The sequence below is a fragment of the Streptomyces sp. NPDC055966 genome, from assembly GCF_042269865.1.
GTDB lineage: Bacteria > Actinomycetota > Actinomycetes > Streptomycetales > Streptomycetaceae > Streptomyces.
On record NZ_JBHJYK010000036.1, the window covers coordinates 1 to 54,592 of the forward strand.

The 54,592-nt window shown below is 70.8% G+C and carries 57 protein-coding genes and 1 pseudogene (1 of these 58 cut by a window edge); 27 read left to right on the top strand and 31 right to left on the bottom strand.

Annotation, left to right across the window (positions count from 1 at the left end; genetic code table 11):
* Positions 1-104 precede the first annotated feature (104 nt).
* Positions 105-468, bottom strand: a pseudogene (locus tag ACFC8N_RS44915) (cysteine hydrolase family protein); the annotation flags it as partial.
* 52 nt (positions 469-520) lie between these two features.
* Here ACFC8N_RS44915 and ACFC8N_RS44920 point away from each other — a divergent pair.
* Positions 521-1,081 carry a GNAT family N-acetyltransferase gene (locus ACFC8N_RS44920; RefSeq protein ID WP_362816995.1) on the top strand — a complete coding sequence of 187 codons (561 nt, stop codon included), beginning with the start codon at positions 521-523 and terminating at the stop codon, positions 1,079-1,081.
* On the opposite strand, the gene ACFC8N_RS44925 is transcribed toward ACFC8N_RS44920, so the two are convergent.
* The 9 genes from ACFC8N_RS44925 to ACFC8N_RS44965 form a co-directional block, all read right to left on the bottom strand.
* Complete coding sequence (locus ACFC8N_RS44925) at positions 1,078-2,604, bottom strand: type IV secretory system conjugative DNA transfer family protein (RefSeq protein ID WP_362816993.1); 1,527 nt, start codon at positions 2,602-2,604, stop codon at positions 1,078-1,080. The two genes, ACFC8N_RS44920 and ACFC8N_RS44925, sit on opposite strands and share 4 nt — an antisense overlap.
* 25 nt (positions 2,605-2,629) lie before the next feature.
* Positions 2,630-4,042, bottom strand: coding sequence for an ATP-binding protein (locus tag ACFC8N_RS44930; RefSeq protein ID WP_356020577.1), 1,413 nt, complete (start codon positions 4,040-4,042; stop codon positions 2,630-2,632).
* 14 nt (positions 4,043-4,056) lie between these two features.
* Positions 4,057-5,616 carry an SCO6880 family protein gene (locus ACFC8N_RS44935; RefSeq protein WP_356020574.1) on the bottom strand — a complete coding sequence of 520 codons (1,560 nt, stop codon included), beginning with the start codon at positions 5,614-5,616 and terminating at the stop codon, positions 4,057-4,059.
* The gene (locus ACFC8N_RS44940) at positions 5,613-6,965 is read right to left on the bottom strand and encodes a hypothetical protein (RefSeq protein WP_376295453.1); all 1,353 of its coding nucleotides are present in this window, start codon (positions 6,963-6,965) and stop codon (positions 5,613-5,615) included. The genes ACFC8N_RS44935 and ACFC8N_RS44940 overlap by 4 nt, the downstream gene beginning before the upstream one ends.
* Positions 6,955-7,791 (bottom strand): hypothetical protein, encoded by an 837-nt coding sequence (locus ACFC8N_RS44945; RefSeq protein ID WP_362816988.1) that lies wholly within the window; start codon positions 7,789-7,791, stop codon positions 6,955-6,957. The genes ACFC8N_RS44940 and ACFC8N_RS44945 overlap by 11 nt, the downstream gene beginning before the upstream one ends.
* Positions 7,792-7,956: 165 nt before the next feature.
* Positions 7,957-8,265 carry a hypothetical protein gene (locus tag ACFC8N_RS44950; protein ID WP_356020567.1) on the bottom strand — a complete coding sequence of 103 codons (309 nt, stop codon included), beginning with the start codon at positions 8,263-8,265 and terminating at the stop codon, positions 7,957-7,959.
* Between the two features lie 360 nt (positions 8,266-8,625).
* Entirely contained in the window at positions 8,626-9,912 is a 1,287-nt protein-coding gene (locus tag ACFC8N_RS44955) for a S53 family peptidase (protein ID WP_356020565.1), read from the bottom strand.
* A gap of 334 nt (positions 9,913-10,246) precedes the next feature.
* Positions 10,247-11,620, bottom strand: coding sequence for a peptidase S8 (locus tag ACFC8N_RS44960; RefSeq protein ID WP_376295454.1), 1,374 nt, complete (start codon positions 11,618-11,620; stop codon positions 10,247-10,249).
* Positions 11,621-11,909: 289 nt separating this feature from the next.
* The gene (locus tag ACFC8N_RS44965; protein ID WP_376295455.1) at positions 11,910-12,551 is read right to left on the bottom strand and encodes a TetR/AcrR family transcriptional regulator; all 642 of its coding nucleotides are present in this window, start codon (positions 12,549-12,551) and stop codon (positions 11,910-11,912) included.
* Positions 12,552-12,613: 62 nt separating this feature from the next.
* Here ACFC8N_RS44965 and ACFC8N_RS44970 point away from each other — a divergent pair, with 62 nt between their 5' ends.
* Positions 12,614-13,513: an oxidoreductase gene (locus ACFC8N_RS44970; protein ID WP_356020558.1), complete on the top strand. Its 900-nt coding sequence runs from the start codon at positions 12,614-12,616 to the stop codon at positions 13,511-13,513.
* A 60-nt stretch (positions 13,514-13,573) separates the two neighbouring features.
* Here the strand turns inward: ACFC8N_RS44970 and ACFC8N_RS44975 are convergent, their stop codons facing one another.
* Positions 13,574-13,813, bottom strand: coding sequence for a hypothetical protein (locus ACFC8N_RS44975; RefSeq protein WP_376295456.1), 240 nt, complete (start codon positions 13,811-13,813; stop codon positions 13,574-13,576).
* A gap of 344 nt (positions 13,814-14,157) precedes the next feature.
* Here ACFC8N_RS44975 and ACFC8N_RS44980 point away from each other — a divergent pair, with 344 nt between their 5' ends.
* The 4 genes from ACFC8N_RS44980 (at position 14,158) to ACFC8N_RS44995 (ending at position 17,922) form a co-directional block, all read left to right on the top strand.
* A complete protein-coding gene (locus tag ACFC8N_RS44980) occupies positions 14,158-14,895 on the top strand; it encodes a Uma2 family endonuclease (RefSeq protein ID WP_376295458.1) in 738 nt (245 codons plus the stop codon).
* Between the two features lie 87 nt (positions 14,896-14,982).
* Complete coding sequence (locus ACFC8N_RS44985) at positions 14,983-15,750, top strand: serine protease (protein ID WP_356020550.1); 768 nt, start codon at positions 14,983-14,985, stop codon at positions 15,748-15,750.
* Between the two features lie 226 nt (positions 15,751-15,976).
* Complete coding sequence (locus tag ACFC8N_RS44990) at positions 15,977-16,996, top strand: bifunctional lytic transglycosylase/C40 family peptidase (RefSeq protein WP_356020548.1); 1,020 nt, start codon at positions 15,977-15,979, stop codon at positions 16,994-16,996.
* A 218-nt stretch (positions 16,997-17,214) separates the two neighbouring features.
* Positions 17,215-17,922, top strand: coding sequence for a phosphatase PAP2 family protein (locus tag ACFC8N_RS44995; protein WP_356020546.1), 708 nt, complete (start codon positions 17,215-17,217; stop codon positions 17,920-17,922).
* A gap of 30 nt (positions 17,923-17,952) precedes the next feature.
* Here ACFC8N_RS44995 and ACFC8N_RS45000 read toward each other — a convergent pair whose 3' ends face one another.
* Positions 17,953-19,509, bottom strand: coding sequence for an FAD-binding oxidoreductase (locus ACFC8N_RS45000; protein WP_356020543.1), 1,557 nt, complete (start codon positions 19,507-19,509; stop codon positions 17,953-17,955).
* A 365-nt stretch (positions 19,510-19,874) separates the two neighbouring features.
* Here ACFC8N_RS45000 and pstS point away from each other — a divergent pair, with 365 nt between their 5' ends.
* From pstS to pstB, 4 genes are all read left to right on the top strand, one after another.
* Positions 19,875-21,008 (top strand): phosphate ABC transporter substrate-binding protein PstS, encoded by a 1,134-nt coding sequence (gene pstS, locus ACFC8N_RS45005; RefSeq protein WP_362816969.1) that lies wholly within the window; start codon positions 19,875-19,877, stop codon positions 21,006-21,008.
* A 123-nt stretch (positions 21,009-21,131) separates the two neighbouring features.
* The gene (gene pstC, locus ACFC8N_RS45010; RefSeq protein ID WP_376295460.1) at positions 21,132-22,139 is read left to right on the top strand and encodes a phosphate ABC transporter permease subunit PstC; all 1,008 of its coding nucleotides are present in this window, start codon (positions 21,132-21,134) and stop codon (positions 22,137-22,139) included.
* Positions 22,136-23,197, top strand: coding sequence for a phosphate ABC transporter permease PstA (gene pstA, locus ACFC8N_RS45015; RefSeq protein ID WP_356020536.1), 1,062 nt, complete (start codon positions 22,136-22,138; stop codon positions 23,195-23,197). The genes pstC and pstA overlap by 4 nt, the downstream gene beginning before the upstream one ends.
* Positions 23,198-23,226: 29 nt before the next feature.
* Entirely contained in the window at positions 23,227-24,003 is a 777-nt protein-coding gene (gene pstB, locus ACFC8N_RS45020; RefSeq protein WP_071377621.1) for a phosphate ABC transporter ATP-binding protein PstB, read from the top strand.
* 148 nt (positions 24,004-24,151) lie between these two features.
* Here pstB and ACFC8N_RS45025 read toward each other — a convergent pair whose 3' ends face one another.
* The gene (locus ACFC8N_RS45025) at positions 24,152-24,595 is read right to left on the bottom strand and encodes an ATP-binding protein (RefSeq protein ID WP_376295462.1); all 444 of its coding nucleotides are present in this window, start codon (positions 24,593-24,595) and stop codon (positions 24,152-24,154) included.
* Between the two features lie 229 nt (positions 24,596-24,824).
* Between ACFC8N_RS45025 and ACFC8N_RS45030 the strand changes: the two genes are divergently transcribed.
* The 8 genes from ACFC8N_RS45030 (at position 24,825) to ACFC8N_RS45065 (ending at position 28,813) form a co-directional block, all read left to right on the top strand.
* A complete protein-coding gene (locus ACFC8N_RS45030) occupies positions 24,825-25,679 on the top strand; it encodes a helix-turn-helix transcriptional regulator (RefSeq protein WP_356020532.1) in 855 nt (284 codons plus the stop codon).
* A gap of 10 nt (positions 25,680-25,689) precedes the next feature.
* The gene (locus ACFC8N_RS45035) at positions 25,690-25,875 is read left to right on the top strand and encodes a DUF397 domain-containing protein (RefSeq protein ID WP_376295464.1); all 186 of its coding nucleotides are present in this window, start codon (positions 25,690-25,692) and stop codon (positions 25,873-25,875) included.
* A gap of 87 nt (positions 25,876-25,962) precedes the next feature.
* Positions 25,963-26,190, top strand: a complete 228-nt coding sequence (locus tag ACFC8N_RS45040; protein WP_071377625.1) for a hypothetical protein — start codon at positions 25,963-25,965, stop codon at positions 26,188-26,190.
* Positions 26,177-26,692: a DUF6879 family protein gene (locus tag ACFC8N_RS45045; protein ID WP_356020622.1), complete on the top strand. Its 516-nt coding sequence runs from the start codon at positions 26,177-26,179 to the stop codon at positions 26,690-26,692. Before ACFC8N_RS45040 ends, ACFC8N_RS45045 begins: the two co-directional genes overlap by 14 nt.
* A gap of 6 nt (positions 26,693-26,698) precedes the next feature.
* Complete coding sequence (locus ACFC8N_RS45050) at positions 26,699-27,550, top strand: helix-turn-helix domain-containing protein (protein ID WP_376295496.1); 852 nt, start codon at positions 26,699-26,701, stop codon at positions 27,548-27,550.
* Positions 27,551-27,613: 63 nt separating this feature from the next.
* Positions 27,614-27,868 carry a hypothetical protein gene (locus ACFC8N_RS45055; protein WP_356020527.1) on the top strand — a complete coding sequence of 85 codons (255 nt, stop codon included), beginning with the start codon at positions 27,614-27,616 and terminating at the stop codon, positions 27,866-27,868.
* Positions 27,865-28,305 (top strand): glycine-rich domain-containing protein, encoded by a 441-nt coding sequence (locus tag ACFC8N_RS45060; protein WP_376295466.1) that lies wholly within the window; start codon positions 27,865-27,867, stop codon positions 28,303-28,305. Before ACFC8N_RS45055 ends, ACFC8N_RS45060 begins: the two co-directional genes overlap by 4 nt.
* A gap of 79 nt (positions 28,306-28,384) precedes the next feature.
* Entirely contained in the window at positions 28,385-28,813 is a 429-nt protein-coding gene (locus ACFC8N_RS45065; protein ID WP_376295467.1) for a hypothetical protein, read from the top strand.
* A 247-nt stretch (positions 28,814-29,060) separates the two neighbouring features.
* Here the strand turns inward: ACFC8N_RS45065 and ACFC8N_RS45070 are convergent, their stop codons facing one another.
* Both ACFC8N_RS45070 and ACFC8N_RS45075 read right to left on the bottom strand, forming a co-directional pair.
* Positions 29,061-30,059 (bottom strand): inorganic phosphate transporter, encoded by a 999-nt coding sequence (locus ACFC8N_RS45070; RefSeq protein WP_356020521.1) that lies wholly within the window; start codon positions 30,057-30,059, stop codon positions 29,061-29,063.
* Positions 30,060-30,066: 7 nt separating this feature from the next.
* Positions 30,067-30,687: a DUF47 domain-containing protein gene (locus tag ACFC8N_RS45075; RefSeq protein WP_071380744.1), complete on the bottom strand. Its 621-nt coding sequence runs from the start codon at positions 30,685-30,687 to the stop codon at positions 30,067-30,069.
* 218 nt (positions 30,688-30,905) lie between these two features.
* Here ACFC8N_RS45075 and ACFC8N_RS45080 point away from each other — a divergent pair, with 218 nt between their 5' ends.
* A complete protein-coding gene (locus tag ACFC8N_RS45080) occupies positions 30,906-31,265 on the top strand; it encodes a metal-sensitive transcriptional regulator (RefSeq protein ID WP_356020518.1) in 360 nt (119 codons plus the stop codon).
* On the opposite strand, the gene ACFC8N_RS45085 is transcribed toward ACFC8N_RS45080, so the two are convergent.
* Entirely contained in the window at positions 31,266-31,433 is a 168-nt protein-coding gene (locus tag ACFC8N_RS45085) for a hypothetical protein (protein WP_356020627.1), read from the bottom strand.
* Positions 31,434-31,534: 101 nt separating this feature from the next.
* Complete coding sequence (locus ACFC8N_RS45090) at positions 31,535-32,443, bottom strand: hypothetical protein (protein ID WP_356020516.1); 909 nt, start codon at positions 32,441-32,443, stop codon at positions 31,535-31,537.
* Between the two features lie 136 nt (positions 32,444-32,579).
* Between ACFC8N_RS45090 and ACFC8N_RS45095 the strand changes: the two genes are divergently transcribed.
* Positions 32,580-32,747 carry a hypothetical protein gene (locus tag ACFC8N_RS45095; protein ID WP_356020514.1) on the top strand — a complete coding sequence of 56 codons (168 nt, stop codon included), beginning with the start codon at positions 32,580-32,582 and terminating at the stop codon, positions 32,745-32,747.
* Here the strand turns inward: ACFC8N_RS45095 and ACFC8N_RS45100 are convergent.
* From ACFC8N_RS45100 to ACFC8N_RS45125, 6 genes are all read right to left on the bottom strand, one after another.
* Positions 32,729-33,139 (bottom strand): NUDIX hydrolase, encoded by a 411-nt coding sequence (locus ACFC8N_RS45100; protein WP_376295470.1) that lies wholly within the window; start codon positions 33,137-33,139, stop codon positions 32,729-32,731. The two genes, ACFC8N_RS45095 and ACFC8N_RS45100, sit on opposite strands and share 19 nt — an antisense overlap.
* Positions 33,140-33,158: 19 nt before the next feature.
* A complete protein-coding gene (locus ACFC8N_RS45105; protein WP_376295472.1) occupies positions 33,159-34,238 on the bottom strand; it encodes a CHAD domain-containing protein in 1,080 nt (359 codons plus the stop codon).
* A complete protein-coding gene (locus tag ACFC8N_RS45110; protein ID WP_376295474.1) occupies positions 34,219-36,450 on the bottom strand; it encodes an RNA degradosome polyphosphate kinase in 2,232 nt (743 codons plus the stop codon). The genes ACFC8N_RS45105 and ACFC8N_RS45110 overlap by 20 nt, the downstream gene beginning before the upstream one ends.
* A 244-nt stretch (positions 36,451-36,694) precedes the next feature.
* A complete protein-coding gene (locus ACFC8N_RS45115; RefSeq protein ID WP_376295475.1) occupies positions 36,695-37,678 on the bottom strand; it encodes an ABC transporter permease in 984 nt (327 codons plus the stop codon).
* Positions 37,675-38,604: an ABC transporter ATP-binding protein gene (locus ACFC8N_RS45120; protein ID WP_356020503.1), complete on the bottom strand. Its 930-nt coding sequence runs from the start codon at positions 38,602-38,604 to the stop codon at positions 37,675-37,677. Before ACFC8N_RS45120 ends, ACFC8N_RS45115 begins: the two co-directional genes overlap by 4 nt.
* Complete coding sequence (locus tag ACFC8N_RS45125; RefSeq protein WP_376295477.1) at positions 38,601-39,083, bottom strand: GntR family transcriptional regulator; 483 nt, start codon at positions 39,081-39,083, stop codon at positions 38,601-38,603. The genes ACFC8N_RS45120 and ACFC8N_RS45125 overlap by 4 nt, the downstream gene beginning before the upstream one ends.
* A gap of 130 nt (positions 39,084-39,213) precedes the next feature.
* Here ACFC8N_RS45125 and ACFC8N_RS45130 point away from each other — a divergent pair, with 130 nt between their 5' ends.
* The 5 genes from ACFC8N_RS45130 to ACFC8N_RS45150 are packed head-to-tail and all read left to right on the top strand — an operon-like array spanning position 39,214 to position 43,715.
* Complete coding sequence (locus tag ACFC8N_RS45130) at positions 39,214-39,756, top strand: RNA polymerase sigma factor (RefSeq protein WP_356020499.1); 543 nt, start codon at positions 39,214-39,216, stop codon at positions 39,754-39,756.
* Positions 39,753-40,598: a zf-HC2 domain-containing protein gene (locus ACFC8N_RS45135; RefSeq protein WP_362816948.1), complete on the top strand. Its 846-nt coding sequence runs from the start codon at positions 39,753-39,755 to the stop codon at positions 40,596-40,598. The genes ACFC8N_RS45130 and ACFC8N_RS45135 overlap by 4 nt, the downstream gene beginning before the upstream one ends.
* A complete protein-coding gene (locus tag ACFC8N_RS45140; protein ID WP_356020495.1) occupies positions 40,595-41,479 on the top strand; it encodes an ABC transporter ATP-binding protein in 885 nt (294 codons plus the stop codon). Before ACFC8N_RS45135 ends, ACFC8N_RS45140 begins: the two co-directional genes overlap by 4 nt.
* Positions 41,476-43,011, top strand: a complete 1,536-nt coding sequence (locus ACFC8N_RS45145) for an ABC transporter permease (RefSeq protein WP_356020493.1) — start codon at positions 41,476-41,478, stop codon at positions 43,009-43,011. The genes ACFC8N_RS45140 and ACFC8N_RS45145 overlap by 4 nt, the downstream gene beginning before the upstream one ends.
* Complete coding sequence (locus tag ACFC8N_RS45150) at positions 42,999-43,715, top strand: ABC transporter (protein WP_362816946.1); 717 nt, start codon at positions 42,999-43,001, stop codon at positions 43,713-43,715. Before ACFC8N_RS45145 ends, ACFC8N_RS45150 begins: the two co-directional genes overlap by 13 nt.
* A gap of 367 nt (positions 43,716-44,082) precedes the next feature.
* Here the strand turns inward: ACFC8N_RS45150 and mshD are convergent, their stop codons facing one another.
* Positions 44,083-45,009, bottom strand: coding sequence for a mycothiol synthase (gene mshD, locus ACFC8N_RS45155; RefSeq protein ID WP_376295479.1), 927 nt, complete (start codon positions 45,007-45,009; stop codon positions 44,083-44,085).
* Between the two features lie 240 nt (positions 45,010-45,249).
* Between mshD and ACFC8N_RS45160 the strand changes: the two genes are divergently transcribed.
* Positions 45,250-45,372, top strand: a complete 123-nt coding sequence (locus ACFC8N_RS45160; RefSeq protein ID WP_376295481.1) for a hypothetical protein — start codon at positions 45,250-45,252, stop codon at positions 45,370-45,372.
* Positions 45,373-45,694: 322 nt separating this feature from the next.
* Positions 45,695-47,479: an ABC transporter ATP-binding protein gene (locus ACFC8N_RS45165; RefSeq protein WP_376295482.1), complete on the top strand. Its 1,785-nt coding sequence runs from the start codon at positions 45,695-45,697 to the stop codon at positions 47,477-47,479.
* Between the two features lie 6 nt (positions 47,480-47,485).
* On the opposite strand, the gene ACFC8N_RS45170 is transcribed toward ACFC8N_RS45165, so the two are convergent.
* The 7 genes from ACFC8N_RS45170 to ACFC8N_RS45200 all read right to left on the bottom strand — a co-directional run.
* Complete coding sequence (locus ACFC8N_RS45170; protein WP_376295484.1) at positions 47,486-48,607, bottom strand: tetratricopeptide repeat protein; 1,122 nt, start codon at positions 48,605-48,607, stop codon at positions 47,486-47,488.
* Positions 48,604-49,872 (bottom strand): ATP-binding protein, encoded by a 1,269-nt coding sequence (locus tag ACFC8N_RS45175; RefSeq protein ID WP_376295486.1) that lies wholly within the window; start codon positions 49,870-49,872, stop codon positions 48,604-48,606. Before ACFC8N_RS45175 ends, ACFC8N_RS45170 begins: the two co-directional genes overlap by 4 nt.
* Before the next feature lie 262 nt (positions 49,873-50,134).
* Entirely contained in the window at positions 50,135-51,583 is a 1,449-nt protein-coding gene (locus ACFC8N_RS45180; RefSeq protein WP_376295488.1) for a sensor histidine kinase, read from the bottom strand.
* Positions 51,580-52,314 (bottom strand): response regulator transcription factor, encoded by a 735-nt coding sequence (locus ACFC8N_RS45185; RefSeq protein ID WP_362816936.1) that lies wholly within the window; start codon positions 52,312-52,314, stop codon positions 51,580-51,582. The genes ACFC8N_RS45180 and ACFC8N_RS45185 overlap by 4 nt, the downstream gene beginning before the upstream one ends.
* Before the next feature lie 63 nt (positions 52,315-52,377).
* Positions 52,378-52,602: a hypothetical protein gene (locus ACFC8N_RS45190; protein WP_356020473.1), complete on the bottom strand. Its 225-nt coding sequence runs from the start codon at positions 52,600-52,602 to the stop codon at positions 52,378-52,380.
* A 46-nt stretch (positions 52,603-52,648) separates the two neighbouring features.
* The gene (locus tag ACFC8N_RS45195) at positions 52,649-53,656 is read right to left on the bottom strand and encodes a trypsin-like peptidase domain-containing protein (protein WP_356020471.1); all 1,008 of its coding nucleotides are present in this window, start codon (positions 53,654-53,656) and stop codon (positions 52,649-52,651) included.
* Between the two features lie 95 nt (positions 53,657-53,751).
* Positions 53,752-54,592, bottom strand: the 3' portion of a protein-coding gene (locus ACFC8N_RS45200; RefSeq protein ID WP_356020468.1) for a LacI family DNA-binding transcriptional regulator. It continues 182 nt past the right edge of the window; only the last 841 of its 1,023 coding nucleotides appear in the window; its start codon lies off the right edge, out of view; its stop codon occupies positions 53,752-53,754.

A 54,592-nucleotide genomic window follows, 5' to 3' on the forward strand; every position in this document is an offset into this window, starting at 1 on the left:
ATGGTACTGCAGGGGGGACCCTGTGGGAGAGTAGGACGCCGCCGAACAAATTTTGGGAAAGGCCCACGCCATCAGGCGTGGGCCTTTCTGCGTTTTCAGAAGGTCAGGGTGGAGCGGATGCACGCGTCGGTCTGCGCGCCCGTGACGATGAGCCGGCCCACCTTGAGCTCCGACAGCACGGACTCCAGCTCGGTGTCCTCGAAGGAGTCCATCCAGTTCTTGGGCACGAGGGGCTCGGTGTCCTGCCGGACCAGCTCCGGGACGTACTGCCAGTTCTCGCTGCCCTCCTTCAGCTCCTCGTCGGAGTGCTGCACCCACATCACCGGAAACGTCGGCCGCGCGGGCCTTGCCGACGAGTGTGCTGATGTTGGCGATGACGTCGTCGCGGTGGGGGGAGCCGGCCATCACGCCGTTCTGTACGTCGATGACCAGCAGGGCGGTGTGCGGGCGTTGAGGGAGTGTTGTCATGGCGACCACAATATGAGATGCCACTGACAGCGGGCCGAACTACGGTGGCCCCATGAGCAGCAATCATGACTACGTCATCCGCGCCATACGACGCGACGACTGGCCCCTCGTGAAGCAGTTGCGGCTTGAGGCGTTGCGGGATCCGTTGGCGGATCTCGCCTTTCTGGAGTCGTACGAGGAGGCCGCGGTCAAGGCGGACGCCTTCTGGCAGGACCGGGCCGAAGGGTCGGGTGAGGGGTCCGCTGCGGCCCGGCAGTTCGTGGCCGAGGCGCCCGACGGGTCATGGGCCGGCTCGGTGACCGTGCTCATCGAGGAGGCCGGGACGAAGGACTGGGCCGGGACGCCGGTCGAGCGGCGGCAGGGGCATGTCGTCGGGGTGTACGTCCGGCCCGAGCACCGTGGGAACGGGCTGATCAAGGCCCTGTTCGACGCCGGTGTGGCCTGGGCGTGGGAGCGCGGTGCACAGCGGGTGCGGCTGCTGGTGCACGAGAAGAACACGCGGGCGCAGGGGGCGTACCGCAAGGCGGGCTTCGCGCCGAGCGGGGTGACGGTGCCGTTCGTCAAGGACGAGGAGCAGGACGAGTTGGAGTTCGTGCTGGGGCGGCGGTCCTAGACCGGCAGTTCCTGGTGGGGCCAGCGGGAGCGGGCCTGTTCGCGGGAGCGGAGCAGGGCGAGGGTGGGCAGGCCGCGGTCGGAGCCGGTGGTGAGCAGGTCCGGGAGTTGGGGCAGGGGCGCGACGGCCGCGATGTCGTCCAGGACCAGGGTGAGTGGTGGGTCGAGCCGACCGGAGGATGACCGTTCGGCCATGCGCCGGCCGCGCTCGACCACGCTTGAGACGAGGGCCGTCAGGAGCGGCATCGCGCCGGGGTTGCTCCGGGGGTCCTCGATGGATTCACCGACCACATAAAGCGTGCCCCCTTCGTGGACAAAGGAATCCAAGGCGAGCGCATCAGTTCGGTTGGGAGTGCAGGCCTCGCGGATGTTGACCGTGAAGAGGGCGGCGAGGGCGCGCGTGATCAACTCCTGGGCGATGTCCCGGCGTTCGGGGTGCGCGGTGAGGGCTGCCTCGAGTTCGCCGGCGGAGCCGGCCGCGGCCTTGGGGTGGGTGCGGAGCGTGCGTACGGCGTCCTGGACCTGGGTGCCCTGGGCCCAGCGGTGGACGTGGCGGATGGTGCGGGATTCCAGGGCGGCGGCGTGGAGGTAGCTGCGCAGGAGCGTGGTTGCCGTGTCCGTGACGGTCTGGTCGAGCTTGGCCGTGGGCTGGACCGGGGTGAGGAGTGCCGTCGCTCTGCTCAGGGCCGTCGGCTTGTCCTCGCAGCCTGCCGTGGGGGACCAGTGGAGGCGGGCCGGCGTGTCGCAGAGGTGCGCGGGGTCGTAGAGGAGGATGGGGCCCAGTTTGGCCCTGGCGTCCTTGGTGTCCGCCCAGAGGACGGGGTTCGAGGTGACGACGAGGGCGGGGCCTTCCGCCTCGCGTACGGCGTGGGTCGCGGTCGGCCGGCGGTCTTCTCTGGGCGCGACGAGGATTCCGTTCCGCCGGCCCACCGGTTCGCCGTTGACCGGGAGGCCGGGGGGCGCGGCTTCCGGCACCGTCTCCCGCAAGATCTCCGTCGGCTCCGGCTCGGGCTCGGGTGCCGGCTGAGCCGGTACCGGCACCGACTCCGACCTCGGTACCGGCTCCGGTACCGGCTCCGGTCTCGGTTCACCGCGCGGCACCGGTACCTCGTGGCGTGGCTCCGGACGCGGTTCCTCGTGTCCTTCCGCCTTCCGCCTCGCCCTCCCCGCCCGCCATCGCGCGGCCGCGCCTATCACGAACACGGTGAGGACGAACAGGATCATCAGCTGGCCGAGGAACAGGCCCCAGAACAGGCCCCAGCCGGACAGCTGGTTCGCGGGGGTGTCGGGCCAGGCGCCGGCGATGTCGTGGGGCTGTCCGATGAGGTGGCGCATGGCCAGGGGAGTGCGGGTGAAGACGACCCCCGTGGGCCAGGCGCCCTTGGTGAAGAGCGCGGCCAGCCCGGTGGCCGTCCACACCAGCAGGGTCATGCCGAGGAGGAACGCGAGTATGCCGACCAGGAGGCCGTCGGGGATGCCGCCCTGGCCCTCCCGCCGGTCGGTGCGGCGGTCGTCCGGTCTCACGCCTGTGCCCTTCCTCTACGCGCCTCTACGCCACCGTCGACTCGGAGTCGCCCAGGTGCTGTTCCACGAAGGCCGCCGCCCGCTGTTCGGCCTCCAGCTCGGCGGCGCGCAGCACCTCGTCGGCGACGAGGTCGCTGGAGGACTCGGTCATCGCGCGGTCGGTGAAGACCAGGGGGCGTTCCGTCTCGGTGACGAGGTGTTTGACCACCTGGACGTTGCCGTTGACGTCCCAGACCGCGATGCCGGGCGTGAGAGTGGGGATGATCTCCACCGCCCAGCGGGGCAGGCCCAGGACGCGGCCCGTCGACCTCGCCTCGTCGGCTTTCTGGGCGTAGATCGTCCTGGTCGACGCCATCTTCAGGATCGCGGCCGCCTCCTTCGCCGCCGCTCCGTCGACCACGTCGGACAGGTGGTGGACCACGGCGACGAAGGACAGGCCCAGGCGCCGGCCGAACTTCAGCAGGCGCTGGAACAGCTGGGCCACGAAGGGGCTGTTGATGATGTGCCAGGCCTCCTCGACCAGGAAGATGCGCTTCTTCCGGTCGGGGCGGATCCAGGTGTGTTCCAGCCACACGCCGACGATCGCCATGAGGATGGGCATGGCGATGGAGTTGCGGTCGATGTGGGACAGGTCGAAGACGATGAGGGGCGCGTCGAGGTCGATGCCGACCGTGGTCGGGCCGTCGAACATGCCGCGCAGGTCACCGTCGACCAGGCGGTCCAGCACCAGGGCGACGTCCAGGCCCCAGGCGCGTACGTCGTCTATGGCGACGTTCATCGACTCGGCCGACTCCGGCTCGGGGTGCCGTAGCTGCTCCACGATGTCGGTGAGGACCGGCTGGCGGTCCACGATCGACTCGTTGACGTAGGAGTGCGCGACCTTCAGGGCGAAGCCGGAGCGTTCGTCGAGGCCGTGGCCCATCGCGACCTCGATGATCGTGCGGAGCAGCGCCAGCTGGCCCGTCGTCGTGATCGAGGGGTCGAGGGGGTTGAGGCGGATGCCGTGGTTCAGGGCCGCCGTCGGGTCGAGCCGGATGGGGGTTATCCCCAGCTCTTCCGCGATGAGGTTCCATTCGCCGACGCCGTCCTCGCCCTGGGCGTCCAGGACGACGACCTGGCGGTCCTTGAAGCGCAGCTGGCGCAGGACGTAGGTCTTCTCCAGGGCCGACTTGCCGTTGCCGGACTCGCCGAGGACGAGCCAGTGGGGGGCCGGCAGTTGCTGGCCGTAGAGCTGGAAGGGGTCGTAGATGTAGCCCTTTCCGGAGTAGACCTCGCGGCCGATGATCACGCCGGAGTCGCCGAGGCCGGGGGCGGCGGTGGGCAGGTAGACGGCCTGGGCCTGGCCCGTGGAGGTGCGGACCGGGAGACGGGTCGTCTCGACCTTTCCGAAGAGGAAGGACGTGAAGGCGTCGGTGAGGACGGACAGCGGATCCCGCATCGGTGAATCAGCCCCTACCGTCGGATGCCGGTGGCGAAGGGAAGTGTGTTCACGAAGGCGCGGTGGTGCTCTCGGTCGCACCACTCCAGCTTGAGGTACGACTTGCCGGCGGAGGCCCTTATCGTGCGCTTGTCGCGGGCGAGGGAGTCGGGGGTGCGGGCGGAGACGGTGATGTAGCCGACCAGGTTGACGCCGGCGGCGCCGCTGGCGAGGTCCTCGCCGCGCTGGTCGAGGCGGTTGTGGGCGGCGATGTCCCGGGGGTCGACGGTCCGGTTCATCTTGGCGGCGCGGGACGCCTCGGCCTCGTCGTTGGTCTTCTCGGTCAGCATGCGTTCGATGGCGATCTCGGTGGGTTCGAGGTCCATCGTGACGGCGACGGTGCGGATGACGTCGGGGGTGTGGACGAGGAGGGGGGCGAGGAAGTTCACGCCCACCGGGGTCATCGGCCACTCCTTCACCCAGGCGGTGGCGTGGCACCAGGGGGCGCGGGTGTTGGACTCGCGGGTCTTGGCCTGGAGGTAGGTGGGCTCCATGGCGTCCAGCTCGGCCGGCCAGGCGTTGCGCTGGGTCATCGCCTGGATGTGGTCGATGGGGTGGTCCGGGTCGTACATGGAGTGGATGAGGGAGGCCAGCCGTCCCTGACCGAGCGGCTGGCGGACGCGGATGTCGGCCTCCTGGAGGCGCGAGCAGATGTCGGTCAGCTCGCGGGCCATGACGACGGCGAGCCCGGCGTCGCGGTCGAGCCTGCGGCCGGACTGCGGGCGGGCGGCCTTGGCCATGGCCTGGGCCTCGGCGGCCAGTTCGCGGGTGAAGTGCATGCAGGCGACGAGGTAGGCGCGGTGCTGCTCGCTGCTGGTGGACACCATGGACTGGAGCTGGTCGTAGGAGCGGGACAGCCAGTCCGGGGCGCGGTCGTCGCCGCGCAGGGCGACGTCCTTGGCGTGGGCGTCGGGGTCGGCGGGGAGGGTGCGGGCGAGCATCTGCAGCCGGGTCACGAAGCCGTCGCCGTTGGCGACATGCTTCAGCAGGGTGCCGAAGCGGTCGACCAGGGCCTCCTGGTCCTCCGAGTCGCGCAGGCCGACGCCGGGGCCCTCGATCTCGATGGCGGCGGTGACGGTCTTGCGGTCGGCGTGCAGCAGTACGGCGATCTCGTCGGGGCCGAAGGGTGCGGCCAGCCAGGTGATCCGCCCGATGCCGGGGGGCGGCCCCACCTCCACCTCCCGTCCGCCGATGCTGGTGCCGGCCTCCATGGCGGTGGAGCGGTAGACGGCGCCGTTCTTGACGGTGCGCTTGTAGCTGCGGTTGATCTCGAACCACTTGTAGAACGTGCGGCGCTTGTACGGCACGTAGACCGCGGCGAGCGCGATCAGCGGGAAGCCCGTGAGCAGCACGATCCGCAGCGAGAGCACCGGGACGAGGAGGCCGCACATCATGCCGAGGAACGCGCCCGCGATGATGAGCGCGATCTCGCCGGACTCACGGTTTCGGCCGACGATCGCGTTGGGCCGGGCGCGGCCGATGAGATACGTACGGCGGGGCGTGACCGGATGGGACAGGTGGGACTCGGTCGTCAACGCCCTTCACCTCCTGAACGGTTGTTGCGGGCGTTGCCGGCGTGCGGGGTGTTGGCCGGGCTGGGCGCGCGGGGCGCGGGAGTGGCGGAGGGGACTGCTCCGCCGCCGCCGGAGGGGCGGCTGCTGTGCGCGGCGACACCGCCGGTGGCGGGGTTGGCCGGGCGGGGGGTGCTGCTGCTGGTGCCGCCCGCGCCGCCGTTGTTGTCGGCGCGGGAGCTGTGGGTCTTGATGCCCTGGGCGACGAGGGTGGCGGGGGAGCTGATGACGGCGGCGGCCTTGCTCTCGGCGCCCTGCATGATGCGGTTGTTGCGGCCGTTCGCGATCTCGTCGCCGAAGCCGGGGACGAAGCGGTAGATCATCGCGCTGGCGAAGATGGCGAGCAGGATGATGGCGAGGCCGGAGACGACGGCGGAGAAGGAGTCGGGGCCGTTGCCGCTCGACAGCGCGCCGGCGAGGCCGAGCACGATCACGATGACGGGTTTGACGAGGATGACCGCGATCATGATGCCGGCCCAGCGCCGGACGTGTCCCCACAGGTTCTTGTCGACGAGGCCGGCGTAGACGACGGTGCCGAGGAGGGCGCCGACGTAGAGGAGGGCGGCGCGGATGACGAGCTCCAGCCACAGGACGCCGGCGGCGAGGATGCTGACCAGGGAGACGACGATCAGCATGATCGGTCCGCCGCCGATGTCGGTGCCCTTGCCGAGGGCGCCGGAGAAGGTGCCGAAGAAGACGTCGGCCTGGTTGCCGGTGGTCTTCGCGAGGACGGCGCTGACACCGTCGGTCGCGGAGACGACGGTGTAGAGGATCAGGGGGGTGAAGGCGGAGGCGAGGACGGTCAGCCAGAGGAAGCCGATGGCCTCGGAGATGGCGGTCGTCAGCGGGACGCCGCGGACGGCGCGCTTGGCGACGGCCAGGAGCCACAGCAGGAGCGTGAGGATCGTGGAGGCGGCGAAGACGACGGCGTACTGCTGAAGGAACTTCTCGTTGGTGAAGTCGACGTTGGCGGTGTTCTTCACGGCCTTGCTGAGCTTGTCGATGGTCCAGGAGGCAGCCTCGGCACAGCCTTTGGCGAGGGAGGAGAGGGGGTCCGTCGAGTCGGTGAGGGGGATGTTGGTGGAGCCGGAGGAGCCCCCCTTGGACCCGTTGCCCTGCTCGCAGAATTGCTTGGCCGCGTCATGGATCAGCGCGCAGGTGTCGCTCTGAGACGGCGACGGCGCGGGGGAGTTGGGCGTCGCGGTATGTGTCGGCGTGGGGGCGGCGAAGGCGCGGGAGGCCAGCAGCACCGCGTTTGTCTGCACGGTGCCGATGATCGCCGCGAACTTGAGGACGTAGTGGTTAGCGCGCATACGTGAACCCTCCGTACTCCTCGACGGCCTTCGTCATCTGGTCAGCAGTGGACGCCGTCTGATCACGGCCTACGGGCACGGGCCCTTCCTTCTGCTGGTCGCTGGAGATCTTCCAGTCGTTGCCGGCCCACTTCAGCAGGTACGTCGTGGTGTACCAGCTCTCCGTCACCGGATTCTTGGAGGCGTCGCCGGAGAGACCGAAGAGCGAGGTGTACCAGACCTCGACCGTGGCCGTGTCCGCTCCCGAGGAGGTGACCTTGGTGCCCACCGGGATTGCCCGGGACACGAACGTCTGCCCCTCGGGGGCCGCCCCGTCCTTCGTCAGGCCGATGTTGGACAGGAGCTTCTCGCCGGAGTAGGCGCTGTCCAACGCGGATTGTCTGGCGGCCGCCACGTCGGGTGCGTAGAGCGCGTCGACGATCGCGTGCCGCCGCGTGGTGTTGAACATGTCGGCCGACCCCAGAACCACCGCGTAGTTCGCCGCTGCGCTCTGAGCCCCCTGCTCCGTATGGGCGAAGCCCGAGGGGATGCCGGTGGTGGACTTCGTGTCCACCGGGCGGGTGCCGGAGGCCGCCGTCGAGGACGTCGTCGGCCTGTTGCCCTTGTCGGAGGCGGTGTCGGTGGAGGGGTGGTCTCCCCGGTTGGCGAATGCGATCGCTGCGATCAGCAGGACGACCACGCCCACCACGGTCACCAGACTGCGGGACGAGGAGCGGGTGGGGCGGCGGGGGGCGCCGCCGTAGGGGTCGTTGTCGGGGAGGCGGGTGCGGGTTTGGCCCGTGGGGCTGTCGTAGTCGGGGTAGGACCCATCGTCTCCGGGATTCATGCCGTGTACGCCCCCTCACCCTCGTAGGCATACGACGGTAGCCGTGCTGGTTCCCGCGCGGGCGCGGTGTGGTGACTCGACATCAGGGAAACGCAACCTCAGCCGGTGGGCACGACGGACGGGTGGAGACGGGGGGGACGGGGGACGGAGGGGCGGGAGGTGTGGCTAGACCGCCATGCCGTACACGATCGTGAACAGGGTGCCGAGGGAGCCGATGATGAAGACTCCGGTGAGGCCGGCGATGATGAGGCCCTTGCCCTGTTCCGCGCTGAAGGTGTCGCGCAGGGCCGTGGCGCCGATGCGCTGTTTGGCCGCGCCCCAGACCGCGATGCCGAGGCACAGGAGGATGGCCACCGCCATCACCACCTCGATCATCACCTTCGCCTCGTTGCCCAGGCTGCCGAAGGGGCCCCAGTTCGGGGCGATCCCGCCGATGATGGTGTTGATGTCACCCTTGCTGGCCGCGAGAAGCATGTAAGTCACCGCCCCTGGTGGGTAGTTCTGTTGGCCCCCTGCGGGGTGCAGAGGTCAGGCCTCATTGTCGCCGACATCGGCGCCGACGTATGTCGACTTGACGTCATTGACTGGCGGGTTTCGTACGTATCGCGCGTACGGTCACTCTGTGTATCACGGCAGGTCACCCCGGGCAACGAGGTCAGACCGGAACCTGTCGTGTGGTTCTGTCGTTGTCCCTCTTTACGACCTGGCACGGTTTCTGACGGCCGGTCGGGTGAGGCTTCGGGACGATGTTCTCATGAGGGACGGGCGGGAAATGGACAAGGCCCCGGCGGCCGGGTGCCGTCGGGGCCTGTGACGTGCGAGGCGGTGGTGCGGTCAGCCGGTGAAGGCCGCCGTGCCCTCGGGGGTGCCCCAGCCGGTCGGGCCGTCGTAGCCCGTGCCGGCGGTGCACAGGTAGCTGGGGGAGCAGGAGCCGTTGTTGCCGCTGGTGACGTCGTTCAGCGCGGAGGTGCCGGCCGCGGTGTACGGGAACTTGGCCGGGTAGCTGCCGCTGGACGGGGTGCCGGCGAGGGCGTACACGGAGGCGATGATGGGCGAGCTGGCGCTGGTGCCGCCGAAGGTGTACCAGCCGGCGGTCACGCCGTAGGAGTCGTAGACGGAGACGCCGGTCGCCGGGTCGGCCACGGCCGCCACGTCCGAGATGGTGCGCTTGGCGCAGCCGGTGTCGGTCTGCCAGGTGGGCTTGGCGTCGTACGCGGAGCAGCCGGAGCCCGTTCCCTCCGTGCTGCTGGTCTTCCAGACGGACTCGGTCCAGCCGCGGGAGGCGGAGGAGGACTTCGACAGGGCGGTGCCGCCCACCGAGGTCACGTACTTGGAGGCGGCGGGGTACTGGGCGCCGTAGGCACTGTCACCGGCGGAGACGGTGATGGCGACGCCCGGGTGGTTGAAGTACGAGGTGTCGTACGACGTGTCGGAGGAGGATTCCGAGCCGCCGTAGCTGTTGGAGACGTACTTCGCGCCCAGGGTGACGGCCTCGTTCACCGCCTTGCCGAGGTTGGCCATGGTCGCGGAGGTGGCCTCGACGAGCAGGATGTGGCAGTTCGGGCAGATGGCGGAGGCCATGTCGAGGTCGAGGGACTCCTCCTCGGCCCAGCCGCTGTCGGCGGTGGGGAGCGAGGTGGTGGAGCCGGTCTGGCCGACCTTCTTGAAGCAGCCGTTGGAGGTGGTGCAGGACGGCAGGCCGTAGTGCGAGCGGTATGTGGCGAGGTCGGCGGCCGCGTTCGGGTCGTCGTAGGCGTCGACGATCGCGACGGTCTCGCCCGAGCCGTTGGCGGAGGCCGCGGAGGTCAGGCCGTAGGCCGACTGGAGGTCCGAGGGGCCGTAGCCGGAGGGGGTGGAGGCGTCGGCGGCCTTCGGGGTGATGCCGGTCCGCGCCGCCTGCTGTTTCTGGAAGGCGGTGAGCCCGCCGGTCACGCGGAAGGAGTGGCAGGCGAGTTCGCCCTTGTGCTTGGGGGTGGCACAGGGGGTGGCGGTCCAGGTGGCCTTCGCGGTGGGGGCGGCGGCGTCGGCGTGGGCCGCGGTGCCGAGGCCGGCGAGGGCGAGTGCGGCGGTGGCCGCGAAGGCGGTGCCGAGGCGGCGCCACCGTCTGTGAGTCGTACGCATGTGTGCAGCTCCTGGTTTCCGGGTGGGGGGTGGGAACAGGGCTGTGCGGGTGCGTGCGGCGGTGCGTGGTACGCGGTAGACGATGACTTGTTGAGTACGTGACAACCAGGGGGGTACTGGAATCCTGGCGTCCGCCTTACCGAAGCATTCCGTTCACTTGACCCAACTCATAGACAGTGCATGGGAGTTGGACAGGAAGGAGAGGCGCTGGGCAGGGAAAACGGGCCGCGGCCGGCTGCCGTGACCCGTTTTCCTTTCCGTGCCGCCGAAGGGACCCCACGTCCCCCTCAAACTGGCGGCTCCCCGTGACCCGACGGGGTGGATCCTTGTGGGGTCAGCCCGCGCTGAAGGCGGACGTGCCCTGCGGCGTGCCCCAGCCGGTCGGGCCGTCGTAGCCGGGCCCGGCGGTGCAGAAGTAGTCCGTGTCGCAGGTGCCGTTGCTGCCGCTCGTCACGTCGTTGAGGGCGGCGGTGCCGGCCGCGTTGTACGGGTACTGGGCCGGGTAGTCGCTGCTGCCCGGGGTGCCGGCGAGGGCGTAGACCGAGGCGATGATCGGCGAGGAGGCGCTGGTGCCGCCGTAGGTGTTCCAGCCGCTCGCCTGGTAGGTGTCGTAGACCGAGACGCCGGTGGCGGGGTCGGCGACGGCGGACACGTCGGCGATCATGCGGGTGGAGCAGCCGCTGTCGGTCTGCCAGCTGGGCTTGGGGTCGTTGGCGGAGCAGCCGGAGCCGGTGCCCTCGGTGCTGGAGGTGTTCCAGACGGACTCGGTCCAGCCGCGGCTGCTGGAGTCCGTGGACAGGGCGGTGCCGCCGACGGCGGTGACGTACTGGGAGGCGGCCGGGTACTCGGCGCCGTAGGCGCTGTCGCCCGCGCTGGCGGTGATGGCGACGCCCGGGTGGTTGTAGTACGAGGAGTCGTAAGAGGTGTCGGAGGAGGACTCCGAGCCGCCGTAGCTGTTGGAGACGAACTTCGCGCCGAGCCTGACGGCCTCGTTCACCGCGGTGCCGAGGTTCGCGTCGGACGCCGACTTGGCCTCGACGAGCAGGATGTTGCAGTTCGGGCAGACCGCGCTGACCATGTCGAGGTCGAGGGACTCCTCACCGGCCCAGCCGCTGTCGGCGGTGGGGAGCGAGGTGGTGGAGCCGGTCTGGCTGACCTTCTTGAAGCAGCCGTTGGACGTGGTGCAGGACGGCAGGCCGTAGTACGACCGGTACGTCGCGAGGTCGGCCGCCGCGTTCGGGTCGTCGTAGGCGTCGACGATGGCGACGGTCTCGCCGGAGCCGTTGGCGGAGGCGGCGGAGGTCAGGCCGTAGGCCGACTGGAGGTCCGAGGGGCCGTATCCGGTGGGGGAATCGGAGGCGGCGTTCGGCGAGACGGTCTTCGGCGCGATGCCCTTGAGGGCGGCCTGCTTCTCCATGAAGGCGGTGGTGCCGCCGGTGACACGGAGCGCGTTGCAGGCGGCGAAGCCCTTCTTCGGGGTCGCGGCACACGCCTTCTCGTAGCGCACATGGGCCTTGGCGACCTGGGCGGCGACGGCCTGGGCGCTCACCTTGGTGGCCGCCGCGTGGCCGGTGGTGGCGGTGGTGGCGCTCGCGTGGGCCGCGGTGCCGAAGCCGGCGAGGGCGAGCGCGGCGGTGGCCGCGGCCGCGGTGCCGAGGCGGCGCCATCTACCGCGTATGTGGGGGGAGTTGTGGGTGGACGTACGCAAGGTACAGCCTCCTGGAAGTGGGTGACAGAGGCCTGCGGGTGTGGGAGTCCACCGGTGGGTGACCGGTGGGGGCGGCGGCCCGGGTTCGACCCTTGCTTGTTGAGTACGCGACAACAAGAAGGGTCTTGGAATTCTGACTCCCGCGTTACTGAAGTCGGGCGGAGGCTTACTGATCAATGGCCGTGTGCTGGCTCTGTGCTGGGAGTGGCTTGACCTGGGGCACAGGGCGGGCACAGACGGCGGCCGAAGGGTGCGGCTACGCGCGTAACTGACGGGTGGCGAGAGCGTGTTACCGCGGCCGGAGTCCGTTCAGCAGCAGATGGACGTGTTCGTCCAGGCCGCGCACGGCCTCCTCGGCGTCGAGCGCGCAAGCGGCGATGAGGGCGGCGAGGCCGTGCAGGCTCGCGGCGGCGACCATGGTGATCCGCTCGGGGTCGCCCGCGACGATCTCCCCTCGCTCCTGGGCGTCCGCGATCATCCGCGTGATGGAGCCGAGGGAGAGGTCGACGGCCGTGGCGAGCAGTTCGGAGCTGTCGGAGCGGGCGGAGTCTTCGGGGGCGTGCTTGCGCGCGAACATCAGCTCCAGCAGCTCGGGGTTCTCGACGGCGAAGCCGAGGTAGGCGCGGGCGAGTGCGGCCAGCCGTCCCTCAAGGCCGAGGCCGGGGTCCTCGACGGCGGAGTCCAGCGCCCGGTTCAGCCGCTCGTACCCGTCCAGCGCGAGGGCGTCGAGCAGGGCCTGCTTGTCCTTGAAGTGCCGGCCCGGGGCGGCGTGACTCACGCCGATGTCCCGGGCCAGCTCGCGCAGCGAGAGCGCGCCGACGCCCTTCTCGCGCAGGGTGCGCTCGGCGCTCTTGAGCAGGGCGGTGCGCAGGTCTCCGTGGTGGTAGGGACGGCGGGAGGGGGACGGCGAGGAGGAGGACAGGCGCGGCATGCCCACCATGGTAACGGGATGTTGTCGTTGACAGCTTTGTTGTCGATGCCTACATTCGGGGTATGGCTACTCACAAGTGGAACGTGACCGACCTCCCCGACTTCAGCGGTCGTACGGCTGTGATCACCGGCGCCAACAGCGGCCTCGGCCTCGTGACGGCCCAGGCGCTCGCCGGGGCCGGAGCGCACGTGGTGTTCGCCGTACGGGACCTCGCGCGCGGCGGCGCCGCCGCGGCGCGGGCCGGCGGCAGCACGGAGGTGCGCCGGCTGGACCTGGCCGACCTCGACTCGGTGCGCGAGTTCGCGGCCGGCTGGGACCGCCCGCTGGACCTGCTGATCAACAACGCGGGCGTGATGATGCTGCCCGAGCAGCGCACGCAGCAGGGCTTCGAGATGCAGTTCGGCACGAACCACCTCGGGCACTTCGCGCTGACGAACCTGCTGCTGCCGTATGTGACGGACCGCGTGGTCACGGTCTCCTCCGGTCTGCACCGCGGGGGCGACGGGGTGATCAGCTTCGAGGACGTGAACCTGCGCGGCCGCTACACCCCGACCCGCGCCTATGCCCAGTCCAAGCTCGCGAACCTCCTGTTCACCCTGGAGCTCCAGCGCCGCCTCGCCGAGGCCGGCTCCCCGGTGCGGGCCCTGTCCGCCCACCCCGGCTACGCCGCCACCAACCTGCAGAGCCACCACGGGAGTGCCCTCATGAGGGGAGTCATGGCGGTCGGCAACAAGGTGTTCGCCCAGAGCGACCGGGCCGGCGCCCTGCCCACGTTGTTCGCCGCGAGCCAGGACCTGCCCGGCGCGGCGTACGTCGGCCCGGACGGCCTCGGCGAGATGCGCGGCGCCCCGACCCTGGTCGGCCGCAGCGCGGCGGCGAGCGACCCGGCGGCGGCGCGACGGCTGTGGACGCTGTCGGAGGAGATGACGGGGGTGGCGTGGGGGCTGAAGCCGGTGAGCTGACGGCTCACGGCGGCTGCAACTGCCACTACCGGCGCTGAGCCACCTGGACGAGCAACCGACTCAGCGCGTGGCCGCGAAGTGGTCGAACTCGCCTGCCCGGACACCGAGTGCGAAGGCGTTCCACTTGCGGCGGGTGGTCGTGACGACGGTGTCCGCGCAGCGGAGGTGGAAGGGGGCGTCGTCGTGGGCGCCTTCGCTGACGGGCGCCGGCTTCTTCTTGAGGGCGGCTATGAGGGTGCCGAAGGCCGCCGGGGAGTTGCTCTCGCTGCAATAAGAGGACTTCTGCCAGTTCGGGTTCATCGGTGGTCCCTCACAGCTCTCGCATCAGGTCGTGGATGTGGTCACGGGTCTTGTCCGGGCTGAGTGCGACGGCGTCGATCCGGTCAAAGAGCGTTCGGTACTTGTGGAGTTGGGCCTCGGCATCGAGGAGGCTCCGCCGCCGAGGCCGTACCCGAGCCCGCACCGGCGGACGACGCGGAAAGCGGGCGCGCCCTGCACCTCGTACGGGCCTGTGCCGACTCCTGGGGTGTCTCCGTGCTGCGGGAGCTGGGTGCGTCCAGAGGCGGGAAGCTGCTGTGGGCGGACTGTCAGAGCCGTGGCTTACTGTAATCGTGCCCGATCGGAACGTGAGGAGGTGTGTGCTCATGGTGACGGTGACTGTGCGTGACGTGGAGGCGGGACAGGAGGCCGCCCAGTACGGTGGTTCCAGAGCCGAGCGGGACGTCGGACCTCCCACCGAACCCGCTCGCGCGGCCGAAGACGCCGGCGAGGCGGAAGAACGGAGGCAGCGAGCCATGTCCGTGTCGTCCGGAACGTGGAACGGCCCCCGTCCCCGGCCGGGGAACCTGCGCGAGGTCGCGGAGAAGATCGAGGAAGCGACGGGTCTGCGGGTGCAGGTCCTGGGCGGAAAGCTCGTGATGTCCCCGACTCCGCGTGGCAAGCACGCGGGTGTGGTGAGGCGGTTGCGGCGGCAGCTGGAAGGTGCGTCCCTCCCCGATGGGCTGGACGTCTATGAGGTGTCCTCCATCGGCCTCCCCGCCGACCCGGACGACTACGTGACGCCGGATCTGGTCGTTCTCCCCGAGGAATGGGAGGAGGACGAGAACTGGCTTGCCGACCCCGAGGACGCCGCACTCGCCGTCGAGGTCATCTCTCCCTCTGAGAAATCCCGCGACATCCGCGACAAGGCCGACTGGTACGCCGTGGCCCGCGTCCCCGTGCTGCTCGTCATCGACCCGCGCAAGGCCACCCGGACCCTGCACACCCGGCCTGACGACGGCGCCTACCAGGACGTGCTGCCAGGTAAGTTCGGGGAGCCGGTACCGTTGCCCGAGCCGCTGCACGGTGATGTCGCGACGGGTGACTTCCCTGTCTACGGGTGAGGCTCTGGGCCCAACCGGAGGTTTCACAGGAAAATCTCAGTTAAGTCTCAGAGGGATTCTCACGATCGCGGGGCAGAGTGGAGGCTGATGAAGCGCATCTCACGCATCACGCTCACCTCGCGCCCCGCACTGCTCGGCGCGGTGGTGATGCTCGCCCTGACCTCGGCGTCCGTGGCGGCCGCGGATGAGGCGTCGGGGCCCCTCGGGGTCACCGCCGATGCCTCGGTGAACCGGCACACCGCACGGATCGGTGTGCTCGTCGGCGCGGACCACGCCGGTGATCTCAAGGGCGGCCACTACTGCACGGCCTCGGTCGTGCACAGCCCCGGGGGCGATCTCGTCGCCACGGCGGCGCACTGCGTGAGCAGCGCCGACGACAAGCTGCTCTTCGTGCCCGGCTACCGGGACGGACACGCGCCGTACGGGGTGTGGAAGCTGGGCAGGCGCTACCTGCCCGACGGATGGGCCAAGGACCAGGACGAGGACAGCGACCTCGCCTTCGTCACCGTCGAGAACGCGAACGGCCGGCGCCTGGAGGACGTGGTCGGGGCCAACCGCTTCACGCCCGGTACGGCCACCGGTGCCACCGCCGTGACCGTCGTCGGCTACCCGGACTCCCGCGAGGTGCCGATCAGCTGCACCAACAAGCCGACCCCGCACAGCAGGACCCAGCAGCGCATCGACTGCCCCTCCTTCACCGCCGGCACCAGCGGCAGCCCCTGGGTCAACGGCGACAACCAGGTCGTCGGCATCCTCGGCGGCCACGAACAGGGCGGTTCGACCGACGACGTGTCGTACAGCGTGGTGCTGGGCAGCGAGGCGACGGAGCTGTACAAGGACGCCACGGCTGGTTGATCTTCATGGCAGGGCCTCGCGGCCGTCCATGAGCAGGGAGTCACGCCTCGGGACCTGAACCGCGGAACGTGATCCTCGCTGCCCGGGATCCCGGCTCATCATCAGCGTGAAACCGCCGCACAGCATCGATCCGGCCACCGCCCGGTGACTACACCCCCGTCACGTGCCGTGGTGTCACTGTGAAATGACGCCACATCACGCAAAAAGAGCCTTGAACCGCTCGGGCATGGGGGAAAGTTGGACCGTGCGGAAGGTATGGGTGTTCGGTGGGGCGGCCGTCGGGCTCGGCATGAGCTTCGTCGCGCTGCTCGTGGTCGGGGTCTACGTCGTCGCCGGGAACCTCGCGGGCGGGGTGGCCTCGGCAGGCCGGGCGCTGGCCAAGGGCGCCGTACCGGCCGCCTACCAGGGGCTCGTGCAGAAGTGGGGCAACCTGTGCCCGCAGCTCACCCCGGCGCTGCTCGCCGCCCAGCTGTACCAGGAGAGCGGCTGGAACCCGACTGCCGTCAGCCCCGCCAACGCGCAGGGCATCGCACAGTTCATCCCCGGCACGTGGGCCATCTACGGCATCGACGGCAACGGCGACGGCAAGCGGAACGTCTGGGACCCGGGCGACGCGATTCCTTCGGCGGCTTCGTACGACTGCCAGTTGGCCAAGGACGTGAAGAGCGTGCCGGGCGACGTCTCCGACAACATGCTCGCCGCCTACAACGCCGGTGCGTACCGGGTGATAAAGGCCGGCGGGGTGCCGGCCATCAGCGAGACGCAGGACTACGTCAAGAGCATCCGCAGCCTGTCGCAGAGTTTCGCCGCCCCCGTCACCCGCATCGATCCCAGTCAACAGGCCGCCGGGGCCATCGCGTTCGCGCAGAGCAAGCTCGGGACGCCGTATCTGTGGGGTGGGGAGGGGACCGCCGAGCAGGGTGGGCGGTTCGACTGTTCGGGGCTGACGCAGGCCGCGTACGCCAAGGTCGGCGTCACATTGCCGCGCGTGGCCAACGACCAGTACAACGCCGGACCGCATCCGTCGCGGGATCAACTGCTCCCGGGCGACCTGGTGTTCTTCTCCACCGATCCCAGCGACTCGCGGGCCATCCATCACGTGGGGATCTACGTCGGCGGCGGGTACATGATCGACGCGCCGCGTACGGGTGCGGTGATCCGGTTCGATCCCATCGACGCGCGCGACTACTTCGGCGCCACCCGCGTCACCGCGGATGGCGCAAAAGCGCTCCCCACGGCGGTCTGAGACGGAGCGTGAACCCACCCCCTGAGCTGCGAAGACGAGTCTCTCTTCGATAACGTCTGCGTGATCTTTCAGTGGAGAGTGGAACGTATTGGGGAGGGCTGTGCGTTCCTGTTGACGTAGCCGAGCGGACGTGCAGCGGAAGCGGATCTACGCACCACGGGGGGCAGGAGCGGCGCACATGAGGTGCGTCCGGTAGACGACGAAGGGGCCGCAGCACCATGGCTGTACTCGCCGAATCCGGATCGAACCCCGACGTCGGCCTGCTCTACGACATCAACGGCCTTGCCAAGGACGCTCCGCACTGGTTCGACCGGGTGATGGAGTTCGTCGGGGAGTACGGGCTGCTGCTCGCCATGGTGCTGCTGGTGGTGTGGTGCTGGTGGTCCGTGCGGCGCCGGGGCGGGGAGGACGCCGTGTCGTCCGTCGCCGCGCTGGTGTGGGCGCCGCTCGCCGCCGGCCTCGCCGTACTCGTCAACATCCCCATCCGGGGGTTCGTGGGACGGCCCCGGCCCTTCGTCGATCACCAGGGGCTCGACGTCCTCGTCCCCGGCAAGACCGACTTCTCCTTCGTCAGCGACCACGCCACCATCACCATGGCCCTCGGCGTCGGCCTGTTCGTCGCCAACCGCCGCTTCGGCATCGCGGGGATCGGGCTCGCACTGCTGGAAGGGTTCTGCCGGGTGTACATGGGCGTGCACTATCCGACGGACGTCGTCGGCGGCTTCGCCCTCGGCACGGCCGTCGCCCTGCTGCTGTCCCCGGCGGCCATGGCCCTGCTCACCCCGCTGATGCGGGCGGTGGAGCGGTCGCCGCGAGCGGGGTGGATCGTGCGGAGCCGGGCCGCGCGGGACGGCGGGCGGGACGGGGCGCTGCTGCCCGGCGCCCGCCACTCCGTAGAGAACGAGGAGCGGGATCTGGCGGCGTAGGAGCCGGGTCCGGATCCCGCCCGGGGTTCGTCAGAGCCCCTGCGCGTAGGAGAAGAAGCGCTGTGGGTCGTAGCTCTGCTTCACCTTGCCCAGGCGGCTCGCCGCGTCCCCGTAGTAGGCCTTGCGCCAGTTGCTCAGGGTCGGGTCCGTGTAGTTCTGGTACGCGGCGCCGGAGGCGTACGGCTGCATGGCGCCGTGTGCCGACGTCAGCCAGGACTGGGCCGTGGTGCCGGAGGCGCCCGCGCCCCAGGACGCGATGTACTGCGCCAGCATGCGCGAGCGGCGGTGGACGAAGGCCGTGGCCGTGGGGCTGACGCGGTTGACCGCGCCACCGAGGGCCGTGAAGGCGATGCTGCCCGCGCCGCCCCGGACCGAGGCGATCTGCCGCAGCACCGTCTGGATGCCCGCCGCGGACAGGGACCGGTCGAAGAAGTCGGAGCGGGCCGCGTAGGTCTCCCGGCCGAGCGCGCCCTGCGGGGAGCGGCCCGGGGTCGAGCCGGGCAGGTGGCACTGGGCGTCGGAGGAGAAGGACGTGCAGCCGGCGTAGGCCTCCATCGCCTCCTCGTAGCCCTTGCGGCGCAGGGTGACCGAGGAGGCGTTCGCGCCTGCCAGGTGGGCGAGGCGGTCCACGGCGTTCTGGAGCTCGCCGTACGTTCCCATCGAGAAGCAGGCCACCGAGATGCCGGGCGTGCGGCCCGGGGAGCACTCCAGGTGGAGGGAGGACCAGATCTCGTCGGGCTGGGTCGGGCCCCACTCCTGCCAGGCCTTCAGGACCGCCGCCGCCTTCGACCACGGCCAGGTCAGGTACGCCGTGACCGCCTGCGGTGCCGCGTGGGTCCTGAACTGGAGCTCGGTGACGACGCCGAAGTTGCCGTTGCCCGCGCCGCGCAGCGCCCAGAAGAGGTCGGAGTGCGACGACGCGTTCGCCGTGACCTGGGTGCCGTCCGCCGTGATCACGGTCGCCTGGGTGAGACTGTCGCAGGTCAGGCCGTAGGCGCGGGAGGCCACGCCGTGGCCGCCGCCGAGGACCAGGCCGGAGACGCCGACCGACGGGCAGGAGCCCGCGGGTATGGTCACGCCCTTGGCCGCGAGCGCCCGGTAGACGTCGATCAGCTTGGAGCCGGCGCCGACGACCGCCTGGCCGCCGCTGACCCGGATGCGGTTCAGCCTGGAGACGTCGAGGATGAGACGGCCCGTGCCCGAGGAGTAGCCGGCGTAGGAGTGGCCGCCGTTGCGTATGGAGATCCGGATGCCGTGGGAGTGGGCGTAGGCGAGAGTGGTGCGTATGTCGTCGGCGTGCGCGACGTAGGCGACGGCGGCGGGCTTCAGGGTGTCGAAGCGGGTGTTGTAGAGCTGGTGCGCCGTCTTCCAGGCCGCGTCGCCGGGGCGGACCAGGGTGCCGTCCAGGTCGCGGGCGAGGGCCGTCCAGTTCGCGGCGGCGCTCTGGCTGGTGGTCATCAGCGCCGTGCGCGAGGATGAACCCGTGTTTCCCGCGCTTGCGGTCGTACCCGAGCCCGTGCTGCACCCGGTCAGTGCGGTCGCGGTCAGTGCGGCCGCGCCGCCCGCGATGAACGTACGCCGTTCCATGCCCATCGTCGTCTCTTGCCTTTCCCCGGTCCCCCCGGACCCCCTTGGTCCTTCCCGGGGTGAGACGGCATCCTGGGCGGGAAAGTTCGTAACAGTTCGCACACAGGGATTCGAACGCCGAAGACGCGTGGGTGTAACCCTGCGGTCGAGACCGGCGCGTGCCCTCCCCGTAAGCATTCCGTGACCTAACCAGGCCGATGGCAGGGGTTCACCCCGCGTTCACTTCGGGCCATCGGCGGCTTCACCTGTTCTGCCTAATTTCGGCCGTACCCGATGCGGAGTGCGGCCCTGGATGCGCTGAGCTCCCGCGTCTCACAACCTCGCACGCCGCCGCATGCGGCGGCTCCTGGAAGGAACTCCCGAAAGTGATGCTTCAGCGCAAGAACCGGCTCCGCGCCATCTCCCTCGGCGCGATCGCCGTCTCCGGCGCCCTGGCCCTGACGGCGTGCGGCTCCGACAACACCGGTGGCGGTTCGAACGCGTCGGGCAACCCGTCGTCGTCCACCAACGCCTCCGCGATCAAGTGTGACGGCGCCAAGGGCCAGCTGCTGTCGGACGGCTCTTCCGCGCAGAAGAACGCGATCGACGCCTGGGTGAAGAACTTCTCCCAGGCCTGTGGCGTGCAGATCAACTACAAGGCCGGCGGCTCCGGCGCCGGTGTGACGTCGTTCACCCAGGGCCAGATCCCGTGGGCCGGTTCGGACTCCGCGCTGAAGCCCGCGGAAGTCGCGGCCTCCAAGAAGGTCTGCTCCGGCGGCCAGGGCATCGACCTCCCGATGGTCGGCGGCGCCATCGCCATCGGTTACAACCTGAACGGTGTGGACAACCTCGTCCTCGACGCCCCGACCCTCGCCAAGATCTTCGACGGCAAGATCAACAACTGGAACGACCCGGCGATCGCGAAGCTGAACCCGAAGGCGAAGCTTCCCGACCTGAAGATCCAGGCTTTCCACCGCTCGGACGACTCCGGCACCACGGACAACTTCACCAAGTACCTGAAGGCCTCCACCCCCGACAACTGGAAGTACTCGGGCGGCAAGACCTGGCAGGCCTCCGGCGGTCAGTCCGCCGCCCAGTCCTCCGGTGTGGCCCAGCAGGTCAAGCAGACCAACGGCGCCATCGGCTACTTCGAGCTGTCCTACGTCGGTGACGGCGTCAAGGCCGCCAGCATCGCCACCGGTGCCGCCCAGCCGGTCGCCCCGAGCACCGACAGCGCCACCAAGGCCATCGCCGCCGCCAAGGTCGTCGGCACCGGCCAGGACCTGTCGCTGAAGCTCGACTACAACACCAAGGTCGACGGCGCCTACCCGATCACCCTGGTGACGTACGAGATCGCCTGCGACAAGGGCAACAAGGCCGACACCCTGCCCACCGTCAAGTCCTTCCTCAACTACATCGCGTCCGAGGACGGCCAGAAGATCCTCAGCGGCATCAGCTACGCGCCGATGCCCGACGAGATCATCAGCAAGGTCCGCACCACCGTCGCGGGCCTCAGCTGACCTGATCCGAGAGTGCGGCCCGGTTTTCCCGCCTCCCCGCGGGCCGGGCCGCACCGTCCGGTGCACCGCCGCCACGAGCCACGCACCCCACCGGGTGCACGGCTCCGCAGACCGGAGAACCCGATGGACATATCGACCAAGACAACTGACGCATCTCCCCCCACCCCCCAGCCGGCCACGACCGGACGGAAGAGCAGCCCGCGCGGCACGGCCCGCGCCGGTGACCGCATCTTCCTCGGCCTGTCCCGCGGCTCGGGCATCCTGCTGCTGGTGATCATGGCCGCGATAGCGGTCTTCCTCACCTACCGCGCGTCCCTCGCGATCAGCAAGGACCACGGGAACTTCCTGACCACCTTCGAGTGGAACACCAACCTCATCCCGCCGTCGTTCGGCATCGCCGTCCTGGCCTTCGGCACCGTGGTCTCCTCGGTGATCGCCATGGTCCTGGCCGTGCCGGTGGCGGTCGCGATCGCGCTGTTCCTCACCCACTACGCCCCGCGCAGGCTGAGCGGTCCCGTCGCCTACGTGATCGACCTGCTCGCCGCCGTGCCGTCCATCGTCTACGGCCTGTGGGGCGCCCTGATCCTCGTACCGCACCTGAACGGCCTGTTCGGCTGGCTCAACGACTACCTCGGCTGGACCGGGATCTTCTCCTGGCAGGGCGGCGCCCCCCGCTCGATGCTCACCGTCGGCATCCTGCTCGCGATCATGATCCTGCCGATCATCACCAACGTGAGCCGCGAGGTCTTCCGCCAGGTCCCGCAGATGCACGAGGAGGCCGCGCTGGCCCTCGGCGCCACGCGCTGGGAAGTGATCCGCATGGCGGTCCTCCCCTTCGGCCGCTCCGGCGTGATCTCCGCCTCCATGCTCGGCCTCGGCCGCGCCCTCGGCGAGACGATGGCCGTCGCCACCGTGCTCTCGCCGACCTTCGACATCCAGTCCAGCCTGCTCGACCCGGGCGGCGGCACCTTCGCCCAGAACATCGCCAGCAAGTTCGGCGAGGCCACGCAGGACGGCCGTGACGCGCTCATCGCCTCCGGTCTCGTCCTGTTCGTCATCACCCTGCTGGTCAACGGCGCGGCCCGCGCGATCATCGCCCGCCGCAAGGAGTACTCGGGGGCCAACGCATGAGCACCGCAGCCGTCACCGACAAGCTGCCCAACAGCCTGCGCAGCGCACGTCTGCCGAAGTGGTCGCCCTGGGCGATCGCCGCGGGCTCCGTCGTGGTCGCCGTGGGCATCGGCGCGGGCGCGGGGCTGAGCAGCAAGGTCGAGTGGGGCCTGATCGCCGCGCTGCTGTTCCTCTTCGCCACGTTCGCCATCGCGACCAAGGTCGAGGGCAAGCGGCAGGCCAAGGACCGCATCGCCACCTCCCTGGTCTGGGTGGCCTTCCTGCTCGCCCTCATCCCGCTGGTCTCGCTGATCTGGACCACCGCCAAGCGCGGTGTGAAGGTCCTCGACCCCTACTTCCTGACGCACTCCATGGGCGTCGTCGCCGACTCCGAGCCGGGCGGCGGTATCTACCACGCCATCATCGGCAGCCTGGAGCAGGTCGGTCTCGCCACCCTGATCGGCGCCCCGGTCGGTGTGCTCACCGCCGTCTACCTGGTGGAGTACGGCCGTGGCGGTCTCGCCAAGGCGGTCACCTTCTTCGTCGACGTGATGACCGGTATCCCGTCGATCGTCGCGGGTCTGTTCATCCTCAGCCTGATGCTGATGTTCGACATGCAGCCCTTCGGCTTCGCCGGCTCGCTGGCCCTGGCCATCCTGATGATGCCGGTCGTGGTCCGCTCCACGGAGGAGATGCTGAAGCTCGTACCGAACGAGCTGCGTGAGGCGTCCCTGGCGCTCGGCGTGCCCAAGTGGCGCACCATCCTGAAGGTGGTCCTGCCGACCTCGATCGGCGGCATCACCACGGGCATCATGCTGGCGATCGCCCGTATCGCGGGCGAGACGGCGCCGATCCTGCTGCTGGTGTGGGGCAACTCCTTCATCAACAACAACCCGTTCTCGGGTGCCCAGCAGGCGCTGCCGCTGTACATCTACCAGCAGTACGCGAACAGCTCCGGTTCGACCGCGGCCTACGACCGCGCCTGGGCGGCTTCGCTCACGCTGATCGCCTTCGTGATGATCCTCAACCTGGTGGCCCGCGGCATCGCCCGCTGGAAGGCCCCGAAGACCGGTCGCTGACCCCCAGACTTGGAAGTAGTGAAGTAGTAATGGCCAAGCGAATCGACGTAAGCGGACTGACCGCCTACTACGGCTCCCACAAGGCGATCGAGGACATCTCGATGACCGTCGAGCCGCGCTCGGTGACGGCGTTCATCGGCCCCTCCGGCTGCGGCAAGTCGACGTTCCTGCGCACCCTGAACCGTATGCACGAGGTCACCCCCGGCGGCCGCGTCGAGGGCAAGGTGCTGCTGGACGACGAGGACCTGTACGGCGCGGGCGTCGACCCGGTGTCCGTGCGCCGCGAGGTCGGCATGGTCTTCCAGCGCCCCAACCCCTTCCCCACGATGTCGATCTTCGACAACGTGGCGGCGGGTCTGCGCCTCAACGGCAGCTTCAAGAAGTCCGAGCTGAACGACATCGTCGAGAAGTCGCTCAAGGGCGCCAACCTCTGGAACGAGGTCAAGGACCGCCTGAACAAGCCGGGCTCCGGCCTCTCCGGCGGCCAGCAGCAGCGCCTCTGCATCGCCCGCGCCATCGCGGTGGAGCCGAAGGTCCTCCTGATGGACGAGCCCTGCTCCGCCCTGGACCCGATCTCCACCCTCGCCATCGAGGACCTGATCGGCGAGCTGAAGGAGCGCTTCACGATCGTCATCGTGACGCACAACATGCAGCAGGCGGCGCGCGTCTCGGACCGTACGGCCTTCTTCAACCTGGCCGCCGTCGGCCAGCCGGGCCGGCTGATCGAGATCGACGACACGGAGCGGATCTTCTCCAACCCGTCGGTGCAGGCGACCGAGGACTACATCTCCGGCCGCTTCGGCTAGGCCGAGCCGGTCTCATAGGACCCCTCGCGGTGCTGCATGGCGGTGCCACCGCGAGGACGCAAGAGGGCCCGCCCCTGGCTCCCGGGGGCGGGCCCATTGCGTTTCCCGGCCCACCCGCCCACCCGACTCGGTCGGCTGCAAGGTGCTGTCAGGCGCCCACCTCGAACCACAGCAGCTTCCCGGCGCCTCGGTCCAGCGGACTGTCCCCGAGGGTGAGTCCGCCCCATGAATCGGCGTATTCCTGCACGAGGTGCAGTCCGCGTCCCTGCTCCGCGTTCACCGGCGCATGCGGTACCCGATCCCAGGGAGGCTCCCCGAAGGGGGCGGGGATGTTCGGGTGCCTGTCCCACACTCCGATCCGAATCCGGCCGTCGGCGAGCGCGGTGAGCCGTAGCGAGGCGGGCCCGTTGGTGTGCTGATAGGCGTTGCCGACCAGCTCGGACGTCAACAGTTCGACCCGGTCCAGGACTTCGTGTCTGTCGTGCCCGCTGAGTACTGCTCGTACGGTCGTACGTGCGACGCGTGCCGCACGCGGATCATGGGGCAGGCGAAGGGCGTACACCCAGGTGTCGGGCAGGGATACGGTGCCCATGAAGACCTCCGACGAGAGAAGGGGCTTGGGTTCGCTCAACTGACCACGTCAAGGCGGTGGCTCTGCCTGGGGTAGGTGCGCTTCCGGCTTATGGGCGTGGGGAGTTGGGCGGTACGGGCACTACAGTAGGACCCGGAGGGAGATTCATCTTCCAAATCGGGAAGATGAATCCGCTTTTTGCCTCGTGTGGGTTACGAGAGTGCCGCGTCTCAGCCTGAAAGGACGTGCCTTGCCGCCGGTCAACAATCCCACTCTGCGCCAACGCCGTCTTGGTGCCGAGCTGCGTAAACTTCGCGAGCGATCCGGGCTCACGGTCACCCAGGCCGCAGCGCTCCTGGGCGTCAACCAGGGGCGCGTCAGCATGATCGAGACGGGCCGCAGCTCCCTCAGCGCCGACCGCGTACGGTCGCTGGCCTCCGCGTACGACTGCTCGGACGGAGCCATGGTCGACGCCTTGGCGGCAATGACCGGACGCCGGACGCGCGGCTGGTGGGAGGAGTACCGGGAACACCTCCCGGCCGCACTGGTCGACCTGGCCGAACTGGAGCACCACGCGGCCGGATTGCGGGTGGCCCTCGCGCTGCACATTCCCGCACTGCTACAGACCACCGACCATGCCCGCGCCCTCTTCCGGGCTGTGGTGCCGCCCATGCGGCAGTACGAGATCGAGCACCGCCTCACGCACCGCATGAAACGGCAGGGCATTCTGCACCGGGAAGAGCCGCTCGCATACGCGGCGATCATCCACGAGTCAGCTCTTCGGATGCGGTTCGGTGGTCCTGACGTCAGGTGCGGTCAGCTCAAGCATCTCCTTGACATGAGCGAGTTGCCGCATGTCACCCTCCGGGTGATCCCCTTCGAAGCGGAGTACTACCCGAGCACGGGTCAGTCCTTCGACTACGTCGAGGGCCCGGTTCCGCAGCTCGACACGGTCCAGCTCGACACCCATCACGGTGGGTGCGGATTCCTCGACGGGGAGGCACAGTTGAGTAAGTACCGTGACGTGTTGGATCACATGGAGTCCTGCGCGCTCGGGGCCGCCAAGTCGCGCGACTTCATCCAGAGCCTGATCCGGGACATCTGAGAGAGCGACAGTGCAGACACTTCACTGGCAGAAATCCACTTACAGCGGCGACAGCTCGAACTGCGTCGAGATAGCCACCACCCCCACCGCGATCCACGTCCGCGACTCGAAGGACACCGGTGGCCTCCAGCTCACCATTACCTCCTCCACCTGGACGGAGTTCATCCGCTACGCGGCAGGGGGCAGAGCCTCGTAGAAGTTCGTGCAAGTTCGTGGTGGTGGCGGCGTTCTGGCCTGCAAGCTCGTTCAAGTGATCGCCCATCACGGTCAAAGGAGGCCAGGCATGACGTTGCGCAAGCTGGGCAAGGACCCCGAGAGTCCTGAGGGCAAGTCGCCGACCGTGTACCTCGACGATGAGAAGGACACCTACCTGGTCCAGGGCTGGAAGGTGACCGATGAGGACAGGCGCTCGCAGTTGGATCTGCCCGGTCACGAAGACGTCGTAGAGATCCCCCGACGCATGGTGCAGTTCTTTCTGGAGGTGAACAGCGGTGGCGATGCCGACGCTTGAGGAACGGCTTCGGCGCTGCACCCGTGCTGCCGTGCACCTGGAGATGCGCGACGGCTACATGCGTTCCGATCCCCGTTTCGTTGCCTGGCAGCAGGGCGTCAGGAACGACCCGGCCGACAGTGACCCTGAGCGTCGGCCGTGGTTGCGACTGATCGCCGACCTGGTGGGCCAGGGGGTCGAGGTGCGGAGGGCGCGGATCGTGTCGGAGCCGGTGTCGGACTACATCAGCTTCGAGCACCACCTGACCGGTCCCACCCTCGCCGCAGGCGAGCAGGTTCGCTGGTTGCCCCGCCGCCGTGCCTCCGGGCTGGCCTTGCCGGGAAACGACTTCTGGCTGTTCGATGACAGCTCATTGGTCTTCCACCATTTCGCTGGAGATGGTGAACTCGCGCCTGATGACGAGGAGTTCACTGACGATCCGGCCGTGGTGAAACTGTGTGCGGACGCGTTCGAGGCCGTCTGGTCCCTGGCAGTACCGCACGCGGACTACCCGCTGACCTGAGCCACCATCTCCAGCGTGTCCTCATCCAGCGTGAAGCAAGCACGGCAGGCTCTGGGCCGGCGTCTGCGCGAGATCCGCAAGGACGCCGGCCTCACGTCGCGGGAACTGGCACGACGTGCCGGCTGGCATGAGTCCAAATGCTCGCGTCTTGAGAATGGGCACACGCTGCCGTCCGATGCTGACATCCGCGCGTACACCGCCCACTGTGCTGCCAGGGGTGAGACGGCCGACCTCATCGCCACTGCACGCGGTATAGAAGGTGCGTACATCCAGTGGCGGCGTATGGAGCGGGCGGGACTGAAGCGCGCCCAGCAATCAGTGGCGCCTCTGTTCGAGCGCACGCGACGCTTCCGCGTCTACCAGTCGTGGGTGATCCCAGGACTGCTCCAGTCGGACGCGTACACGCGAGCCGTGCTGAGCACCGTGGCCCAGCTGCGGGACGTGCCCAACGACATCGATGACGCCGTAGCCGTCCGTATGGACCGCCAGCGCATCCTGCGCTCCGGTGACCGCAGGTTCGCGATGCTCGTCGAGGAGTGGGTACTGCGAACGGTCATCGGCGACAGCGACACCATGGCCGGAGCACTCGGCCATCTCATCTCTGTCGCTTCGCTGCCCTCGGTCAGCCTGGGCGTCATTCCACTCGGCACGCCCCGCGGTGCCGGTTGGCCCGTCGAGTCGTTCACCATGTACGACGACGCCCAGGTCAACGTGGAACTCGTCTCTGCTCACCTGACGGTCACCCAGCCTGGTGAGATCGCCGAGTACTCCAAGACGTTCGCGGAGCTGTCCGCCATCGCTTTGTACGGCGTACGGGCCAGAGCGCTCATCACTGCTGCCATCGATGCCCTTGCGTAACCACCGCGCAAGTCCGTAGAAGTTCGTCGACCCCAAGGCCCCCACCGTTCCAGCCTGGGCGCCATGGCCAGAATCCGGCAGACCTACCCCGACCCGCGTCCCGTTGATCTTCCCATCGGCTTCCATGCCTGGCTCCTGGACTGCGCTCCTGTCGCTGACTGCGAGACCTGCCAGTCCGAGTGGCAGCGCCTCAACGCGGCCAAGGGGCTCGGCGACATCACGCAAGCCGCCAAGCACGCCACGAACATCCGCGATCACGCGTCCGACGGTCACTCACAGCGGCAAGGCGCAGTCGCGCAAGAGAGGACTCCCAAATGACCATGGCACCTGAAACGCCGACCGTCGCCCTGCGGCACGGCCGGGACCTTGTCACGCCCGAGCTGTTCGCGCGGCTGGCCGACTTCTGCGCCGAGGAATACGGGCACGAGCGGTCCATGGCCGAGCGGATCATGACCGAGGCCCTGGCGTTCGTGGACGTCATGGGCCGGACTGGCGAGGGCATGTCGCCCTCCGCCGTCGTGGACCCGGGGTGGCATACGTTCATGCTCCACACCGAGGAGTACGCCGAGTTCTGTCACACGCGTTACGGCCGGTTCATCCACCACGCCCCGAAGTCCCGATACAGGGACAGAGCCACGATGGCGGACGTCGTGGCCAGGATGCGCGCCCACGGCTACAAGGTCGACGAGTCCCTGTGGGGCACCAAGGCCGACTGCAATGAACCGACGTGCTGCGGCGACGGTCCCTGCTGCTGATACCGGCCACTGTCAGTGCCAGCTCCTGGAGTCCCCGTTCTCGCGGTCGGGGACTCCAGGGGGCGAAAAGGGAGTTTTCATGGCAACTGCTGAAGGAACCAAGGGCCGGGGACGGGTGACCGTCTTCTCCCTCTTCGGGCCCGTCTTCGGTTACGCGACCACGCTCGTGGACGATCAGCAGCTCGCCTACGTGGGGCCACTGACTCCCGGTGTCGGGTGGCGCCTGCTCTGGAGGATGGCGGAGAGGTGTCACAACGACGGGGCGACGGAAATCAGGAAGGCCGAGTGGATCGTCTCGCAGGCGTCCCGGGCGTTCATCTGCGGGAGCGGTGTCGTGGTGAAGCTCTCCGACGCCGATTGGGAGATGGAGGCCGGCGGCTGGTCCGTGGAGCTGAGCGGCTCCTGGTGCAACCAGGACGTGCTGGGCACCGGCAATCTCACGGTGCCGGCGCTCACCGACGAGCAGACCGCCCCGAAGCCCACCTGCTACCCGCAGTACGCCGACTGACGCCCCGCCCGATCCGCAGGGCGCACCCCTCGGCCGCAGACCAAGACGGGTTTCGATGCCGGCGATTGGCACGTCTGGGCCGGCCCGGACGGCCGTGACAGGGGCTTCGCCGGGCGTCACTGGCCCAGATCGGCCAACCGTCGGCCGACCGGCACTGATCCGGCCGCGTCCCGGACAGCGAACCGCCCACCCTCTTGGTCGGCTTGTCAGCTGACCGAGACGGGTGGGCGGGTGGGCGGGAAAGGAACTACAGCGCCACCAGCTTGACCACGCCGAAGGCCAGCGCGGCGACCAGCGCGGCGGCCGGCATCGTGATGAACCAGCCCAGGACGATGTTCTTGGCCACGCCCCAGCGGACGGCGTTGACGCGCTTCGTCGCGCCGACGCCCATGATCGCCGAGGTGATGACGTGGGTCGTGGAGATCGGCGCCTTGAAGAGGAACGCCGTGCCGAACATGATCGACGCGCCGGTGGCCTCCGCGGCGAAGCCCTGCGGGGGGTCCAGTTCGATGATCTTGCGGCCCAGGGTGCGCATGATGCGCCAGCCGCCGGCGTAGGTGCCCAGCGACAGCATCACCGCCGAGATGATCTTCACCCAGACCGGGATCGGGTCGCCGAAGGTCTCGTTGCCGGAGATCACCAGGGCCATCACCACCACACCCATGGTCTTCTGGGCGTCCTGGAGGCCGTGGCCGAGGGCCATTCCGGCGGCTGACACCGTTTGCGCTATGCGGAAACCGCGCTTGGCCTTGTGCGGGTTGGCCCGGCGGAAGATCCACATGATCGCCAGCATGGCCAGGTAGCCGATGATCAGGCCGACCACCGGGGACAGCACCATCGGGATGATGATCTTGTCGATCACGCCGTTCCAGTGCACACCGGTGCCGCCCGCCAGCGCCGCGCCCACCAGACCGCCGAACAGGGCGTGGGAGGAGGAGGACGGCAGGCCGTAGTACCAGGTGGCGAGGTTCCAGACGATCGCGCCGATCAGGGCCGCGAACAGGATGCCCATCCCGGTCCCGCCGCTGGGCGTCTCGATGAGGCCCTCGGAGACCGTCTTGGCGACGCCGGAGCCCAGGAAGGCACCGGCCAGGTTCATCACCGCGGCCATCGCCAGGGCCGCGCGCGGGGTGAGGGCGCGGGTCGACACCGAGGTCGCGATGGCGTTCGCGGAGTCGTGGAAGCCGTTCGTGTACGTGAAGAAGAGCGCGACCAGAATGGTCACGATGAGGGCGAAGGTGTCCATCGACGCCTCAGGACTCCTTGACGGCGATGGTCTCCACCGTGTTCGCCACGTGCTCGAACGCGTCCGCCGCCTCTTCCAGGACGTCCACGATCTGCTTCAGCTTGAGCACCTCGATCGCGTCGTACTTGCCGTTGAAGAGGTGGGCCAGCAGCTTGCGGTGGATCTGGTCCGCCTGGTTCTCCAGCCGGTTGACCTCGATCCAGTACTCGGTGAGGTTGTCCATCGTGCGGAGGTTCGGCATCGCCTCCGCCGTCAGGTCCGCCGCCCGGGCCAGCACCTCGATCTGCTGCTCGACGCCCTTCGGCAGTTCCTCGACGTTGTAGAGGACGACCAGGTCGACGGCTTCCTCCATGAAGTCCATGATGTCGTCGAGGGACCCGGCGAGGGCGTAGATGTCCTCGCGGTCGAACGGCGTGATGAACGAGGAGTTCAGCTGGTGGAAGATCGCGTGAGTGGCGTCGTCACCCGCGTGTTCCGCGGCCCGCATACGCTCTGCGATCTCGGCTCGGGCAGGTCCGTCCGCCCCGAGCAGTTCCATCAGGAGTTTCGAGCCCGTGACGATGTTGTCCGCGGATGCGGCGAACATGTCGTAGAAGCTCGTCTCCCTGGGGGTCAGACGAAAGCGCACGTGGGGTCCTCGGGGTGCTTCGGTTTCGGTCAGGCTGATGCTAGGCGCATCATCCGGCCACGGCTATCGGGCCGCATCCCAGTGTCGCCCATCAGGCACAGTGATCAGCACGGGGGCGTACCAAGGGCCCCATACCCAGCAAAATTCGTTACCATATACCCAGTAGGGGTATGTGAACGCAATTGTGACCAAGATCGTGACCCAGACGGAGGCCAGCGATGACGACGACCGAGGCCGGCGCCCCGGCTCCCGCCGAGGGTACGGCCGCCGAGGGAACCTGCCACGACGCCCCCGCCACGCACGGCTACCACAAGCAGAAGGACGAGCACCTCAAGCGGCTGCGCCGGATCGAGGGGCAGATCCGCGGGCTGCAGCGGATGGTGGACGAGGACACGTACTGCATCGACATACTCACCCAGGTCTCGGCCTCCACCAAGGCCCTCCAGTCCTTCGCGCTCCAGCTGCTGGAGGAGCATCTGCGGCACTGCGTGGCCGACGCGGCGCTCAAGGGCGGTGACGAGATCGACGCGAAGGTGGACGAGGCGACGAAGGCGATCGGCCGCCTCCTGCGCACCTGATCACCCGCGCTCGCGCTCACGCTCCTCGTACACCCGCAGCACCTCGTCGATGCTCTCCAGGCTGAGCCGGTCCTCGGCGGCCGACGCCGCGATGATCAGCTCTCCGCACAGCTCGATCTCGGCGAGGGCCACGTGGTCCTGAACCGCCGTCCCGCCGACCGGAGCCACCCGCCTCACCTCTTCTCTGCCGTCACCGACTTCCTAGAGTAGGCAGCGCTCTACACACCGCGCATGGCACGGACGGGCTAGTCCCCGGATGGCCCGGCGGGCTAGTTCGAGGGTTCCCGGGTGGCTTCCCGGGATGGCTTGTTCTCGCCGGTGTCCGTGCCGGCCTCCTCCGCGATCCGGCCGGCGTAGATGTCCTGCGCGTGCGGCAGCCGCACCTCGGCCGGGGTGCCGAAGTCGTACAGCAGCGTCGTCGAGGCGACCGCCACCGGGGTCTTCTGCCGGCCGTTGACGAAGCTGAAGCGCTGCCGGAGCTTGCGGATCCGGCCCTGGTCGTCGAGATAGACGTCGAACGGGACCTCGGCCGTGGCGAACCCCTTCGCTGCCGCGCCCAGGGCCGCCCGGTTCGCGGCGGAGGCGCTGCGGGCCGCGTCGGCCAGATTCGCGGTGCCCCGGTAGTGCCGTACGGGGGTGCCGCCGACCTCGGTGCGGCCCGCGTAGGCCGCCGTACGGGTGCCGCGCAGCACCTCGGCCGCCGCGTACGGGTCGGTCGCGCCACCGGTGACCAGGTTGCCGTCGGCCACAGAGGCGGTGGCCACCCGCACCCACTTGTCGGCGGGCACGCCCGCGCCCCGGTTCTTCATGAACAGGGCGCCGGGTGCGAGCAGTTCGGTGATGGGCTGGTGCTCGGCGGCGCCGGCGGGATCCTCGGGCAGGACGACGGTGAGCCGGCCCAGCCGGTGCCGGTAGTCGTAGACGCCCTTGCCGCGGATGGTGACCCGGGTGCCGCCGGCGGCCATCTCCATGGAGGTGGTGGCCTTCGAGGTGCCCGCGCCGCCCAGGGTGTCGGCGGTCCGCCGCAGCAGGGCGACCGGATCGCCCGCGCCCTTCACGTCGTCGGCGGCGGCCCGGCTGTCCGAACAGCCCGTGGCACCCGCCGCGAGGCCGAGCAGGACCCCGACCGCGACGACCGTCCCGCCCAGGTGACTGTGCTGTTGCTGCCGCCGATCCATCGCCTGCCTACCCCCAAGCCGGTACGTCCGTCACGGGCCCCAGTCGTTCCGGTTAACGACGGGTAGGGGGGCACCGTCACGCGCGAGGGCGGGCGCACGGAGGGCGTAAGGGAAGCGCGGGAGTACCGTTGACGTCGTGGCGCAGCAGGATGGGCCGGAGCGCGTCCGGCGGGAGCACCTCACTTCTACGACGGAACAGGGCCGCTTCTGCCTGGCCCGCTGCGTCTGCGGCTGGCGCGGCCCGGCCCGCAGAGCCCGCAGCCAGGCCCGTACCGACGCGGAGGCTCACACGGCCAGTGCGTGAAGGGCGTCCGCCACCAGGTCCCGGTCCCGCGGCTGGGTGAGCCGGTCGCGGGCGGCGGCGGGGGAGAGCCACAGGATGCGGTCGACCTCGGCGTTGGGCGTGAAGCGGCCGGACACCGCCCGTGCCGCCCAGTAACGCACCTGTTTCGGGCGGTCGTTGGCCAGATAGCGCATGGTGGGCAGCTCGGCGCCGGGCTCGGCCGTGTACCCGGTCTCCTCGGCGACCTCGCGCAGCGCCCCGGCGAGCGCGTCCTCACCCCGCTTGAGCTTGCCCTTGGGATGGGACCAGTCGTCGTACTTGGGCCGGTGGACCAGGCAGATCTCCAGGTCCCCGGCGACCGGCGAGCGGCGCCAGAGCACACAGCCGGCCGCCAGGACCAAGGTGTCGTTCACACCGCCTCCAAGCGGGATGTCAGGGCGTGCCGACGGTCTGCTGCTGCCAGGCCTGCTGGAAGGCGAACCGGGCCGCCTCCACCTCGTGCCGCTGGTCGGCGTGGAGCACCCCGAGCGCGTACGCCGTCGCCGGCGCGATGCGCGGGGTACGGGCCGCCTGCGCCGCCGCGGCCGCCGCCTCCGAGGCGTCCCGGTGCCGGTTCAGCGCCTGCCCCGCCGACAACAGCCGCACGTCCACCGGTGAGTTGCCCCCATGCAGCACCTCCTGGGCGTACCGGTGCAGGCGCAGCAGCAGCCGGACCTGGTGCCAGGGGCCGTCCTGGGGGTGCGGGGACGGGTCCGGGGACAGGCCGTGGACCAGGGCCTCCGCGTTGTACGGGTGGCCCGCGGTGACCAGGGGGAGTGCGCCGATGGCGGCCGTCAGCCGTTCCTCCGCAGCGGCTGCCGGCGGGCGCAGGTCGGTCGTCGCGGCGGTGCGGGTGAGGGGCACCTCGCTGGCGAGTACGGCGACCTTGTCGGCCACGGCGTGAAAGCGGCTGGACCCCAGTGCCTGGAGCGCGGTCGAGTGGGCGCGGGTCCGGGCCAGGGTCAGCTGGCGCTCCAGCAGGGCGCCCGCCTTGGCCGCGCCCACGGTGAGGTTGCCGCGCTCCTGTGTGGCCGTCGTGCCGGCCGCGCCACCGGCCGGGAGCGGCGCGGCGGCCAGGGCGGCGTCCACCGCCTGGGCCGGGAGCACGGTCGCCCCCGACAGCCGGTGCAGGGCCAGCAACAGCCGTTCCAGACGGGCCTCGTAGGAGTGCTCCAGGCCCAACGTGCCGGACAGCCAGGCCAGTTCGGGGCGCATCTCCTCGGACCAGTCGGGGTCGAGGAGGGGCCGGAAGGTGTGCAGGTTGCCGCTGATGCGGCGGGCAGAGCGGCGCAGCAGCCGTGCCGCGTCGACGGACTCCTCCGCGCCGTTCGCCTGGTGGCTGCCGCCGGTCTCCCGGTGCAGGCGCAGGGCGCGGAGGAACTCCGTGGCCTGGGCGCGCAGATAGGCCGCGAGGGACTCTCCTGTCGCCACGTCCGCCGCGGGGTCCGTCGGGTCAAGGTGTTGCTGTGCCACGCCGGCGCCTCCGGGCGTCTATGAGCATCTCCTGGACGTTGCGCAGGGGCTGTCCGTCCCCATCGGTCGCGTGCCGGGTCCACTCGCCGTCGGGGCCGAGGTGCCAGGAGGCCGTGGTGTCGGACATGCCGGTGTCGAGCAGCCGGTTCAGGGCCGCCCGGTGGGCCGGGTCGACGACACGGACCAGGGCCTCGATCCGGCGGTCGAGGTTGCGGTGCATCATGTCGGCGCTGCCGATCCACACCTCGGGCTCCCCGCCGTTGCCGAAGGCGAACACCCGCGAGTGTTCGAGGAACCGGCCGAGTATGGAGCGGACCCTTATGTTGTCCGACAGGCCCGGGACGCCGGGGCGGATCGCGCAGATGCCGCGCACCCAGACGTCGACCGGCACGCCGGCCTGGGAGGCCCGGTAGAGGGCGTCGATGACGGCCTCGTCGACCATCGAGTTGACCTTGACGCGGACGAAGGCCGGACGGCCCGCGCGGTGGTGCTCGACCTCCTTGTTGATCCGGGAGATCAGGCCGTCGCGCAGGGACTTGGGGGCCACCAGCAGGCGGCGGTAGGTCTCGCGGCGGGAGTATCCGGACAGCCGGTTGAACAGGTCGGACAGGTCCGCGCCGACCTGCGGGTCGGCCGTGAGCAGGCCCAGGTCCTCGTAGAGGCGGGCGGTCTTCGGGTGGTAGTTGCCGGTGCCGACGTGGCTGTAGCGGCGCAGGGTGTCGCCCTCCTGGCGGACCACCAGGGACAGCTTGCAGTGCGTCTTCAGGCCGACCAGGCCGTAGACGACGTGGCAGCCGGCCTCCTCCAGCTTCTTCGCCCACTTGATGTTGGCGTGCTCGTCGAAGCGGGCCTTGATCTCGACCAGGACGAGGACCTGCTTGCCGGCCTCGGCGGCGTCGATGAGCGCGTTGACGATCGGGGAGTCGCCGGAGGTGCGGTACAGGGTCTGCTTGATCGCGAGGACGTCCGGGTCGTCGGCCGCCTGCTCGATGAAGGCCTGCACGGAGGTGGAGAAGGAGTCGTACGGGTGGTGCAGCAGCACGTCCCGCTGGCGCAGGGCGGCGAAGATGTCCGGCGCCGACGCCGACTCGACCTCGGCGAGGTCGCGGTGGGTGCCCGCGATGAACTTCGGGTACTTCAGCTCCGGCCGGTCGAGGCTGTGGATGCGGAAGAGGCCGGTGAGGTCCAGGGGGCCGGGGAGCGGATAGACCTCCGCCTCGGAGATCTTCAGCTCGCGGACCAGCAGGTCGAGCACCTCGCGGTCGATGGACTCCTCGACCTCCAGGCGCACGGGCGGCCCGAAGCGGCGCCGCATGAGCTCCTTCTCCAGGGCCTGGAGCAGGTTCTCGGCGTCGTCCTCCTCGACCTCCAGGTCCTCGTTGCGGGTGAGCCGGAAGGCGTGGTGCTCCAGCACCTCCATGCCCGGGAACAGCTCCTCCAGGTGCGCGGCGATGACGTCCTCGACGGGGACGTAGCGGCCGGGGCTGCTCTCCAGGAAGCGGGACAGCAGCGGCGGCACCTTCACGCGCGCGAAGTGCTTGTGGCCGCTGACCGGGTTGCGCACGACGACGGCGAGGTTGAGCGAGAGACCCGAGATGTACGGGAAGGGGTGCGCGGGGTCGACGGCGAGCGGGGTCAGGACGGGGAAGATCCGGTGCCGGAAGAGGGTGAACAGGCTGGCCTGTTCCTTCTCGGTCAGCTCCTGCCAGCGGACGAGGTGTATGCCCTCCTCCGCGAGTGCGGGGGCGACGTCCTCGTGGTAGCAGGCGGCGTGCCGGGCCATCAGCTCGCGCGAGCGGGCCCAGATCATCTCCAGGACCTCACGGGGCTGGAGGCCGGACGCGGAACGCGTGGCGACGCCGGTGGCGATCCGGCGCTTCAGGCCGGCGACGCGGACCATGAAGAACTCGTCCAGGTTGCTGGCGAAGATCGCGAGGAAGTTCGCGCGCTCCAGCAGGGGCGTGTTCGGGTCCTCGGCCAGCTCCAGGACGCGCTCGTTGAAGGCCAGCCAGCTGCGCTCGCGGTCCAGGAACCGGCCCGCGGGCAGGGGGGTGCCGTCCCCCGGCGCCTCCTCGTAGTCGTCGAGGTCGGCATCGAGGTCGGGCTCCAGGTCGGAGACCGTGGCGGCGACGGTGTGCGGGCGGTGCGCGGCGATGGAGCCCACGGGGGGCTGCGTCTGCTGGACAGGTGCCTGGGCGTCTGGCTGACTCATGACCCCATTCTTCCGCGCCATGGGCGTGACGGGCGCGTCGGAACGTGCGGGCGGGAGCGTCACGGCCCCGTTCGGCGCGGCCCTCTCGGGGGGCGGCGAAGGCTCTGGCACGGCGGGCTTCATTGGCCGAGCGTCGCAAGTCTGGCTGAATCAATGGTTACGGAGACATGACGTGCGGGATAGCGCGGGGCGGCTCCCAGGGGGGAGCGCCCCGCCGGAGACCGGGCGGGGGTCCCGCCTGGCCCTACGACACCTGTCGCCGCAGCACCCGGAAGCACGCGAGGGCGAGCAGCCCGGTGACGGCCAGGAGGAGGGCGCTGGCGGTGAGCTGGAGGGGCCAGTAGTGGGAGTAGGGGTGGTAGGTGTTGTAGAAGCCCGCGGCCTTGGCGTAGGCCGCGTCGCAGGCCGCCTCGGAGTCGCAGCTGGGCATCGGCAGGTGGCCGCCGGTGCGGGTCAGCAGGCCGTGGTCGACGCCGAGCCCGGTCCCGAGGTCGGCGTGCTGCTGTGTGACGGGGGCGGTCCGGGTGACCGCCGGCCACAGGTGGGGCAGCAGTTGCTGGGTCGTGCCCCAGACGCCCGACATGAAGACCACGCCGAGGACCAGCGCGGGCAGCGCTCGGCGCAGCAGCAGGCCCGCCAGGGCGCCGGCCGCGAGCCCGGCGAGGGCCAGGGCGGCGGTGGTGGGTCCGTTGGCGTGGAAGGTCCCCGTGTCGTACCAGGTCTTGGCCGTGTCGATACGGCCCCGGCCCGCCGTCCAGGCGCGGTGGTGCAGCCAGAACAGCAGGCTCGTGCCGGCGGTGAGGGCGAGGGCGGGGACGGTCAGCCGGGCCGCGAGCCAGCGGGCCGGGGAGGCGCCCTGGGTCCAGGCCAGCCTGGCCGTGCCGGACTCCAGTTCGCGGCCGGTCAGTGCGGCCCCGGCCCAGGCGGCCACCAGGAAGGGCAGCACGTTCAGGGCGTAGGTCGTGTAGTTGTACCAGCTCTTGTAGCGCAGGATCGCGGTCTGGTCGTAGCTGCACGGCCGGTCGAAGTCGCAGGCGTCGTAGTGCCGCCAGCCCTGGGCGGCCGCGTCGGCCCACGGGCCGGCGAGGGTGATCAGCAGGCCGGCGACCACGGCGAACAGGCCCGCCCACGCGAACAGCGCGGGCCGGTGCAGGCGCACCACCCAGCGGGTCATGCGCGGCCTGCCGGCGGCCGCCACGGCGTCGACCGGTCCGGTCAGAACAGTCACGCGGCACTCTCCTCGGTGACGGCTTCGGTGGTTTCGGCGGTGTCGGCGCCTTCGCCGGCTTCCGCGGTGGCCAGGGCGGGGGCCCCGGGGTTGCGCAGGTGGGCGAGGACCAGCTCCTCCAGCGAGGGCACCGAGGTGCGCCAGTCGCCGGGGAGCGGTCCGGCCGGGCGGATCAGCGCGGTGAGCTGGCGGCCGGTGGTGCGGGACTCGACCACGGTGTGCGGGGCGAGGCCGGTGCCGGCCTCGGCCGTGATCCGGCGGTGGGCGGAGCGCAGGTCGTCGATGTCGCCGGCCAGCCGGACCCGGCCGTCGCCGACGAGGAGCAGGTGGTCGCAGGAGTCCTCCAGCTCGGCGACCACGTGCGAGGACATCGCGATCGTGGTGCCGTGCTGGGCGGCGTCCGCCATCAGCGTGCCCATCAGCTCGTGCCGGGCGAGCGGGTCGAGGTCGGCCATCGGCTCGTCCAGGAGCAGCAGTTCGGGCCGTTTGCCGAGGGCGAGGGCGAGCGCGACCCGGGTGCGCTGGCCGCCGGAGAGCGTGCGGACACGGGCCTCGGGGTCGAGGGCGCCGCCCGCGACGACCCGCTCGGCGTAGGCCGCGTCCCAGCGCCCGGGGTTGAGGTCGGCGCCCATGCGCAGCGTCTCGGCGACCGTGAGCTGGGGGTGGAGCGGCTTGTCCTGGGCGACGAAGCCGACCCGGGGGCGGGCCTGCGCCGGGCTGGTGCCGAGCACGGTCAGCCGGCCCTCGGTGGGCGGGAGCAGCCCGGCGGCGAGCGCGAGCAGCGTCGACTTGCCGGCGCCGTTGGGGCCGACGACGGCGCACACCCGCCCGGCGGGCAGCCGGAAGCCGCACTCCCGCAGCGCCCGGCGCCCCCGCCGGCCGAACCGTTTCCCCAGTGCCTCGGCCCTCAGCGCCGTGTCGGTCATGACGGGTCTCCCTGCAAGTTCGCGGTGTGCTGGGTGTGCTCGGTGTCGCGTCGAGTGCCGTACGCGGTGACGTGCGTGCCGGGTTCGGCCGCGTGCGCGTCGGGTACGGCGAAGCGCTGGTCGAGTACGGCGGTGAAGAGCGCGGCCACGTCCTCGCGGTCCAGCCCCGCCTCGCGCGCCCGGTCCGTCCAGGTCTCCAGCTCGGCGCGGAGCGCGGCGTCGGCGGTCGCGGCGCCGAGCGAGCGCCGGACGAAGGTGCCGAGCCCGCGCCGGGCCTCCACCAGCCCCTCGCGCTCCAGCTCCCGGTACGCCTTCAGGACGGTGTTGGGATTGATCGCGGTGGCCTCCACGACCTCGCGGGCCGTGGGCAGCCGGTCGCCCGGCCGCAACAGGCCCATGCGCAGGGCCTGCTTGGTCTGCTGGACGATCTGGACGTAGGTGGCGACCCCGCTGTGCCGGTCGATGCGGTACTCGACCACGCCCTCACCACCCTTTCACTAATTGAGTAGTGAAAGGGTGGTGCAAGCCCGGCCGGGAAGTCAAGCGAGGATCCGCAGAACCGATCGAGGATCCGTGAACCGATCGTGGGCCCCGGTCCGATGAGGAGACGTGAGCGAGAAGAGAAGCGACGGAGAGCTGCTGCGGGCCATCGCGGCGGACCGGGACCGGCGCGCCTTCGAGGAGCTGTACCGGCGCTACGCGCCGTGGCTGACCGCGCGCCTGCGCGGCCGGTGCGCCGACGCCGGGGTCGTCGACGACGTCGTACAGGAGACGTTCCTCGCGATCTGGCGGGGCGGGGCCCGCTACCGCGAAGAGGGCGACGTGGCCGGGTGGCTGTGGCGGATCGGCTCGCGCCGGCTCGTCGACGCGCTGCGCGGCGACGGCGCGCGCGGCCGGCTGCGGCAGGCGCTGGCCCGGCTGCGGCACCGGGACGAGGCGTCCGCCGAGGAGCGCGTGCTCGCGGGGGTGGAACACGGGGACCTCGCGGGCGCGCTGGTCCGGCTCTCGCCCGAGCTGCGGGCGGTGCTCCAGGCGACGGTCGTCGACGGCCTGTCCACCCGTGAGGCCGCCGTCCTGCTCGGCATCCCGCCGGGCACGGTCAAGACCCGGGCGATGCGGGCCCGGAAGCAACTGCGGGAGGCACTGGCATGACCTGGCATGTCGCCGAGGACGATCTGCGGGCCTACGCGCACGGGGAACTGGCGCCCCCGCTGCTGTGGTCCGCCGACACGCACCTGACCGGATGCGCCGACTGCCGGGAGCGGCTCGCCGGGGTCTGGGACCCCGGTGCGCTGGACGCGGCCTGGGAGCGGCTGGACGCCGAACTGGACGTGCCGCGGCCGGGCCCGTTCGAGCGGCTGCTGCTCCGCTGCGGGGTGGCCGACCACACCGCGCGGCTGCTGGCCGCCACGCCCGTGCTGCGCCGCTCCTGGCTGACGGCGGTGTCGCTGCTGCTGGTGCTCTCGGTGCTGACGGCCCACGGCGGTCACTCGGACACGTTCTTCCTGGCCGTGGCACCGCTGCTGCCGCTCGCCGGGGTCGCGCTGTCGTACGGGCCCGCGCTCGATCCGACGTACGAGATGGCGGTCGTCTCACCCGTGCACGGCTTCCGGCTGCTGATGATCCGTACGGTCGCCGTGCTCGCCGCCGCGCTCGGCCTGTCGGGCCTGGCCACCCTCGCGCTGCCCGGGTACGGGCTCGGCGCGCTCGGCTGGCTGCTGCCCGCGCTCGCGCTCACCACGGCCGGGCTCGCGCTGACACCCCGGCTCGGGCCGGTCGTGGCGCCGTCCGCCGTCGGCGGGGGCTGGGTCGTCCTGCTGCTGGCCGCCCGCGCGCACCAGGGCGGCGGCGCCGGGGCGCTCGTCCCCTTCACCGCGGCCGGCCAGGCGGTGGCGGCCGGGGTCGCCGCACTCGCCGCCGGGCTGCTCTTCGCCGCCCGCGACCGCTTCGACCAGTCCCACCCGTCCCACCACTCGTACCGGAGCGCCGCATGACGACCGTCTCTGCCCCCGTCACCGTCTCCGCCTCCGGGCTGACCCTGCGCTACGGCACCACCCGCGCCCTCGACGACGTGTCACTGCGGCTCAGCCGTGGCGTGACCGGACTGCTCGGGCCCAACGGCGCCGGAAAGACGACCCTGTTGCGGGTGCTCGCCACCTCCGTGCCGGCCGGTTCGGGCGCGTTCACGGTGCTCGGGCACGACCCGGCCACCGCGCGCGGCCGCCAGGAGGTGCGGCGCGCGCTGGGCTATCTGCCGCAGACGCCCGGCTTCCATCCCGACTTCACGCCCTTCGAGTTCGTGGACTACGTCGCGATCCTCAACGAGCTGACCGACCGCGCCGCCCGGCACCGGGAGGTGCGCCGGGTGCTGGACGAGGTCGGGCTGGCCGAGGTGCGCGGCAAGCGGATCAAGAAGCTGTCGGGCGGGATGCGGCAGCGGGTCGCGCTGGCGGCGGCGCTCGTCGGCGACCCCGGGTTCCTGGTGCTGGACGAGCCGACGGTCGGCCTCGACCCCGAACAGCGCATGCGTTTCCGGGAGCTGATCGCCCGGGCGGGCGAGGGCCGCACCGTGCTGCTGTCCACCCACCAGACCGAGGACGTGGCGATGCTCTGCCACCGGGTGCTGGTCATGTCCGGTGGCCGTATCCGCTTCGACGGCACCCCCGCCGAGCTGGCCGCGCGGGCCGCGGGCCGGGTGTGGAGCAGTACCGCCCGCGACCCCGGCGCGAAGGCCGGCTGGCGCACCGGCACCGGCAGCTACCGCAACGTCGGCGACCCGCCCGAAAACGCCGACCTGCTCGAACCCACCCTGGAGGACGGCTATCTGCTCGCCCTCGACGGCCATCACGACGGCCGGGCGGAGGTGACGGCGTGACCGCGACCACCCTCACCCAGCGGGCGGCACCCGCCGCAGCTCCCACCGGCACCCGGAACACCCGGGCCGCCGTCCTCGCCCTGGCCGCGTTCGAGGCCCGCCGTCTGTTCCTGCGCCTGCCCGTGCTGCTGGCCTTCGCCCTCCACGTCACCTGGATCGTGTGGCGCACGCTGCGGCCGTCGGACGACTACCCCGTCCTCCAGGACGCCGACCGCGCCACCCAGGGCGGCCCGCTGCTGGTCGGCCTCGCGGTGCTGCTGTGCGTGAACCAGGCCGTGCTGCGCTCCCGGCGCCGGGACACCGAACGCCACTTCGCGGTGCTGGCGCTCGGCGCGTGGCGCCGTACGGCCGCGCACGCGCTGTCCGTCGTCCCGCTCGCGCTGCTCACCGCCCTGGCCGTGACCGCCCAGTTCACCTGGGAGGCGCTCAAGTCCGGTGCGGTCGGCCGGGGTTCGGTGGCCGAGCTGCTGACCGGACCGCTGACGGTGCTGCTGTTCGGGACGATCGGGGTGCTGCTCGCCCGGCTGGTGACCTCGGCCGTCGCGGGACCGCTGCTCACCGTGGTGTTCCTGCTGTTCTTCGGCGGCGGCGCGTTCCCCTACACCGGGCAGGAGACCGGGGCCGTGTGGCTGGGCCCGGTGGTCACCACGATCGGCGTCCACCCGTACCCCTCCGACCTGCTGGGCCGCCCCGCCGGCTGGCACGCGCTCTACCTCGCCGGGCTGGCCCTGACCGCGGCGCTGCTCGCGGTGCTGGTCTCGGGCGGCCGCCGGAACCGGGCCGTGCAGGTGGCCTTCGCCGGTGCGCTGGCCCTGGCCGTGCTGGGCGGGGTCGTACAGACCGGCGGGGTGCCGGCGCGGACGGTCGCGGCCCGTACCCGCGCCTCGGTCGCTCCGGAGAAGGTGCAGACGTGCGTGCGGCGCGGGCAGGTGCGGTACTGCGCCTTCTCCGAGTGGATGCCCCGCGTCGCCGACTGGGCGCGGGTCGCGGACCGGGTGCAGGCCCTCGCGGGCGGCACCGCGCGGGGGCGGGACCTGCTCGTACGCCAGCGGGTGGACGTCCGGGGCGGGCTCTCCGACGACGCCGCGCTCGCCCCCTCCACCCGCCCCGGCCAGGTGACCGTCGGCACGTCCTGGGGCGGCAACCGGGTGCCGGAGTTCTCCACCGCCGTGGCCGGTGTGCTGGTCGCGGGCGACGAGAGGGCGGCGAGCGCGTTGTGCGACGGCCGGATGGTCACGGTGATGTGGCTGTCCCTCGCCTGGCAGCCCGACCCCGAGTCCGCCCTGCGCGATGTCCGCCTCGACGACAGCCTCAAAGGCTCCGCGATCGTGCTCTCCCGCACCGAGCCCCTGCTCATGACGGCCGGTCAGACCAAGGTCGTCCGCGCCCTGCTCGACCGCCCGTTCTACGGCGTGGCCGCCAGGGTCAAGTCCCACTGGGCCGAGCTGACGACCCCCGGGGTCACGACGGCCCGGGCGGCCGAACTGCTGGGCGTGCGGGCGTCGGTGGGGGCGGACAAGTGCGCGCCGTGACCCCGGACCCGGACTCCCGCCCGAGCCGGGCACTGCCGATCCGGGCACTGCCGGGTGCGCGGGTCGCCGCGGCCCTGGTCGTCCCCCTCTGGCGCACCCTGCCCTGGCGGACGCTCGGTGCGGCCGCGGCGGTGGGGCTGCTGGTGGTCGGGGCCGGCCGGGCGGCGGGGGCCGGGCCGGTGGAGACCCTGTACCTCCTGCGGGGCGCCGGTCTCGCCCTCGCCCTCGGGGTCGCGTTCCTGCTGGACGACCCCGCCCGGCACACCACGACCCCGGTACCCGTCCGGCGGGCGGTGCGCACGCTGCTGCGGGCCGCGCTCGTGACGCCCGTCGCAGGGCTGTGGTGGGTGGCCGTCCTGCTCCTCGTGCCCGGCGCGGACCGGCCCCCGGCCGGGGACCTCACCCTGGAGGCGGGCACCGCCTTCCTCCTCGCCCTCGCCGGGGCCGCCGTCGCCGTGCGCTACGGCGACGCCCCCGAGCCCGGCCGGCCGGTCGCCACCGCGCTGCTCGCGACCGCCGTCCTCGCCCCCCTGCTGCTGCCCGACCACTGGGCGCTGTTCGTCTCACCGACCGACCCCGGATGGGCCGCGGGACACGAACGCTGGGCATGGCTCCTGACGGCCGCGGCGGCACTCTGGACAGCCTCACTCCACGAACCACGCCCCCGCCACTCCAACCGAGCCACCCCCCACACCCCCGCGTGACCGCCGGCCCCGGGTGGCCCCCGCCGCCGAGGCCTGCGGCTGGTGGTCGTCCGGTGTCGAGGGTGTCGGCTGCGGCTCGTGTCTCGGCCGGTCCTGCCGGGCCGGTGCCGCACGCCTCCGCGTAACTGCCGGCTCCCGCTCGGGCCTCTGGTGGGTGGCCCGCGCCGCCCAGGCCTCCGGTGGGTGGCCCCCCGCCCAGGGCTCCACCCGGTAGGCGGTGTCCGCTCGGAGGTCCGGCTGGTGGCCACCTGGCGCCGAGGCGCCCGGCAGGTGGGCACCCGCCGCCGAGGCTCACGTCAGGTGGTCGGTCACCGATGAGGGCGGTGGTCGGTGCCGCTCGTGCGTCCGCCCGCCGGGGAGCTCTCGGTCACGTCTCCGTCCGGTACATCAGGTCCGTCTCGTACGTCGTGAAGCCCAGGCGTTCGTACACGGACACGGCCGCCTGGTTGTCGGCGTCGACGTAGAGCATCGCCGTCGGCAGGCCCTGTGCGGCCAGGTGGCGCAGGCCGATCGTGGTGAGGGCCTTGCCGAGGCCGCCGCCCTGTTCGCCGGGCCGCACGCCGAGGACGTACACCTCGCCGAGCTGCTCCTCCGCGTGCACCTTGGTCCAGTGGAAGCCGACCAGCTCGCCGCTCCGCTCGGCGAGGAAGAAGCCGGCCGGGTCGAACCACGGCTCGGCCTTGCGGTCGTCGAGGTCCCGCTGGGTGAGCGATCCCTGCTCGGGGTGGTGGGCGAAGGCGGCCGCGTTGACCGTGAGCCAGGCGGTGTCGTCCTTGCCCGGCACGAAGGCGCGCACGCTCACGCCCTCCGGCAGCTTCGGGTCGGGCAGTTCCAGGCCGCTCAACGGCCGCCGCATCTGACGCAGTTCACGGAACAGGGTCAGGCCGAGCACCTGGGCCAGGTGCCGGGCGGCGGGATGTCCGCCGTGCGCCCACACCCGCAGCCGCTTGCCGGACGCGCCGAGCAGGGCGGAGCCGAGCGCCCGGCCGTGCCCGTGCCCGCGGTGGACGGGGTGGACGACGAGTTCGGCGGCCGGCGCCTCCACCGGGTCGGTGTCCTCCAGCTGGGCGTAGCCCACGAGTTCACCGTCGACGGTCAGCAGCAGATGCGAGACGCCCTCCCGGGTGCCCCCGCGCAGTTGCAGCCGCCCCTGCTCGGACACCGGCTGCTGCCCGTCGGCCCGGACGGCCTCGGCCAGCAGGTCGAGCACGGCCTCGGCCTGGTCCGGGGTGAGCGCGGAGTAGGTCTCGATGGAGCGGGTTGGGAAGGCTCGTACGGTGTCGTCGCTGCTCATGGGTACGAGGGTACGGGGCGGGGGTCGCCGCCGTGCGGCAGAACGTTCGACACGCGCCATAAAACCTGTGTGAACACCGCTGCGGTTCCAGAATTCCCCTGTGAATTGCGCACAGGGGTATTTCATTCAGGTCTCATCGGAATCGGCTTTTCCTGGCTCGCGAATCCCGTAATGTTTTCCATGTCGAAAGCGAAAGGCGCTGACGGCAGCAAGACGGCAACGAAGAGAGAGGTCACAGTCGTGAGCTTCCACAAGATCGTCCCGGTGAAGAAGACCCGCAAGCCCGCCCCGGAGCCGAAGCCGCAGCCCCGCAGGCACCAGCCGAAGAGGCACGAGCCCAAGCGCCCGGTCGGCCACAAGTAATTCCCGGACGGCACAGGAAAAAGAAAGGGAAATTCCATGTCTTTCCACAAGCTCGCTCCCGTCAGGAAGCACTGCAAGCCCGGCCCCGAGCGGAAGAAGCCGGCGCCGAAGAAGCCCGAGCCGCGCCGCCGCCCGATCGGCGACAAGCGCTGAGACAAGCGCTGGGGCATGCGCTGGGACAAGGGCCGGGACAAGGCCTGAGTCAGTCCGTCGTGAGGCGGGGTCACCGGTCACCGCGTGGTCGCACCGGTGGCCCCGCCTCGGCCGTGTCAGCTGCCTCAGCTGTGTCAGCCATGTCCACAGCTGTGGAAAGGATCCGCCGATGCTGAGGGAAGCGCGTGAGGCCTTCCGCCGGTTCTGGCCGCTGACCCGCGGGGACCGCGGATGGCTCGCGGCGATCGTCGCGTGCGTGGTCGTGGCCGCGCTCGCCGAGACCGCCGCGATCCTGCTGTTCGCGCAGCTCACCGACCACGCATTGAAGGCCGGTTCGCTCGCCGCCTTCTGGGGTCCGGCCGGCGCCTGGCTGGGCGTGGCCGCGCTCGCCGCGCTCGCCGGTTATCCGGGCAACTCCCTGGCCACCCGGACCGCCGAGAGATTCGTCCTGCGCCTGCGCGCGTCCGTCTTCCGGCACGTCCAGGACCTGCCCCCGCACTTCTTCCAGCGTCATCGCCAGGGCGACCTGGTCGAACGGCTCACCGGAGACGTCGAGTCCATCGAGCAGCTGGTGCTGTCCGGCGTCGTGGGAGCGGTGTCCGCGGGGTTCTCGGCCGTCTTCTACGCCACCGCCGCGTTCTGGCTGCGCTGGGACCTGGCGCTGGCCACCTTCGTCCTCGCGCCCCTGTTCCTGCTCGCCGCCCGCCGCTTCTCCGGCCGGATCGGCGAGGCCTCGCGCGCCGAGCGGGTCGCGGACGGCGCGATCACCTCGGTGGTGGAGGAGTCGCTCGGCAACGTCGTGCTCACCCAGGCGTACAACCGGCAGCGCGACGAGGAGCGGCGGCTGGAGCGTGAGGCCCGCGCCTGGATGCGGGCGAGCGTGCGCGGGGCGCGGCTGAGCGAGATGTACGAGCAGTGCGTCGAGATCGTCGAGACGCTGTGCGTGATCGCGGTCATCGGCCTCGGCGTCTGGGAGATCTCGGCGGGCCGTATGACCCTGGGACAGCTCCTCGCCTTCGCCGCCTTCCTCGGCTACCTCTACCCGCCGATCCGCAGCCTCGGGCAGCTCGGCCTCACGGTCACCGCGGCCACCGCCGGCGCCCGCCGCATCGGCGAGATCCTCGACGCCGAGCCCGCCGTCACCGACCCCGCGCGCCCCGTCCCGGCCTGGCCGGTGCGCGGCCGGCTCGCCTTCCACCGGGTCTCCTTCCGCTACCCCGACGCCGTCCGCTCCTGCCTCCGCGACATCGAACTCACCGCCGAGCCCGGCGAGTTGGTGGTCGTCACGGGCCCGAGCGGTGCCGGAAAGTCCACCCTCGCCGCCCTCCTCACCCGCTTCTACGACCCCACGGCCGGCGCGATCACCCTCGACGGCGTGCCCCTCACCGACGTCCCCCTCCGCTTCCTCCGCGAGCAGATCACCCTGCTCCCGCAGCAGACGCTGATCCTGAACGGCACCATCCGCGAGAACATCGCCTGCGGCCGCCCCGGCGCGACGGACGCCGAGATCGAACGGGCGGCGAGGAGCGCGGCGGCCCACGACTTCGTCACCGCGCTTCCCGACGGCTACGACACCCGCATCGCCCCCGGCACCGCCGCCCTCTCCGGCGGCCAGCTCCAGCGGATCGCCATCGCCCGCGCGATGCTGCGCGCCTCGCCGGTCCTCGTCCTGGACGAGCCGACGGCGGGCCTGGACGCGGTGGCCGCCCGCCAGGTGGTGCGGCCCCTGCGCCGCCTGATGTCCGGCCGTACGACGATCATGATCACCCACGACCTGTCGCTCGCCCCCGACGCCGACCGCATCCTGGTCGTCGAGCACGGCCGGCTGGTGGAGACGGGAACGCACGCGGAACTCCTCGCCCGGGGCGGCGCGTACGCCCGGCTGGCGGCCCCGCTGCCGGAGACGGCCGTCGAGGCACCGACGCCGCAGGACACGATGATCCTCAGGCGGTGACCGTGTTCAGTTGGTCTTCTTCCGGTCGAACGGGATGGTCAGGAGCGTCGGCATCAGGCCCGCCCAGAACACGATCCGCGGCACGCCCCGCTCGGCCCACGGCACCTGGCTGACCAGCAGCGCGCACAGCACGGCCCAGGCGGCCTGGCCGAGCACGATGCGGGGCCAGCGGCGGCGCCGGAGCACGGACCGGAGGTTGTACCGGACGCCCGTGCGCAGCCGTCGGTAGCGCAGCAGGGCTCCGACGGTCCACAGGGCGCCGATGGGTACGAAGTACCACAGCTGTTGCCCGAGCGGGACGGGCAGCTCGCGCGGGGCCTGCCCCTCCTTGGTCCACAGGTCGAGCATCGTGGCGGCGAATCCCAGGCTGAGCACGGCGATCAGACGCACCCCGCGCAGCAGCCGGTACGTCGCGTGGTCCAGGCCCTGCTGAAGGGCCGCGGAATCCGGGGTGACGGCGAGCGCGTCGGCGTAGAGCGCGGCGGCCTCGGCGGCCTTGACGCCCGGCGCGGTGGCGGCCTGCTCGGTCTGCCGGGCGAGGGCCTGCGGGTGCTGGGGATCGCGCCGCAGGATCTCCCGGACCATCTCGTCGGCGAGAGCCCGGTCGCCGCCGATGTCCGCGATGCTCCAGCGGACCTCGTACGGGAAGACCTCCTCGGGTGCCAACCGCACGGCGGTGAGCGCCAGTTCGTCCGACTCGCGCTGGAAGGCGGTCGTGGCCTCCTGGGTGACCGGGCCGCCCGCGTGGCCGAGCCGCAGGGTGCGTATGCGCCACAGCCAGTGCCCGAGCAGCGCGTAGCCGTACCAGTAGTCGGGGGCCAGGCGGATGACCTCGCGCAGGGGGGCCTCGGCGTCCACGATGCGGGCGTTGGACTGGAGGGCGCGCGCGTGCTGGAGGAGCGCGCCGATGTGCTCCGGGGCGATGGCCAGCGCCCGCTCGGTCGCCTCCAGGGCCTCGGCCTTCTCGTCCTGCGCGCCCAGGCAGCGGGCGAGCCGGACCCAGGCGCCGACGTCCTCGGGATCCTCCGCGAGCCGTCGCCCGAGCAGGGCCTTCGCCTCGTCGTGGCGGCCCAGCTCGTGCAGCGCGTCGGCCCGCTCCAGGGCCGGATGCGTACCGGTGGCGCTCACAGCTTCCGCCGCTTCTTCAGATAGGTGACGAGGTCGTCGTACATCCCGCCCTCGTTGGCGAACATGGCCACGTTGCGGGCGGCGGCGAACCACGGCTCGGTGGACGGCACGACCTCCTTCGCGGCGGCCAGCAGGTCCTTCATCCCGATCATCCGCACGGTCCCGGTCCGGGCGGAGTCGAGCAGCGCGCGCTCGGAGGCCGCCTCGCAGACATGGGCCAGATCGGCGCCGGAGAGCCCGTCGGTGACCTTGGCGAGCTTGGCCAGGTCGATGTTCTCGACCGGCCGTTCCCGCAGGTGGTAGCGGAGGATCGCCTCACGGGCGGGTCCGTCGGGAGGCAGGACGAGCAGCGTCCGGTCCAGCCGCCCGGGCCGGCGCAGGGCGTTGTCGACGTCCCAGGGCACATTGGTGGCGGCGAGCACGAACACGCCCTCGTTGGCGGCGGATTCGACCCCGTCCAACTCGGTCAGCAGCTGGTTGACGGTGTTGCGCATGCCGCCGTGGAGGGTACGGCTGCGCTTGCCGCCGAGCGCGTCCAGTTCGTCGAGGAAGACGACACAGGGGGCCTGCCGCCGGGCCGTCTGGAAGATCTCGTGCATGTTGCGCTCGGAGTTGCCGGTCCACATGTCGAGCACGTCGTTGACCGACACGGACAGGAAGGACGCCCCGAGCTCTCCGGCGACGGCCCGCGCGATGAAGGTCTTCCCGCACCCCGGGGGCCCGTACAGCAGCAACCCGCCGCGCAGGCTCTTCCCGTACAGCTTCCGCAGCTCGGGATTGCGCAGGGGCGCCAGGAAGGCGGCCTCCAACCGCTCCTTGACCTCCCGCATCCCCCCGACGTCGGCGAGCCGCACACCTCCCGGCCGCTCGACGTCCCAGGCGTCGACGTCCCCCGGATCCCCCTGCCCGTCCGCCCGCAACGGCTCCTCGGCCTCCGGTTTCCCTTCCACGAACCGCGGCGGCACGACATCCCCGACCTGCTCCTCGGCAGCCCGCCAGTCGAAACCGGAGCGAACGGAGGGCGCCTGCGGGAGCTGCTGTTGCTGTTCTTGCTGCTCCGGGGCCCCCATGGCCCGCGCCATGAGCCGCCGCGCCTGTTCGTCCCCCGGCGCGTTCTGGAGCGCGACGGCCACCTCGGCGACGGCAGCCTCCGACTGCCCCTCGTCCAGGAGGAGTTCGGCCAGGTGCAGGCGGAGCGGTACATCACGCGGCGCGGCGGCAACGGCCGCACGCAGGCTGCGTATCAGAGGGGAGTCTTCCGGCATGGACCCCACCCTACGGAGCCGCTGTGCGGCTACTTCCGCTTGGGCCCCGTGATGGCGGCCCTCGCCCCGGCCGGGATTGCCGACGGTGACAAGCTGATTGCGCACGATGTCCTGGCCGACGGCTATAGCCTCGTCGCACACCTGAATGACGGACGGTCTGCATCGACCCGGGGGTTGAGCAGCCCGGCAACCGTTGAGATGTGGGTGTGCGTCGTGAAGGACTCGTTCGGAGGGTCCTCTTTCGGGAGAGTCCGCCGGAGAATCACGCCGTTGGTTCCGGCGGCGGCGTAGGTGCCCCCGGCAGCCGTACCGTCGCCACCGTGCCGCCGCCTTCCGCGTGGGCCAGGATGACCTGGCCGCCCGCCTGCTGGACCGTGCGGGCCACGATGGACAGGCCGAGGCCCGATCCGGGCAGGGCGCGGGCGCCGGGGGAGCGCCAGAAGCGGTCGAAGACGTGCGGGAGTTCGTCCGCGGGAATGCCGGGGCCGTGGTCGCGGACGGTCAGCTCGCCGTCGGCCAGCCGCACCTCGACCGTGCCGCCCTCGGGGCTGAACTTGACCGCGTTGTCCAGGATGTTGACGACGGCCCGTTCCAGCGCGGAGGGTTCGGCGCGGACGTACCAGGGCTTCAGGTCCGCCGTGATCGTCAGCTCCGGCCCGCGCAGCCGCGCCCGGCGCAGGGCCGCCTCGACGGTGTCCAGCAGCGGTACGACCTGGACGCGTTCGCCGTGCTGGCCCTCCGAGCGGGACAGCTCCTGCAGGTCGCCGATCAGCGAGGCCAGTTCGGTCATCTGGGCCTTCACCGAGGCGAGCAGGGCCCTGCGGTCCGCCGGCGGGATCGGGCGGCCGGTCTCCTCGCTGCGGGTGAGCAGTTCGATGTTGGTGCGCAACGAGGTCAACGGCGTGCGCAGTTCATGGCCGGCGTCGGCGATCAGCTGCTGCTGGAGCTCGCGGGAGCTGGCCAGCGAGGCGGTCATCGAGTTGAAGGAGCGGGACAGCCGGGCCACCTCGTCCTCGCTGTCGTCCTCCACGGGGATGCGGATCGTCAGGTCCTCGGTCCGGGCCACGTGCTCCACGGCCTCGGTCAGCTTGTCGACCGGGCGCAGGCCGGCCCGGGCGACGGCCAGTCCGGCGGCGCCCGCGCCGATCACTCCTATGCCGGAGACGAGGAGCAGGACGAGCGCGAGGTCGTTGAGGGTCTTCTCGGTGTTCCGCAGCGGTACGGCGACCAGCACGCCCACGTTCGGACCACGGGTCCCGCTCGACGTCGACGTGGGCAGCAGGGGGCGGGTGAGCACGCGCAGCTCGTTGCCCTGCTCGTCCACTCCGTTGCGGAAGTAGATGTTGCCGGTGTCGAGGTTCCTGATCTCGTTCTTGTCGGCCTCGGTGACCTTGATCCTGCCCGATGCGCCCGCGATGAGGCAGACCTTGCCCTGCTCGGTGACCACCTGGGAGTACCGGTCCTGGAGGATCGTGTTGGTGGCGGGAGTGTCCGTGCAGTTGTTGAGCGTGAACTGGAGCTGCTCGAACTGCGACGTGCCGCGCAACGACTTCTGCAGGTCGTCGTCCAGCTGCGAGTACAGCTTCCCCTGCACGATGAACCAGCACGTCACCGACACCGCCGCCACCGCGAACGCCACCGCCGCCGCGACCAGCATCGCCAGCCGGGCCCGGATGGGCAGAGCCCGGTACCGGCGGACCAGCCTCCTCACTCGGCGCCGCCCTGGCGGAGCACGTACCCCACGCCCCGGACCGTGTGCACCAGGCGCGGCTCGCCGCCCGCCTCGGTCTTGCGGCGCAGGTACATGACGTAGACGTCGAGGGAGTTGGACGAGGGCTCGAAGTCGAAGCCCCAGACCGCCTTCAGGATCTGTTCGCGGGTGAGGACCTGGCGCGGGTGCGCCATGAACATCTCCAGGAGGGTGAACTCCGTGCGGGTCAGTTCGACCTGGCGGCCGCCCCGCGTGACCTCGCGGGTCGCGAGGTCCATGCGCAGGTCGCCGAAGGTGAGCGCCTCGTCCTCCTGGATGTCGGGTGACACCGCGGCCGCGTACGAGCTGCGGCGCAGCAGGGCGCGGATGCGGGCGAAGAGCTCGTCCAGCTCGAAGGGCTTGACGAGGTAGTCGTCGGCACCGGCGTCCAGGCCGGTCACCCGGTCGCCGACGGTGTCCCGGGCGGTGAGCATGAGGATCGGGGTCGTGTCGCCCGCGCCGCGGATGCGGCGGGCCGCGGTCAGGCCGTCCATGCGCGGCATCTGGATGTCGAGGACGACCAGGTCGGGCTTGTAGGCGGTGGCCTTCTCCAGCGCGTCCGCGCCGTCGACGGCCACCTCCGTGTCGTACCCGTCGAACGCGAGGCTGCGCTGCAGCGCCTCGCGTACCGCCGGCTCGTCGTCGACGATCAGGATGCGCTGGGGGTCACGGTCGCCTTCGGCGGGGCTCATCGCTCGCGGTTCCTCGGGGTACGGGTCCTGTCCGGACGGGGGCTGTCTCTCAGCGTGCCACGTTCAGGCCCGCACCGCGGTCAGGCGGTTCAGCGGGACCTTGCGGCGGTGGGTGCGGACGGCGGAGGTACGCAGGCCCATCAGCTCGGGGACCGGTGTCACGACGACCTCCGGGGCGCGGGGCTTGGGGATCGGCAGGTGCAGATCGCGGGCGATGGTGAGCGCCAGGGTGATGTCGGCGGCGTGGCGGCCGGTGATCTGGTGCGCGTGCGAGACATGCGTGATCATGACGTACTCCCTGCTGACGTGCCGGTGCTCGGAGCTGGTGGAGCTGTTAGCCGGTGGCGCCCGACCGGAGCTTGGCCAGGTCGGACTTGACGGTGTTGATCGGGATCGCGAAGCCGAGGCCGATGCTGCCGGCGTCGGAGGACGACGAGGACTGCTGGCTCGACGAGTACATCGCGGAGTTGATGCCGATGATGTTGCCGCTCGCGTCGATCAGCGCACCGCCGGAGTTGCCGGGGTTGAGGGACGCGTCGGTCTGGATGGCCTTGTACGTCGTCGTGGACGAGCCGGTGTCGCCGTTGAACTGGCGGCCGCCGAACTGGAACGGCCAGTTTCCGTCGCCGCCCTGGTTCTGGCCCTGGTTCTCGTCGGTGGAGACGGTGACGTCCCGGTTCAGGGCGGAGACGATGCCGCTGGTCACGGTGCCGGTCAGGCCCTCGGGGGAGCCGATCGCGACGACCGTGTCGCCGACCTGGACGCCGCTGGAGTCGCCGAGCGAGGCCGTCTTCAGGCCCGAGGCGCCCTGGAGCTTGAGCAGCGCCAGGTCCTTGGAGCTGTCGGTGCCGACGACCCGGGCGGTGTATCTGCTGCCGTCGCTGGTGCGCACCTTGATGGACTGCGCGCCGGAGATGACGTGGTTGTTGGTGACTATCTCGCCGTTCGACGTGATGACCACGCCGGAGCCGGTGGAGGAGCCGCTGTCGAGGGTCGCGTTGATCTCGACCACGCTCGGGCTGACCGCGGAGGCGATGGCGGCGACGTCACCGCGCTTGCTGGAGGGCACCACGTTGGTGGCCGTGCCGCTGGAGGCGACCGTGTCCTTGCCGGTCAGCTCCTGGAAGGCGTAGGCGGTGCCGCCGCCGACGGCCGCCGCGACGATCGCGACCGCCGCGAGGAGGGCGACCGGGCCGCGGCTGCGCTGCTTCCTGTCTTCGCCCGGCTGGTACGGCGGCGGGGGCGGCCACTCGGGGTTCACGGAAGCGGAGTGGTCCGCAGGAGCGGAGTAGTAGTGCTGCTGCGGGTACTGCTGCGCGTCGTTGCCCTGGCTCTCGGTCATGTCATAGAGAGTCCCCCGCGAACGTGAGAGCTTCCTGAGTGCTTGCTGAGAAGCCCGGCAGAACCTCGTTTGCCCGATATAAAGAACCAGCGGGGCTACTGGCAGCCGCAGCTCGTGCGCACCACCAGCCGCGACGGGAACGTCTTCAGCCGCTCCCGGCGCGAGCCCGCCACCCTGAGTCCGTCGTCCAGGACCAGGTCGACCGCCGCCCGGGCCATCGCCGAGCGGTCCGAGGCGACCGTGGTCAGCGGCGGGTCGGTGAGCGCGGCCTCCTTGATGTCGTCGAACCCGGCCACCGCCAGCTCGCCGGGCACGTCGATGCGCAGCTCGCGCGCGGCCCGCAGCAGGCCGATCGCCTGGTCGTCGGTGGAGCAGAAGATCGCGGGCGGCCGGCGGGGCCCGGACAGGACCTCCAGGGCCACCCGGTAGGCGTCGTAGCGGTTGTACGGAGCCTCGAACAGCCGGTCCTCGGTGCTCAGGCCCGCCTCGGCCATGGCCCGCCTCCAGCCCTCGACGTGGTCGGAGACCGGGTCGCCGACGGCCGGCGTCTCCGCCGTACCGCCCAGACAGGCGACGTAGTCGTGCCCGTGCTCCAGCAGGTGGCGTACGGCGAGCTGGGCGCCGCCCAGGTCGTCGGTGACCACGGCGACGTCGTCGATGGCCTCGGGCCGCTCGTGCAGCAGCACCACCCGGGCGTCCCAGGCGTCGATCTCGGCGGCGGCCAGGTCGTTCAGCGCGTGACTCACCAGAATCAGGCCGGAAACACGCATGCCCAGGAAGGCGCGCAGATAGTGGACCTCGCGCTCGCCGATGTAGTCGGTGTTGCCGACGAGGACCATCTTTCCGCGCTCGGAGGCGGCCTGCTCGACCGCGTGCGCCATCTCGCCGAAGAACGGCTGGCGGGCGTCCGGGATGATCAGGCCTATGAGGTCGGTG

Coding starts and splice junctions, on each gene's coding strand:
- ACFC8N_RS44920 (WP_362816995.1), top strand. CDS start 521: ATGAGCAGCAATCATGACTACGTCATCCGCGCCATACGACGCGACGAC.
- ACFC8N_RS44930 (WP_356020577.1), bottom strand. CDS start 4,042: ATGCGGGATCCGCTGTCCGTCCTCACCGACGCCTTCACGTCCTTCCTC.
- ACFC8N_RS44940 (WP_376295453.1), bottom strand. CDS start 6,965: ATGCGCGCTAACCACTACGTCCTCAAGTTCGCGGCGATCATCGGCACC.
- ACFC8N_RS44945 (WP_362816988.1), bottom strand. CDS start 7,791: ATGAATCCCGGAGACGATGGGTCCTACCCCGACTACGACAGCCCCACG.
- ACFC8N_RS44950 (WP_356020567.1), bottom strand. CDS start 8,265: ATGCTTCTCGCGGCCAGCAAGGGTGACATCAACACCATCATCGGCGGG.
- ACFC8N_RS44955 (WP_356020565.1), bottom strand. CDS start 9,912: ATGCGTACGACTCACAGACGGTGGCGCCGCCTCGGCACCGCCTTCGCG.
- ACFC8N_RS44965 (WP_376295455.1), bottom strand. CDS start 12,551: ATGCCGCGCCTGTCCTCCTCCTCGCCGTCCCCCTCCCGCCGTCCCTAC.
- ACFC8N_RS44970 (WP_356020558.1), top strand. CDS start 12,614: ATGGCTACTCACAAGTGGAACGTGACCGACCTCCCCGACTTCAGCGGT.
- ACFC8N_RS44975 (WP_376295456.1), bottom strand. CDS start 13,813: ATGAACCCGAACTGGCAGAAGTCCTCTTATTGCAGCGAGAGCAACTCC.
- ACFC8N_RS44980 (WP_376295458.1), top strand. CDS start 14,158: ATGGTGACGGTGACTGTGCGTGACGTGGAGGCGGGACAGGAGGCCGCC.
- ACFC8N_RS44985 (WP_356020550.1), top strand. CDS start 14,983: ATGAAGCGCATCTCACGCATCACGCTCACCTCGCGCCCCGCACTGCTC.
- ACFC8N_RS44990 (WP_356020548.1), top strand. CDS start 15,977: ATGGGGGAAAGTTGGACCGTGCGGAAGGTATGGGTGTTCGGTGGGGCG.
- ACFC8N_RS44995 (WP_356020546.1), top strand. CDS start 17,215: ATGGCTGTACTCGCCGAATCCGGATCGAACCCCGACGTCGGCCTGCTC.
- ACFC8N_RS45000 (WP_356020543.1), bottom strand. CDS start 19,509: ATGGAACGGCGTACGTTCATCGCGGGCGGCGCGGCCGCACTGACCGCG.
- pstC (WP_376295460.1), top strand. CDS start 21,132: ATGGACATATCGACCAAGACAACTGACGCATCTCCCCCCACCCCCCAG.
- pstA (WP_356020536.1), top strand. CDS start 22,136: ATGAGCACCGCAGCCGTCACCGACAAGCTGCCCAACAGCCTGCGCAGC.
- pstB (WP_071377621.1), top strand. CDS start 23,227: ATGGCCAAGCGAATCGACGTAAGCGGACTGACCGCCTACTACGGCTCC.
- ACFC8N_RS45025 (WP_376295462.1), bottom strand. CDS start 24,595: ATGGGCACCGTATCCCTGCCCGACACCTGGGTGTACGCCCTTCGCCTG.
- ACFC8N_RS45040 (WP_071377625.1), top strand. CDS start 25,963: ATGACGTTGCGCAAGCTGGGCAAGGACCCCGAGAGTCCTGAGGGCAAG.
- ACFC8N_RS45045 (WP_356020622.1), top strand. CDS start 26,177: ATGCCGACGCTTGAGGAACGGCTTCGGCGCTGCACCCGTGCTGCCGTG.
- ACFC8N_RS45055 (WP_356020527.1), top strand. CDS start 27,614: ATGGCCAGAATCCGGCAGACCTACCCCGACCCGCGTCCCGTTGATCTT.
- ACFC8N_RS45060 (WP_376295466.1), top strand. CDS start 27,865: ATGACCATGGCACCTGAAACGCCGACCGTCGCCCTGCGGCACGGCCGG.
- ACFC8N_RS45065 (WP_376295467.1), top strand. CDS start 28,385: ATGGCAACTGCTGAAGGAACCAAGGGCCGGGGACGGGTGACCGTCTTC.
- ACFC8N_RS45070 (WP_356020521.1), bottom strand. CDS start 30,059: ATGGACACCTTCGCCCTCATCGTGACCATTCTGGTCGCGCTCTTCTTC.
- ACFC8N_RS45080 (WP_356020518.1), top strand. CDS start 30,906: ATGACGACGACCGAGGCCGGCGCCCCGGCTCCCGCCGAGGGTACGGCC.
- ACFC8N_RS45090 (WP_356020516.1), bottom strand. CDS start 32,443: ATGGATCGGCGGCAGCAACAGCACAGTCACCTGGGCGGGACGGTCGTC.
- ACFC8N_RS45110 (WP_376295474.1), bottom strand. CDS start 36,450: ATGAGTCAGCCAGACGCCCAGGCACCTGTCCAGCAGACGCAGCCCCCC.
- ACFC8N_RS45120 (WP_356020503.1), bottom strand. CDS start 38,604: ATGACCGACACGGCGCTGAGGGCCGAGGCACTGGGGAAACGGTTCGGC.
- ACFC8N_RS45135 (WP_362816948.1), top strand. CDS start 39,753: ATGACCTGGCATGTCGCCGAGGACGATCTGCGGGCCTACGCGCACGGG.
- ACFC8N_RS45140 (WP_356020495.1), top strand. CDS start 40,595: ATGACGACCGTCTCTGCCCCCGTCACCGTCTCCGCCTCCGGGCTGACC.
- mshD (WP_376295479.1), bottom strand. CDS start 45,009: ATGAGCAGCGACGACACCGTACGAGCCTTCCCAACCCGCTCCATCGAG.
- ACFC8N_RS45165 (WP_376295482.1), top strand. CDS start 45,695: ATGCTGAGGGAAGCGCGTGAGGCCTTCCGCCGGTTCTGGCCGCTGACC.
- ACFC8N_RS45175 (WP_376295486.1), bottom strand. CDS start 49,872: ATGCCGGAAGACTCCCCTCTGATACGCAGCCTGCGTGCGGCCGTTGCC.
- ACFC8N_RS45185 (WP_362816936.1), bottom strand. CDS start 52,314: ATGAGCCCCGCCGAAGGCGACCGTGACCCCCAGCGCATCCTGATCGTC.
- ACFC8N_RS45190 (WP_356020473.1), bottom strand. CDS start 52,602: ATGATCACGCATGTCTCGCACGCGCACCAGATCACCGGCCGCCACGCC.
- ACFC8N_RS45195 (WP_356020471.1), bottom strand. CDS start 53,656: ATGACCGAGAGCCAGGGCAACGACGCGCAGCAGTACCCGCAGCAGCAC.